The sequence below is a fragment of the Nonomuraea cavernae genome (assembly GCF_014646355.1).
Lineage (GTDB): Bacteria > Actinomycetota > Actinomycetes > Streptosporangiales > Streptosporangiaceae > Nonomuraea > Nonomuraea cavernae.
Map to the genome: position 1 here is coordinate 54073 of NZ_BMNH01000002.1, position 52943 is coordinate 107015.

Here is a 52943-nt window from a genome sequence, read left to right on the forward strand (position 1 = left end):
CTCGGAGTAGAAGATAACACGCCTGTCCTCGGTTTACGAAAAAACCGAAGCCGGGGCGCGTCGGCGCACGTCGACGGACACCCCCATCACGCCCATCCCCATGGATGAGCAGAAACTTGCACCCACCCGCGCCACGTGGCTCGACGCGGTGGACTACCTCGCCCGCGCCCACTGCAACCGGCAGCGGCACCGCAACCTCATGCGCCTTGCATGGCAGCTCACCACCCGCACCGACGCCACCATGATGACCGCGCCCAAGCGCGGCGCGACCTGGGACGTGCTCGCCGAAGAGGTCGGCGTTTCGCGCCGCACCATCGCCTACCTCCTCGCGTGGATGCGCGAGCACCAACTGCTCATCACCGTCACCACCGGATCCACCGCACGGACCCGTCCGGGCAGCCTGTGGGGCCGCATCGACGACGGCCTCGGCAACCTCGCTGCGGAGTACGCCCTCACCATCCCGGCCGAACTGCTGGCCGACGACCTCGAGGTGCCGGAACTCGAACAAGAGGAAGACGTTCCCTGGCCGGTCGAAACCATCGCTGAACGCCCCACGTTTTCCCACGTCAGCGGGCATGTGGAACAAGATTGCACCCCCGCTGTTTGGGGTTTCTCTTCTGAGAGATCTCTCCCTAACGCGGGCGCGCGAGAGAGCTCCGAGCCCACGGGCCCGTCCCCCTCGTGGCCACGCCACGCAACGCCCCGCAGCAAGAGAGACCAGATCGCGGCGTGCGAACGGCTCCGCCGTGACAACGCACTCACCCTCGGCATCCTGTCGACGAAGGACCTGCGGTCGCTGCTGCGTCTGCTCTTCGTTGCAGGGTTTACCGTCGCCGATGTGGAGCACGCGCTGAACCGGATGCCGGACGGGCAGCAGTGGGGCGACATCGACCCCGGCCGGCTGGCGGGCACGGTCGAGCGCAGGCGCGGCATGAGGGCCCGGATCCGGCACCGCGCGGGCCTGTGGGTTGATGCTGCTGGTGCGCCGCTGGCGCGATCGGCGTCACAGCAGGCCGAAGACGCCGAGATCGCGATGTGGCGGGCCCAGGAGCGTCGACTGAGCGTCATCTGGGGCACGCCCGAGCCGGTCGACCAGGCCACGCCCGTGGTCGTCGACCTGGACGAGCGGCGGACACCGCCCGCGGAGTACGTGACCGCCCGGGCGGCGCTGTGGACCCGACTGGGGGAGGGGGCGTGACGGGCAGCTCGTCGCCGAAGGTGCCGAAGCATCTGCTGGATCTCGCTGGCCGGTTCTTCGATGCTGGGTGGAGTCACGGGGATGTGCTGCACGCGCTGAACAACTCACCGGACGGCCCTCAGGCAGTGTGGGGCGACCCGATGCGGTGGGAGGTGGCCAAGGCCAGGCTGCGGCTTTGGATGGACGAGTCGATGCGGCCGATACTGTCGCGGTCGCAGCAGGTGGCCCGCGCCAACTCAGCAAGGATGCGAGCACAAGCGCTAGCGCGAGCGGAGCTGGGGGATGCGCGTCGGCGGGCGTCGCCGGATCCGGAGGCGGCAGCCGCGCGGGCGCGGGCGATTGTGGCGCGGGTGTTGCCGACTGTGGCTGAGCCGTTGGCCGGGCGGGCGCCGAAGGTGGGGTCGCGTGCGGATCGGGAGCGGTGGCGTCGGCTGGATGAGGCGGCCGCGGCCGCGGTGGAGGCGGGGGCTGTGGCGGAGGTGTGGGAGCCGGAACCTGAGCCAGTCGTGGATGCGGGGGAGGAGGCGCGGTTGCGGGCAATGCGGCGGGCGCGGTGGGAGCGGACGAACCGCAAGGGCGAACCCGGCACCGGGTGACGAGCACAGGATGAAGCCCTGGGCGTGATTCTCAGGATGGCACGGCTCGCTGCCCCCGCCAGGACGTCGCAGTGTTAAGCCGACTGGGCCTGCTCCTTGGGTGGATCGTCGAGGAAGTGGGGCGGCGGGCTTGCGTGCCTCTTCGCTTCTGCCGAGTTGTACTGCGCCCTGGTCAATTTCGCGCCAGTGAGAATCGCGTCGGTCAGGTCCGCTTTGATCAGCCTCGCACCGGTCAGGTCCGCGTCCGCCAGCATCGCGCCGGTCAAGTCCGCGCGGGTCAGGAGGGCGCCGGTCAGGTCCGCGTCCGCCAGGATCGCGTCGGTCAAGTCCGCGCGGGTCAGCATCGCGCCGATCAGGTCGGCGCTGGTTAGGTCCGCGTCGGTCAATTTCGCGCCGGTCAGGTCCGCACCGATCAGATCCGCGCCGGCCAGTTTCGCACCAGTAAGATCCGCGCCGACCAGTCTCGCAAGAGCTAGGTTCGCGCCGGTCAGGTCTGCGCCCAACATGTTCGCCCGGCTGATTACGGTGAGAGCGGCCTGAACGTCAGCGGGTACCTTGCGAAAGGGCTCAACCTGCGTCTTCCCATCCTCTGCCACCTGGGCTGCTGGCTGTGCGGGATCGGGTGCGTACTCGCGCACGAAGGCGGTAAGGACCTCTTGGACGGTGCTGTGGTCGCGTTCGGAGTCCCGGGCGATGCGCTCAAGTGCGTAGATGCCGCCGATGCGGATGTGCAGGTTGTCGGAGTCGCCGAGCTGCTGGATGGCTTTGGTGTAGCGGTCGGTCACCTGGCCTTGCTCGGTCAGCTCCAAGGTGCGGGTCGAGGTTTGCTGGGTCAGCTCGACGGCACGGCGGGCGGTTTCGGCGTTGCGGGCTGTGTAGTAGACAGCAGCCAGCGCGACTACTCCGGTGGCGATGGCGAGCGCTCTTCCGCGGACGGCGTCGGCCGCGGTCGCGAGGTCCTTCTCCGGCAGTTTGGTAACGTCCACATCGAGGTCGACGACCCATCGGGCACCGGGCCCCAGCATCCAGACGAGTCCGGCGAGGAGCAACACCGCAGCCACGAGCAGGATCGTGCGTTGGGAGGGCAGGCGTCGACGCTTGTCCGTCATGTGCCGAGCGTAGAAGGCTGGCCTTGCTGAACGGTTGCGATCGACTCGTTTCACCGTCGCCTCCCATGGCGGCTGGCGCTGTGCGTGAGAGGGCTGACGTGTGGGAGCCTGAGCCAGTAGTGGACGCGGCGGAGGAGGCATGGTCGCGGGCGGTGCGGCGGGAGCTAGCGAACCGCAGCGCGGCGCGGCAGGCCCCGCCGGACCCTCACGATCGTGGCCGGTCCTCGCATTGACGCTAGCACTCTCGTTTGCGTGCGTGAGCGCTCCTGATCGCGAGGTGCGAGTGGAAGTCATTGTCTTCGAATAGGCTGACACAGATGCCCAACGCACAATAGAATCAAGAACCTGCAATCATATATCCATACCGACCCAGTCAATATATGCACCCAATCGGGAAACAAGATACGGCATATTAGTGAGGTATTCTTTGCCTGACTACGACTTCAAGACGCTGTCACCTACGGATTTCGAGTTGCTAGTGCGGGATCTCCTGGCAGCAGAATACGGATGGAAGCTCGAAGCTTTCGGAAGCGGCCAAGATGGCGGAGTTGACTTAAGAGGATGGGTAGGCGGCAAGAAAGTCGTCGTTCAGTGCAAACACTACGCAGGATCCACATTCGCCGATTTGGGTAGATCGGCACGCGAAGAGCTGCCAAAGATGAATAAGGAGCGGCCCGACCGGTATCTCTTCGCGACGACACAAAACCTAAGCCGCACCCAGAAGGACTCCCTAGCTAAGGATCTTTCCCCATGGCTTGCCAACCCAGGCGACCTTTTGACGCAGCTTGATCTGAATGAATTGCTTAGCAGGCATCAAAGAGTTGAACGTCAACACTTTAAGCTCTGGCTCGCCTCAACTGGAATGCTTGAGCTTATTGTTCGCAGCGGTTTGTGGGCACGTAGCGAAGCACTAATGGAGGATATCCGAGATCGAGTGAAACTGTACGTGCGTAGCCCTGGTTACGACCGAGCGTCCACCCGACTCGATGACACCCATGTCGTAGTTCTAACAGGAGTGCCCGGTGTGGGCAAGAGTATGTTGGCCGAGATGCTATTGCTCGCGCATTGGCATGAAGGCTGGCAAGTCATCTTGATATCATCAAATATTGACGAAGCCTGGGATGCCTACCGCCCAGGCGAGCAACAAATCTTCTTCTACGACGACTTCCTCGGTCAGACCGATATCAGCGAGCGCGGCAACAAGAACGAAGACGCCGGTATCGTGCGTTTCATGGATCGAGTTGCAAAGGATTCGACCAAGCGAATAGTCATGACCACGAGATCGCAAATCCTGCGGCAAACAGCTCTGACCAGAGAGCCTATTGCACGGGGAAATTTCGAGCTTCGCGAGTGTGTTGTAGAGGTTGCCGACTACAGAGCGGTGGAGCGGGCACAAATACTCTACAACCACTTGTATTTTTCCAAGCTGCCGCGCCAGGTTCTGCGGGACTATGTTGCGGGTAAGCACTATTGGCAAGTAGTGGACCACCCCAACTTCTCCCCTCGCGTTATTGAGCAGGTGATCAAGCGAGGCAGCCAAAGCGCTGAGACACTGGCGAAGAGTTTGGTCAATACGCTCGCTCGCCCCATTGATCTGTGGGGCACGATGTTCGCCACAGTACTCTCCGATGCAGCTCAGCGCGTGGTCCTGACCCTTGCGACGTTCCCTGTAGAGGGCGTGGACCCTAACACTCTACGGAAAGTTGCTAGGCGCGACACTCGCCCCATAGATTTCACCAACGCTCTTCGCGCCCTGGAGGGCACATTCATTCAGATAGGCACGTCACCTCCTATTAAAGAAACTCGGGTCGCCTACGCAAACCCAAGCGTCCGCGACTTTGTCTTGGCGACTCTCGACGAAGAACCTGAATACGCCCTTTCACTTATCAACGACGCTTGCAGCCTAAATCAGATCTTGACGCTACTAAGATATGCAGCAGCTACCACTAACGGCGGGCATAGATTTCCTAATCTCGCCGCTGCGCTAATTAGTGAGCAGCATAACGTTGCAAACCGCATCGAGGAACTCATGCTGGAAGGCATCCGAACCGCTAATTCGACCAAGTATCCGCACGTGGAGATCAACAGCGTTCTGCGGCCAATTGCAGAACTCCTCACTCTAACGCGACAACTTGCACCAGAGAGATCGCCACAACTTTTGAGCCGAGCATTGAGTGTACGGAGCCAGTTTGATGCTTATGCAAATACGGACATCCTAGATAATCTAAACCATGCGTTCATCGAGCACGAGAAAGGACGACTCGATGAAGTTAAGACGCAGGCCCGCGAGTTGATCTGCGCCTGGGGCGATGCTCTATCTATAAGTGAGGAGGTTGAGAAATTCGCTTCATTCGTTCAAGCAAATAAACCCTTGCTTGCGCCGCACTTCGACCCTATCCCACTACTTAAGCAGTACGCGGAAGCAGCGTTGCGGTCCGACGTCGACAATATCTCAAGCAATAGAACAGACGAAGATAGCGACAGTCAATGGCTCGATGAAATCGAAGGTCTCGCCGAGACTATCGGCCTCGCTGACGAGTTGCGAGATGATATCGAGCGCGAACGGAGTAACACTGCACAACACTATGCCGAAGAAGAGTCACACGATTTTTCGGATAGATCGCGCTCTGGTTACTCGGCAACCTCGCGGTTGGACACTCATAAAGACCGCGCGTATATAGGCGAGATCTTTCAACAGTTGTCGTAATTGCACATCGGCCGTCCTTTCTCGCCGGTGAGGTCTTCTTGGTCGCCCGCCACTCACAGACATGGGCTGATAACCCTGGGCACACTCCAGATGGGGTGTAGGTACCCATGCTGGTGAATTACGTGACGCGCAGCGGGATGAACATCCGCGCGGAGATCAACGGACGCAACGGACAATGCGATTTCCTGCTCAGCCCCGCCTGGCCCGCGCACAGGGAGGGCTGCGATGCGGCCCGCGGAGCTGGACGTGCGGGTGGGCGTGGTGTTTACACCGGATGTCCGTCCTGGCTTGGGATCGCAAGGCTCCTCGGAGCACTCGCGTGCGCTCTAAGACGCGTGTTTCCCAACGTCGAAGGTCGTTTTGCAAACGCGACGAACTTATGCAATGATGATCTCATCAAAACACAACTTGACCTTTGGAAACGCGGTAAAACTCCGGAGACAGCAACAATCATCGCCCACCGAAGTCTCCTGCCCAAACTGTCCCGGAGCTACTAATGCAAGCAGAAAGGCAAGCATGATTATCACCGCGCCCCCGGCGGAGGCCGACCCTCCCGCCACCGCCGAGATCGCCGAGACCATGCTCAGCCTGCTGCGGCGACTGGCCAACGCCAAGGCCCGGCGCATCCTGCCCGACCAGTACGACAGCGTCACCGACCAGCTCATCGAAAGCCTCGCCGCCCTGCTGCAGGAGTTCGACTGGCCGCGCGGCATGGCGCTGGAAGCGATCAACTACGCCATGACCAACGGCACCACGATGCGCGACGCGATGTACGCCACCCAGACCGGCTGACCCGACCAGCCCTGGCCCAGCGGCACCCACCGCCAGGCCCACACAACCAACCCAACCTGGCCTTACTGCTAGCACTACAGCTAGTAGTAAGGCATCCCCCAAGGAGAACCAACATGGCACCGAAGCCCACCCTTGAGCAGGGCACGATCATCGACACCTTCGTCCCCGGCGACAAGAACCTCGTCGTCGAGGCCGGCGCAGGCTGCGGCAAGACCAGCGTGCTCAAGATGGCCGCCCGCGCAGTCCCCAAGCGCAAGGGCCTGTACATCGCCTACAACAAGGCGATCCAGGTCGAGGCGGCCAAGAGCTTCCCCGACTCCGTCACCTGCAAGACGTCGCACGGCCTGGCCTTCGGCGCGGTCGGCCGTCAGTACGCCCACAGGCTCAAGGCGCCCCGCATGAAGAGCGAAGACGTGGCGAAGCTGCTGAAGATCAATGACCCGATCTACGCGCCGAACGCGCTGATCCCTCCGGCCCACGTCGCCCGGATCGTTATGTCCACCGTCGCCACGTTCACCCGCAGCGCCCGCACCAACATCCTCCACCAGCCGGTGCCGCGCATCCCCGGCCTCGACGACCCGGACACGATGCAGACCCTGGCCGCAGAGATCCCGCTGCTCGCCGCCAAGGCATGGGAAGACATCCGCGACCCCCGCGGCCGCCTGCCCTTCAGCCACGACTGCTACCTCAAGATGTGGTGCCTGTCCGGTCCTCAGCTCACCAAGTACGACTACATCCTGTTGGACGAGGCGCAGGACTCCAACCCGCCCGTTGCGAAGATGGTCGAGGCCCAGCGGCACGCCCAGCTCGTCCTCGTCGGCGACCCCTCCCAGTCGATCTACGGGTGGCGCGGCGCTGAGGACGCCATGTCCAAGTTCAACGGCGTGCGGCTGACGCTGTCGCAGAGCTTCAGGTTCGGCGAGGTCGTCGCCGAGGAGGCGAACCTGTGGCTGGGGTACCTGAACGCGCCGCTGCGGCTACGCGGGTTCGAGCAGATCAACTCCCGCCTCGCCACCTTGACTGAGCCGGACGCGATCCTGTGCCGCACCAACGGCACGGCCATCGCCCAGGTCATGGAACAGCTGAACGCCGGCCGCCGTGTCTCCCTCGTCGGCGGCGGCGACCAGATCCGTAAGCTCGCCGAGGCGGCCATGCAGCTCAAGGACGGGCGCGGCTGCTCCCATCCGGAGCTGTTCGCGTTCAAGACGTGGGCCGAGCTGCAGGAGTACATCGAAGAGGACGAGGGCAGCGACCTGCGGCCGTTCGTCAATCTCATCGACGCCCACGGCGCGGACGTCGTGCTGAACACCGTATCCCGGCTCGTCCCCTCGGACCGCGCCGACGTGGAGATCTCCACCGCGCACAAGGCCAAGGGCCGCGAGTGGCGCCGCGTGAAGGTCGCCGACGACTTCCCCGAGCCCAAGCCCACCGACGACGACAAGCCCGGCCGGATCTCCCGCCCTGACGCGATGCTCGCCTACGTCACCGTGACCCGCGCCCAGTACGAGCTGGACAACACCGGCCTCAACTGGATCCGCCACTACCTGTAACCCGCTGCGCCTGATGCCAGCAATAGTGCTGGCATCAGGCGCTCAGACCCGGCCGCCCGGCCGAGCCTGATCCCTCCAACCCGAAAGGGAACAACATGCCCAACCCGAACCGCGGCCTCATCACGGTCATCCTCGACCGCTCCGGCAGCATGCACTCCGTCAAGGCCGACACCGAAGGGGGCCTGAAGGCATTCCTCGCCGAGCAGGCCACCAACCCGCGCGAAACCTTTGTGTCGCTCTACCAGTTCGACGACCGCTGCGAGCCGGTGTACGAGTACTGCGCCCTGGCTGACGTCCCCGACTACCGTCTCCAGCCGCGCGGCAGGACCGCGCTGCTCGACGCCATCGGCAAGACCCTCACCACCATGCGCGACCAGTTCGACGCCATGCCCGAGGGCGACGTCCCCGGCCACGTCTCCATCGTGATCCTCACCGACGGGGAGGAGAACGAGTCCAAGGAGTGGCGCTCACGCCGCCAGATCCGCCGCCTGATCGCGGACCTGCAGAAGAACGGCTGGACGTTCATCTTCCTCGGCGCGGACCAGGACGCGTTCGCCGCCGCACGCGACATCGGCATCGGCGCCGACACGACGCTGTCGTACTCCTCCCGCCGCACCACCGAGAGCATGACCCGCGCCGGGCGTCTGGTGTCGCGCGGCGGTAGCGGGTTCACCCAGGACGACCGCGACGCCACCCGCTACTGACCCCCCTGCGGCCCCGCCCACCCAGCGGGGCCGCCAATCCCAACCGGCAAGCAGAAAAGCTAGCCAGAAAGGCCACCCAACCCATGGGCAAGACCGCCACGAAAGGCCGCAAGCGGCGCACCGTCACTCCGGCAATGCAGGCCAGATCTGCGGCGAGCAAGGCCGCCGCGAACGAGCTGCTGCACAACTACGCCGTGCTGTGCCTGAACAACCCCGTCGAGTTCGAGGCGTACAGGCAGGCCGCGGCCAGCCTCGGCTGGAAGCTCGACCCCGCGAGTAGCGAGCCGGGCTACTCCCTGCTGAACATCGCCCTGCTCCTGTCGCAGAGGCGTGGCCTGACCCACTGCGCCGGCTTCCGTGACTGGCTCGCGCAGGGCCGTCAGGTCGCCGTTAGCGAGGAGGCGCTGGGGACGTTCCGCCGTATCGGCCGCAAGAAGCAGAACGAGGCCCAGGGCAAGCCGAAGCCGGAGGACGGCCAAGACGGCGAGAAGAGGAAGGAACGCAACCGCGGCTACTACGTGAAGCGCGGCACGTTCGACGTGTCCCAGACCGTCCCCAACACGCGCTGCCCGCACTGCGGCACCGAGCCGGACGGCACCGAGCGCAGCACCGCCCAGTGCCCCCCGACGTGTCCGGTGTTCCTGCCGAGGGACAGCGTGCTCCCTCCGAGGGACTACATCACGAACCTCCTGTCCGCGCAGATCAAGGACGACGACGAAGACGAGGGCGACGAGTGACCCGACCTCCGAACCCGGCCACGAAGACCGGCCGCGCCCAGATCGCCCGGCAGGCCCGCCGCCACGGCTACTTCCACAACCGGGACAACTTCACGATCGCAGTGAAGTGCCCCCTGTGCGACGAGAGGCCGAGCGGTCCCGAACCCGGCTACGGCGAGAGCGTCACCAAGGCGCTCGACGCCCTCATGGACACCCACCTCCTCTACGACTGCCCGAAGGGACCACAGCAGTGACCACCGAGATCACCCTGGCGAAGCGGTACGTTCTCGCCGGTACGCCCGGCTGGGGCGAGCACGACCACACGATCCGCTCGCAGGGCCTGGCCGTCGCCAACGCGCCCCGCCCGCTCATCGGCAACCCCACCTGGTACGGCGACTGGATGCACGGCCGCCATTACGCGGCCGGTCCGCTCGACCAGCTGGTGAAGCACTGGCATGCGGACGACGCCGTCCTGCTCGTGGAGCTCACGCCTCAGACCATCGTACGGAAGGTCGCGAGCTACATCACCAGCTGCGGCCACACGCTGGAAAAGGTCGCCGAGTCCTACGAGGACGCTGTCGGTGACCTCGCACACGAGATGGGCCTGCCATGGGATGACGCTTGGCTACAGGTGGCGTTCCTCCCCGCCCCGAAGGGGGTTGACGCGTTCACCCGCATCCCGGTGTGCGAGCACAACGTCCAGGCGCAGGCGTGGTTCCTGCAGGTCGTCCAGCCCGGCAACCCGCTGCCGGAAGACGTTGAGCTCGGCCTGATCGGCCAGGGTGCCCCGGACTCTCTGCTGACCCTGATGGCCAGGGCCGCCGCGATCGAGGGCCGGGCTGACCAGTTCCAAATCAGCTACCTGCACAAGGACCTGTGCCGCACTGCGGACGACCCTGCCGGCATCTGACCATCCCAGTTCTAGCTGCGAGGCGGCGGCCACCCACCGCCGCCCCGCCCCACCCAACCGACCCGGAAAAGAGGCAAGTTGATCACCATCAGGCACAACCACGAGGACGGCACCCTCGTGTACGGCACCCGCAAGGGCGACGGCGTGTTCGAGATCATCAAGAAGTGGGAGAATGGCGGCTTCCGGTTCTTCCCCTCCCTCCGGATGCTCGGCCTGCGCAACAGCCGCGACCAGGTCGCCGACCGATACGCGATCAACGCCGCGGCGAAGGCCCTGCGCGAGGCCGGGTACGAGGTCGAGATCGAGATTGATGACAGCTTCCGCGACCGCGCGCAGGTCCTGGAGGACAAGGCGGACCGGCTTGAAGACCGCCGCGACGCGCTGGAGAACAAGGCCGGTCGGCACGCTGGCGCGGCGTCGGCCGCGCATGACCGGGCGCACCAGATCAGTGAGCGGTTCGCCGCTGGCCAGCCCATCCTGGTCGGCCACCACTCCGAGGGGCGGGCCCGAGCTGACCGGAAGCGGATGGACCAGGCGATGCGCAAGAGCATCGCCGAGAACGACACCGCGCAGGAAGTGGCCCGCCGCGCGAACGCGGTCGGCAGCCAGATGCGGCGCTCCGCGACTCCGGCCGTGACCGCGCGCAGGATCAAGACAGCCGAGTCCGAGCTGCGCAAGATCCAAAAGTCGCTGGACGGCTACACCCGCAGGCACCTCGACCACAAGGGACAGCCGTACTACATCGAGGTCCACGAGGGCGCCACCGGCGACCACCGGGAGATGCTGCTCGCCCGCAAGGCGCAGTTGGAGAACCAGCTCGAATACGACCGGGCGCAGCTCGCCGCCGCAGTCGAGGCGGGCGAGTACGTCCAGTGGGGCAAGCACAACGTGCACGTCGGCGACGTCGTGCACTACTGGGGGATTCGGGCGCGACCCGTGGTCAAGGTCAACACGGTCACGGTCGCTGTCGAGTCCGACTACTCCTGGCCCGACAAGGTGAGGTACACCGAAATCCGCGCCGTGGAATGCCCGCACGGCCAGGACGGGCCGACCGTCACCGCGCCGAAGCGGCCCGCGAAGCAGGCCCAGGCCAAGCCGAAGGCCGAGGTCCCGACGATCGACACCGACAAGCTCAAGGCCGCCGCCCAGACCGTCAGCCACATGCACGTCGGCGCCGACCGGGAGGCGTTCGTGTCGCCCCCCGCCGTGGTGGCACGGCTGATGGAGCTGGCCGAGATCGAGCCCGGCATGACGGTGCTCGAACCCTCGGCGGGCACCGGCAACATCGCTCTGGCGGCCGTCGAACTGGGCGCGGTCGTGGACTGCGTCGAGCTCGACAACAACCTCGTGGAGGTCCTGGCGTCCCGCGTCCCCGGCACGAACCTGCTGTACCGCCACGACTTCCTGGAGACGGACGCGTCGCAGCTCGGCACCTACGACCGGATCGTGATGAACCCGCCGTTCTCCGGCGGCAAGGACATCGCGCACGTCACCCACGCGCTCGACTTCCTCAAGCCCGGCGGCCGGCTCGTCGCGGTCATGGGCGGCGGCGTGGCCTTCCACAAGGTGAAGGCTGCGGCCGAGTTCCGGCAGCTCGTCGAGGACCGGGGCGGCTCGATCACCGCGCTCCCGGCCGACGCGTTCAAGTCGGCCGGGATCACGGTCACCACGGTCATCGTCACCATCCCCTGCTGACCTTCCGGAGCTAGCAGTTGACGCGAGCACAACTGCTAGCTCCTCTTCTCAAGGAGTTGCATCGTGCCCACCGACTCGAACCGGATGCTGACTGTCGCCCTGACCAGCGACATCTGGGACCACATCATCGACAGGCTCGGCGACTACGCCGACGAGGCCGAGGAACGCCCGTGGCTGGGCGACTGCCACGACTGCGACAAGGCCGACCCCGGCAAGTGCCCCCAGCACCAGCAGGAGGCCGAGTACGGCGCGCAGGTCCGCGTCTGGCGTGACCAGATCGTGGACCAGCTCACCGTCCAGACCGCGACGACGGCCGACCTGGTCAGGCGGACCGGGATGCCGCTGGACACGTCGCTGCGCGACGTGATCCTCCGCCCGTACATCGCGGTGCGGAACCTGCTCATGCGGGACGGCATCCTCACCCTCGGCGACCTGGCCGCCGTCAACGACGAGGACCTGTGTGGGATCAGGAACTTCGGCGCGGGCAGGTACGCCGAACTGCGGGCCGTGCTGCGCAAGGTCACCGCGAGCTGATGCTGCCGCAGCCGCTCTACCTCGCACCGCCGTCGACCCCGTCCATCCGGGAGCAGGTCGCCGCCGGCCGGTTGGGCGCGATCCTCAACCCCGCCAGCGGCAACGGGCTGCCCGAGGTGGGCCTGTTCGGCGTGGACAACGCGGTGTACGGCGGCAAGTACCCCGGCAACCGGAAGTACCTGAAGTACCTGGAACGGTTCGTCCCGTACGCCGACCGGTGCCTGTTCGTGACCGCGCCCGACGAGGTAGGCGACGCGTTCGCCACCGTGGCGCGGTCACGGTGCATGCTCAAGGAGATCCGCGCCATGGGGTTCCCTGCCGCTCTGGTCGCGCAGGACTTTATGGAGTTCTGCCCGCTGTGGGACTGGGACGAGTTCGACTGCCTGTTCATCGGCGGCAGCACGGCCTGGAAGCTGTCGCCTGCTGCGGAGAACCTCGGCCGTATCGCTAACAGCATCGGCATCTGGACGCACGTCGGGCGGGTCAACTCCCTGCTGCGTTACCGGATAGTCCGCTGGGCCCTCTCCGTTGATGGCACGTACCTGCAGCGCGCGGGTCCTGACCGGGCGCTGCCGACCGTCCTCGGCTGGGTCGACGCACTGCCTAAGGACGACGACCAGCCGCCTGGCCTGTTCGACACGCCTCCTCCGGACGACCTCGACCCGTGGGACGGCGGATACGACCTGGCGTCGTGGCACAAGCCCCCACCGCTGCTGCAGGCGACGCGGCGGCCCGTGCATGAACAACTTGCCTTGCTGTGAAAGGACAACCCCCGTGGAAAACACCCTGTTCGACCCGCCGCCGGCCGCTGAGAGGGCCGGGGCCACGCGAGGCTGGACGACGGTCACCCGCAAGAAGGTGACGGTCATCGTTGAAGACGAGTTCGCCGCCGCCGAGCCCATCATCCGGCCGGGCCAGCGCGACTTCTTCCCCCGCAACGCTACCTACCAGTGGGAGTGGACACCGGAACGCGGCTGGCTGCTCGGCCGGTACGAGGTGAGCGGGCCGAACCGGAAGGTGAACGGCGAGGTCGGCCTGATGATTGTGACTGAGCGCAGGTTCGGAACTGCCCCAGAGACCTGGGCAGGCTTCCCGGACTGGCTGTACCTGGCGATGGTTACCACCTGCCCCGACTGGGAGCCGCCCGCAGCACAGCTGCAGCCGACCGATGGCGCGGTCGAAGCTGTCATGGCGGCGGCGGCAGACCGTGAGTCCGTCAGCGTGAGCGATGACGACCTGGACCGGGGGCAGGGATGGTGACCAGCGTCCCGAGAGCAGCGAAGAAGCGAGTCACGCCGAAGGAGCGGGCCTCACGGAAGGAGCAAACCGCGCAACTGCGTAACCTCGGCATCACCGACCCGGCCTTGATCGGGGACCGTCTCGGCGTTCACGCACGGACTGTTCAGCGGTACCTGCGGGAGTTGGAGGGCGACGTCGACCGGCGGGTGATCCTTTACCCGGAGATCAAGCCGCAGGTGTTGGAGCACTTGCGCAGGTACCCACATCTGCGGCTTCCCGCTTACCAGCTCGCCCGAGTGCTCCAGGTGTCGGAGCGGTCGGGCAAGACCGTGAAACGCGCGTTGAGGAGCCTGGAACGGGAGGGCCTCGTGCGGCATGAGATCGGCACTCGCAAGGAGGGCGACTACAGCAGGGCCGTGAGGGTGATCCTGTGGTCGCTCGCCGAGCAGGGGCAGCCCGATGGCCAGTGAGCCGCGCGGCGTGGACGCTCGCCAGGCCGCGATCAGACAGACTCCCATCGGTCAGGGGCGCGGCATGTGGGGCATCTACTTCGGCCACCCAGGAGCGAACGAACGTGACGGGGTCACCTCCACTGCGCCTGACCACCGGCCGACCCTGTTGTCCCGCGTGGTCGACGAACCGTCCTGGCACCAGCTGTACCGGGGCGGCTGTCTCGGCTGCGACTGGGAAGGCGAGACGCGGCCCAGGAACGGCGACGCGGTAGAGGACGCGCACGACCATGCGTGGCCCGGCTGGCGTGACCTGCCCGCCGTGCAGCAGCCGAAAGCCAACTACGAGCGGTGGCTGACCGAGGTGAAACGCGCGTACCCGCCCGGCTGGCTGGCGGCTGGCGGCCCGATCGTCACCATCCGACCCGATTCCCGGTTCTCCCGGCACCAGCCCGGAAAAGCGCCGGGCGGCGGCTACGACCTGGCCGCCACGTACTACCAAGCCAGAAGATCGCGGGACAATCACCCTCAACCGACCCTTGACCTGGAGTTCCCTTCATGACCGACCTGACGAAGTGGCCGAGGCTGCTCGTTGCCGGTGACCCGGTGACGCGCGAGCAGGCCAACGAAATCCTCATCCGCACCGACGACTGGTGCATGACCGTCAACGACCGGGCGTGGAATGCGGCGGTGACGAGCCTGGCCGCCGAGTACGGCATGCCGATCGAGCCGCCCTTCGGCGTGGACATCGAGGTGAGGAAGGCGAGTTGGCAGGCGATGAAGGCGTGGCGTAAGCGGATAGGTGTCCTGCAGCTGCACTACCTGGACAACGCGCGTATCGGGTCGCCGTGGATCGGCGGCCCGAAGGGCTGGTGCGACTGGGACGGGCGGATCGGCTGTTCCACGTACAACATCGGCAAGTGGCCGACCGTGGAGGAACTGACCGCCGATTGGGAGATCATCGCCGCGGCGTTCCCGTTCCTCAAGCTGCACGCCCAGGTCGTCACGCACGAGGGGGAGGACGAGGTGGCTGCCACGTGGGCGGTCATGGGCGGCCGTGCCGCGCTGGTCGAACCGGTCGGCAAGGTAGCCCGCATCGAGCAGTTGGAAAGCGCGGACATCATCGCTCGCCTGGGGCCTGGCGGGGAACGCGGCGTCACCCTGGAGCGGCTGCGCGAGGCCCTGGAGCAGGTTGCGAAGGCGGCACTGTGAGCGACTGGACCGACCAATTGAAAGGGTGCAAGCAAAAGGGCTAGCACCGTCTCGCGCTTGAGGCCGGAGAACACGCTGAATACGTGGGACAACGAGCTATGTAAGGCGCGCATGCTCGCCCGCGCCGCCACCATGTAGACGCCAGCAGAGACACGAGGCGAAAGGCCCGAATTCACTCACATGGGTTCGGGCTTTTCCGTACCATGACTTCAATTCCACCAAGAAACGCGCAAGGACAGGAAGGGGGCGCGCCAGAGAGAACACGTCAGCCGGGATGTTGCGACCAGGGCGAACACACTGCCTGGTCCCTGCCCTGGCCGTAATGTGTCCGCTCATAGATTGGTGGAACTGACTACATGTCATCCGAACGTGCGATCTTGATCGCTCTCGCGGCCATCGCCGCTACCGCCATCGCCGCCGCCCTCATGCTCGCGGACGGTTCGACATGGCCCGCCGCGCTCTTGACCGGCCTTGCCGCTGGCGGAGCCACGCTTTGGGGGTTGCTCGGCTGGTTCGCCCGTCACTCGCGACCCTGAGCATGGGGAAGGGCCCGAACTCCCCTCTGGGCTGCCGGGGGTTCGGGTCCTACGTGCTGTACGGGGCTACCAGCCGCCCAGGTGCCGCATGCCGCCGCCTACGGTCGCAGCCCACCCACCCGTGTCGCTCGCTGTCCAACCGCCTGTGTCGCTCCCGTGTCTGATCATGGTCGCGAGCTTGCCAGCCCGGTCCGCCGGCCACAACCCCCGCTAGTTCGGCCGCCTCGATCCGCTCGGCCTACGGCTGGTCAGGTCCCGTCCCTGGTGTGCGTGGGTAGAGCGGGATGCCTCGCTTACGCAGCCATGCCTTGAGGGCGGTTTCGAGGATGTCCACCGGGCCGGTGGCGGTGTCCAGGCAGGCGACGGTGAGCCGGTTGTCCGTCTGGCGGGTGATGCGCGGCCCGATGGCCACGTCGTCGACCTCTTCTGCTGCCCGGCGGGTGCGCTTCTTCACGCTGCGTTCCCGCTTGGGGCGGGTGCCATCCGGGCTGCGGGGCGGCTCGGCGTCGTCAGGGATGCCGAGGAACTCGAAGTAGTCGACGAGGGCGGCTTCGACGATGCCGGAGATGCCGAGGCCGGTCTTCTCGTTGGCGAAGGTGAGGCGTTCGTTGGTGTGGTAGCTGATGCGGACGGCGAGGGTGGGTTTGTCCTGGCGGGTTTTGGTGCGCGGGCGAGATGCCGCTTGCTGTTCCGCTTGCTTGACCAGTGCCTTGCGGGCGGCGGCGGTTTGGGTCGAGCGGGCCATGGGCGGCTGTGTCTCCTTGGTGGGGCGGGCGTGGTGTCGTCTCCCACCTTTCCGTGCTTCGGTTTTTTCTGCAAGTGACGTTGCTTGCGTTTCGGGTGGCTGTGGGGGCGACGGGCGTATGGGAAACGTCCTTCGACGTGACGCTGAGAGTGTGCGCGTGTGGTGCTCAGGGCCAGCGTGAGCGTTGTTGATCATGGTTCGCGGGCGAGTGATCGTCTCGTGTCTCACGTCCGCGTAGGGAGCGTTTCAGCACCCTCTAAGGGTCGTTGCGAATTCGGAACGATCGTGCAAGAATAGCCAAGATCCAAACGCAAGCGAACGTGAGCACAACCCAACTCACGCAAGCGAAACCGCTAGCACCAACCAACCCAGAAAGGCAGACACGTGACCGACGCTCCCGAGAAGACACTCGACCGGATCCGCAAATACCTCGCCGTCGCAGAACACCCCGGCACCGGCGCCGAGGAGGCCGAAACCTTCCGCGAGCGCGCCTACAAACTCATGGCCACGTACGGCATCGAACGAGCGCACCTCGCCGCCGCCGGACAAATCACCGACGAACTCGCCAGCTTCCCCCTTGTCGTCGACAAGACCCACCAGGCCGAGCGGATCCTCCTCCTCACCGCCATCACCAGCGCCAAGCAGTGCCGCGTCCTGCAGTGGAAGCTCAACGGCAAGACGTACCTGATGGTCTCCGGCTACCAGAGCGACCTCGAAGCCGTTCAGATGCTCTACGCCTCCCTGTCGCTGCAGATGATCAAGGAAGTCGCCCACGTCACCCCTGCCGGACGCAAGAGCCTCGTCACCGCCCGCAAGTCCTTCATGGCCGGGTTCGCCAGCCGCGTCGGCGAGAAGCTTCGCGCGGCCAACAAGGCCGCCACCGTTGAGGCCGCGCACGTCGAAGGCCGCTCCACCGACGTCGTCCTGCGTGACCGGCAGGCCGCCGTCAACGACTACTTCAACCGCATGACCCCCAACACCGGCACCATCAAGGCGCGGAAGGTCGGAGACACGGACGCCTACTACGCCGGCCGCGAGGCAGGCGACCGCGCCGACCTCGGCGGCGGCGCCCGCCTCGGCTCCAGCGGCCAGCGCGCCCTCAACGCTTAACCCCCCGGCGGCGGGTGCCACCCAGCGCCCGCCCCCGCTCCAACCAACCAACCAACCCCGAAGGAGAACCGTGAAGAACACGGAATCGACCTGCACCAGCTGCGGCGACCCCATCCGTAACCTGGCTGCGGAAGGCCGCCCCGACCTGTGGGACCACATCACCACCACCAGGCGCTGCATCGACGCGACACCGCCTCATGAGGTCGCAAAGACCCTGCCCCGCGAGACCCGCAGGATCCGGATCCGGGTCGAGGAGATGGTCAGCTACGAGGTGGAGAAGGAGTTCGAGGTCCACGTCGGCGTGGCCCCGCAGGAGCTGGCCGCCTACCTCGCATCCAACGACGAGCAGTGGTCCGACGATATCGAGAACCACTTCTTCGACGCCTGCGAGCGGGAAGTCCACGACGACCACACGTTCTTCGCCGATGACGCCGGGTACCTCGCCAAGCTCGCCATCCAGATTGATGAGTGGCCCACGCACATCGTGAGGTGGCTGACCCTGGCCTGCCCGGTGTGCGGCGTCCAGCCCGCCAAGGACGACACCGCGCACCAGAACGTCGGTTACTTCGTCGCCATCGCCTGCAACGGCACCCGCCTGGTCGACCCCGGCTGGATCGGCATGGACGGCACCGGCTGGGAGGACTGGACCAAGCCGCAGGCTGTTGACGCAAGCGGAAAGGCTGGCAGCTGATGGCCCGGATCGTCGTGAAGATTGAGCCGGTCGAGGTCGAGGGCAACCCCCGTCACCAGGCCGTCTGCGACACCCCCGGCTGCGCGCTCGGGGTCGACGGCGGATCGTGGGCCGGTCACCCGGGCGTGGTCAAGGCCGCGTCGGAGGAGCTGGCCAAGCTTCACCGGAGTGACCATCGCAACCCCGACCGGCGGCCGGTCTCCACCGCTTCGGCGGCGCTGCTCATCCGAGACGCAGAGCTGCCCGACTGACACTCCAGGGTGGCCCGGCCGCGCGCCGGGCCACCCGCCCTTCACCCCAGGAGAACCTCCTTGCCCGGTCCCAGACAACCGCCATGGACCCCGCCGCACCGTACGGTGCCCCTCGACTACCTCGACGGCGACACCAGCGATGTCCTGCGCGGCTACCGGTACGAACTGCTCGTCGAGTGCCGCGAGCGCTACATCCACCGCAAGTCCGTCACTCCGTTCACCGGCCGTCTCGGCGGCTACGGCTTCGTCATCCAGGGCGGCGACTTCTACGACAAGAACACCGTCACCCTCTGGACCACCCGACGCACCTGGCAGACGTTCCGCCTCAAGGCCGGCAGCGTCCGGTACCGCACCCTGATGGACCTACCGGCGTACGGCGAGCTGCTGCAGGCGGTCGAGGCGGACTACCCGCCGGGCAGCCTGACCTACGAACTGACGGCCGCCCTGGCGCAGATCCTCCAGCTGTGGGCCGGCGCCAAGGACGACGGCCTGAACCACCTGGACCTGCGGCCGGTCGACGAGGTTGTGGCCGCCCGGCTCAACCACTTCGTCAAGGCGTGGCTCGACAAGGAGTCGGACCAGGAGAACACCTGATGCGGTGCGTCGAGTGCCGCCAGAAGAACTTTCCCTGGACCAGGCAGCACGTCTACGAACACAGCCTCTGCCAGCACCCGATCTGCGTGTACTCCCAGGAATGCCACGACATCCATATGCGGACCTGCGTGAGCTACTGCCGCGATGTCGGCCGGACACCTGAACCCCACCCGCGCGACCTCGCCCGCCAGGCCGAGGAAGCCGCCAACCCCCGACAGCTCGACCTGTTCGCCGAGCTGTAACCCGCAGAAAGGACACCTGTGAAATACGCGATTCTCGACACGGAGTCGACCCACCTCGACACCGAGTTCGGCCACCTCTGGGAGGCCGCCCTGATCATCCGCGACACCGACTTCCCTGACGGTGGCGACCTGGAGTTCTGGTGGCAGGTGAGGCCCGACCTCACCACCGCCGACCCTAGGGCGCTGCAGATCAACAAGTACTACGACCGGGCCCACGTCGCTCACCTGCCTATCGGCCACGGCGTGCAGCTGACGTGTGGCGCGGAGTGGGAAGCCACCGCTGACGGCGAGGTCATCAAGAACGTGACGGTGGAGCAGATCGCGCTCCAGCTCGCCCGGCTCCTCGACGGCGCGACGATCGTGGCGAATAACCCCCGCCACGACAGGGACTTTCTGCGCGCGTTCATGCGCGCCAACGGGCAGGCGTTCACGGCGTCGCACCGGATGGACGACATCCGGGCCCTGCTGAAGGGCTACGTCTACGGCCGCCTGGCCGCGCACGGCGGCAAGGTGGACAAGGCGTTCGGGCTTGAGCCCGCACGGTACGTGCGTGACTGGCTCGAAGGTGCCACGAACACGCTGGCCTGGGAGATCGTCGGCGTCACGCAGGACTCGGCGACCAAGCACACCGCCCTCGGCGACGCCCGCTGCGTGCGGGACGTGCTCGACGGCATCACGCACGGCATCCTCCAGTGAGCGACGAACGCCGTACGGATGTGCCGCTGGAACGGCCGACAGACCCGTACGTGGCTGCGGGCGAGGTCCTGCGCGCCTACCAGCAGGAGTCCGGCGTGCTCCCGACATGGCGGCACCTGGTCGGCCTCGCCGGGCGCCCGGCCGCGTTGGCGACGCTGCTGCTGCGCTGCGACAACGAGTCCGCTGCCGCCGGGGACAAGCTGGCCAGCAAAATCCTGCGGGCCGTCAACGACGCGCGACACCAGGAGGAGACCACGGACATGCCTCCCTACTGGGGGCCCGGCGGCTACCTGGAGAGCGCCGTCGACCCGGCCGCGAGAGTCGTGGTCAACGGCGAGCACTACGCAATCGGCGGCGACACCGGCGGCTTCCGCGGATTCGGCGGACGCCGCTTCGACATCGAGTGGTTCGACGGCCGGACAGCCACCACCCGGAACCTGTGGCACCAGGGCGAGATCCCGCCCGAATGGCGGCACCGGTACCCGGACAACGCCCGATTCGTACAACCCCAGGAAGGAACCCAGGCATGAGCTACGGAGACGACTGCTCGGCCGCCCGCGACGCGCAACGAGCCGCCGACGACGCCCGGCACGAGGTGGACATGCTGTCTCGCACCGTCGACTCGAACCAGTGGGCGGCGGAGAACCGCGACGAGGCTCTGGAGAGGCGTATCCGCGACCTGGAGCAGCGCATCAAGGAGCTTGAGAGCCAATGAGCGCGTGGGGCTACATCACCCGCGACGAGATCGCCGAGGTGGCCGGCCTGCTGTGTGCCCGGCCCGGCCAGCCGTCCGAGACTGTCGCCGTGCAGGCCACCACGATCAACGGCACATACGAGAACGCGCTCTGTCTGGAGCGGGCATGGGTTGAGATCCGGACCGTCTTGGACGGCGCGCGGCGGGACGCCGAGCACTACGAGGACGACTGGCGCGACCACATGCCCGACCGGCCTGAGCTGTTCGAGGTCGAGTACCACAACTACGACCTCGACACCGAAACGGGCCAGAAAACCTACAGCCACGTCGAGGACTACAACGAAGCCGAGGACCGGCGCGTCGCCCTCGACATCATCCGGGCACTCGCCGCCCGGTATCCCCTCACCACCGAAGAAAGGAACTCCCTGTGAGCGTCGACCTGACCCATCTGGGTCTCACCGACGACCAGGTGCGCGAGCTGGTCAAGCTCGCCGCCGGAGCCTGCGCGAGCACGGCCTGGGAGGAGCCGAACCCGCTGCACTGGGCGCTCGATTTCTTCGACGATCCCGAGGCCCTGGTCGAACTCGGCACCGCCGTGTGGGACCAGATCGACAACAAGTACGGAGCAGTGTGATGCACATCCGGTACGCGACCCCCCTCACCGGCCTGCACGTGTCGATCGTGCCCCGTGACGACGACCTGGTGAAGGACCTCGCCCCCGGCAAGGATGGCAGCCACGCGCTCGTCATCACCGACGACAACACCGAAGTGTTCGCCGTCGTAGGCAACACCCTGGACCTGGACTGGTTCGTCCGCCGCATCAACCGCCAGGCCGTCACGTCTCTGCGTGAGGCCAGCCGGCCCGAGGCGGGGTACATCCTGGCGGCAGAGCTGGACCGCGACGAGGCGATTGGCCCGTTCGCCACCGAAGAGGACCGGCTGGCAGTCGCCGACCGGCTGCTCATGGCGCTGGACATCAGGCAGTACGACGTCGTGAAGCGGGCCAGGAAGGTCGAGGCGCCGCTGCCCATGGTCTTCTCGGCGAGCAGGCACGTGACGGTCGGCGAGCTCTGCTCCGAACCCGGGATGATCGTGCAGCGGCACACCAGGCAGGAGGAAGGCTCCGACCATGTGGAGACCGACCTGCCGTGCTGCGCGCGATCCGTGACCGTCGCCGCGGACCCCGACCTCGAGGTGGAGCTGGTGTGTCCGTTCGATCGTGTCCGCTACACGCTTCGGCTCGCGGAGGAGTGGGACGGCGGACTGCTGGCGTGCTGGGAGATGGGCAGTGAGGTGCTGCTCGTCAAGCGGCGCTCGGCGAAGAGGAGGGCGCGGTGATCGGGCCGTGGGACGTCATCGTGCTGGTGTACGTGCTGGGCGTCGCTTACCAGGCGCCGCGCGTCCTGAAGCGGTGGGCGCTGATCACGAGTTGCGAACCGATTCAGCTGTGCGACGCCTGCCGGGATGAGCGCAGGCAGGTCATGCACGACGCTGACCAATGGGAGGTCTTGGGGGTGTTCGGCTCGGCGCTGATGGTGATGCTGGAGGCGGCGGCCTGGTACCTGAAGCCGCTCGTTCCTGCCAGCAGAAAGGCTCTCGGGAAGGAGCTGCTGCCCCGCTGCTCGAAGGGGACGTGCCTGGCACACACGGGGAAGGCGGCAGCATGAACACCAACGAGGACAGGAAGTACGGCACGCCGTACGTGGAGACGGAGATCGTGGCGGCCATGACCGTCCAGGACGTCGATCACGTCCGCGCGCTCCTGGCCCAGATGCTGCCGGGGGAGCGGCGTGCGCTGGAGCACCGCTGCATGGAGATCGCCGGAATGATCCAGGTGATGCGAGAGGAGGAGGAGTGAACGACAACGGCATGCCGCACCGCAGGTACCCGTGCAGTGAATGCCCGTGGCAGGTCAAGGCCGAGCTCGGGAAGTTCCCCCCGGAGCGGTACGAGCGGCTGCGTTCCACATGCCGGCCGGACGCGGCCGGGATCCCGCCGCTGCCTGGTTCGCCGATGTTCGGCTGTCACGTCGGTGACCCGGGCACGGGCGAGGACCTGGCGTGCGCGGGCTGGCTCGCCGTCGAGGGTCACAACCACATGGGTGTTCGGATGGCGGTGATCGACGGCAGGTTGCCCATGGAGGCGCTAGACCGGGGAGACAACTCGCCGGAGCTGTACGAGTCGTACGAGGCGATGGCCGAGGCGAACGGCACCTCTACCAGGGAGGACGTACCGTAGTCCGTTAACGCTGGCTGTATTGCTGGCGACAGTGATACAGCTCGCTACCCCTCGGACTTGGAAGGACAGCGTTGACCGACACGAACCCACTGTGCATCGGCCCTCGCTGCGGACGGGGCGACCCCCGCCAGGCAGCCAACGGGAGTCTCATCTGCGCGACCTGCGCGACCAGGCTGCGGCGCGACCTGGAGATCGCGCCGCAGCTCATGCGGTGGTTGGAGCAGCACAAAACGCCAGGCCAGGGCGGCGGGGACCGGGTGTCCGGGTCGCAGGAGGCCAGCACGCCGACGCGGCTCGATGTGCTGTCGATGTTGCACGAGGGGGCGACGCCGATCCACGGTGACGATGACGACCAGATCGGGCCGCCGTCGATCCCGTCGACGTTGAAGAACTGGGCGTGGCTGATCGCCGAGCACCGCGGCCTGGTCTATCCGCAGCGGGCCGACGTCGGCGAGCTGTCGGCGTGGCTGCTGCGGCATCTCGACTGGGCGACTGGCCAGCCCTGGATTGACGACATGATCGGCGAGGTCGGGGCGTTGCGCCGGTGGGCGCTTGGGCTCGCGCCGTGGGCTGTTCACGTGCAGGAACTCGTGGGGCCGTGCCGGTCGTGCGGCAAGCGGGCGCTGGTCCGGGCGGCGGGGGAGCGGTACATCGAGTGCGACGCCCGTGAGGAGGTCGGGGGGTGCGGCAGCTTGTGGACCGAGGAGGAGTACGAAGAGCACGTGGCCGAGTTGGTCGGCAGGCGCCGCCAATCTCGCAAGGTTAGCGCGAAAACGAAACGAGGCGTGGCAGAATAGTGTTCATGAAGAACCCCGGGAGGCTCCCCCCGAAGGAGCAGAGGATCGCGGCGGAGAATGCACTCCTGGAGGCGGCCCGCGCCTACTACGAGGCGATTGCGGAGCCGACCAGAAAGTTCAACGAAGCCCTCGCCGCCGCGGCGGGCCCACCCGAAGGGGTGCCCGCCAGCGACAAGAAATCCCTGGTGACCCGCCGCCGCATGGTGGAGATCACCAAGGAGGCCGACCCGGCGGGGGAGGGCCTCTCTCTCTACACCCTGTTGAAAGTCGTGTCGGACCTCACGCAGGAAGAGTAGATCTCCCAGTCGAACGGGCAGCGGAAAGCTCCGGCGGCGGCCGGAGCTTTCTGCGTTTCGGAGCTCCACGGCGCGAAATCGCCGAGGGATTCGCGGCCGGGGGCCGCGATCGAATCCCGGATGTCGATGCCATGCTCCAACCCGAGCGCGTACACCTGCTGTGTGTCGCCGATCATGCGCTGGAAGGCGCGCAGCGCGACCAGCACCACGGTGTTGATGGTCGCAGCGATCGCGAAGCTGTGCAGCCACAGCAGGTAGACGGGGGCATAGTGCAGGTGCGGGGCGAGGACGACCCAGCTGGTGGCGACCCCCGCCGCGAGCCAGCTAAGCACGGTGACGGTCACGGACATTACCAAGGCGCGATCGGTGCGCAGCATCAGAAAATCCCCCAGTAGTGACATTGGGTTACAGCCAGTTCTTCGTTGCGTAGTGAATGAGCTGCCCTCGGGTGGACACACCTGCCAGTTGGCGCATCCGCGCGATGCGGCGGCCCACGGTCCGTGTGGAGGCATCGCACACGCGGGCGATCAACTTGTCGGTTTCGCCGGCGACAACCTGCTGCAGGATCCTGCGATCCTGCGCGTCCAGGTCTGAGGGTGCGTGGGAGATGTCGGCGTTGTACGGCATCGCCTTCGCCCACTCCTCCTCGAAGCGGGCGATCTGCCCGGCGATAAGCGGGGCCGACTTGATCATCAGCATGGGCAGACTGCCCCGCTCCTCGGCTGGCGTCAGCACCACGGCACTGTCCACAATGAGTAGCTTCGTCGGCAGCCGGTCGGTGAACCGGATTTGTGCCCCTCCCCAACGCAGGGTGTTGCGTAGGCCATCCATGACGGCCGGGTTGTCCATGACCTCTTTCTCGTACACCACTCGCCTGCGGCAGGTGAGGCCGCTGGCGGAGGTAGCGCTCCGCTCAGGCGGGAGAGGCCCGGCGAGGGGGAGGAAAGGCCCCGTGATGAGTTGCATCCAGTCCTGCCTGACGGTGTTCTGCAGCAGGTCGAAGACGCTGGTGACCTCTTCTCTGCTGGTCAGTTTGAATACGGGCTCGCCCACGCTGTAGTGGCCGCTGGCCTCGTAGCGCCGCTCCAGGTCCTCCATGAGTTGCCTCAGCCGGTCCAGGGTGTGGGCCGCTTTGGAGACGGCCGGGCTGAGCGCGTGACGTGGGCGGCGGGCGCGGGGCGGGTCGCCGATCACGAACCCTCGAACGCGTAGCCAGTCCAGGCTGCGGTCTAGGTCTTTCACGACGTCGAGCAGGTTCTCCGCTCGGGTGGGCCCGTAGTCGATCAGGTACTTGTATAGGCGCAGCTCATCGCTGTCCCGATGGAATGGCACGAAAGGTGTCCTCGGGGGGCGGGTTGAGGAGATCCGCTAGAACCGCCTCGGTCGGGTTGGTTGGGTGCCGGTCTGTTACATGCCGCCTGTGGTGTTGGTCGAGTCCATCGGCAGGGTGGCTTCGGGGGAGGGCGTGGAATCCGGCGCCGGGATGGTGGTGACGGTGACGCTGGTGGTGATGTCGGTCTTAGTGATCACTTTGCTGCCGTCAGGATTGGAGACCGTCTGGGTGGACGTGGTCACGGTCTTTGTCACGCCGGGGGTGGTGGTTGGGCTGGCTGGGGTCCGGGTCTGCACGGTGTTCGGGGTGTCGGCGTAGGCGGCCGTGGCTCCGGACAGGAGTAGCACGAGGGCGAGGGCGGCGGCGGGGAGACGCAGACGGTTGAACGAAGACATGATGGTGCTCCAGACGGTTTGGCTTAGCTGAATCGTTCCAACTGCGGCGGGCTGTCTGCGTCCGCTGACGGCTATGGAACGGCGACAACTAGTAGTAAAGCTTCCGAATGGTATCCGTCTAGGGAAATATATGACCGAAACGTGTCATGTCTAATGTTGGCCATGCAGACACGCGCCGTCCGTGAAGGTGCACAAAGTGCCTGCTTGGCGGCTACGACGCGTGCCTCACGGGTTTGGTTGTCATGCGAATCATTCGAATTCAATGAGTTTTCGGAGTCCGTAATATAACGAAGCCGTTTTCCGTAATGTCACTGCGCTTCGTTTCGCATGATCTCCACCTGTCGCCCGTGGAGGTCAATCATGGCGTCTACCTGCTGTTGGAGTACCTCGACCATCTGGTCCCGTACCTTCTGATCGAAGGGGAGCGCTTGGATCTGCGCGATGGCGGCGTCCATCCGCTCGGCCGTTCTCTTAGATACGCCACTTGCGGTGGGTGCGCGGCGCCGGTCGATCTCCTGGCGGAGGAGTTCGCTGGCCCTGTCGCGGCCGGCGGCCTTCACGTCTTCCGGGGTTGCGCCGACGACGAGGGCCATGAGGACATACTCCCTGTCGGGGATGTCTCTCTTGCCCTGCTCGTAGGCGGACCAGGAGCGGTCGCTAAACGGCTTGGTGGTGTAGGTGCCCAGCATCTCGGCGCACCGGGCGACGCTCAGAGGGCCTTCGAGCCCTCGGTCAGTGCGTAGTCGCTGGATGAGGGCGGCGTCGGGTGGGAGGAGGGGGGTTTCGCCTTGAGGTGACGACGGCATGGTGGCGCGCCTCCTTCGGTTCTTGCGGCTACCTTCTGTTTTTGCCGAACGGCGCCACCGTAGCAGTTACTGCGCGAACATGCGGCTATTTCGCGAAAGGTCAGTCACGCTAAGTAGTTTCGCGTCGCTTCGCGAAATTTCGCGAAAGCGCTTGCTTTTCGCGAACAACCGAGTAATGTCCCTCCTGGCGCTCGTTGATCTTCAAAACGGAGATCAGCAAAAGCACTCGGGAGGTGCCAATGACCAGCACAAACACGGCAATGACGCCGGAGCGAATCGTCGGCGACCTCATTGACGCCGCAGCACCGGACGGCGAACAGATGCTCCAAGTCGGGCAGGTCGCAAAGGTCCTCGGAGTGACCGACCGCGCCGTCCTCTACCTCCTTCAGGACAACCGGCTCGGATACATCCGCACCGGAAAGCGCGGGTATCGCATCCCCCGCCCACTGCTGGCCGAGTACCTGCTGCAGGGCTTCATCCCCCGGCAGCTCACAGCCGCGGAGCAGCTGCTCGCTGAAACACGGCAGGCCGTCAAGGAAGCGACGGACAAGCTGGCGGCCCTCGCCGCACGCATCGCGGCGGCGGAAGCCACGCTTGCCCTGGTCGACGGAACCGACGCGATCCCTCACCGTGGACGGTCCACCCAAACCGTCCCGTAGCCAACCCACCAGCATCACAAATAGGAGACCCGACGATCATGAGTGTTGATGCAAGCACTCTCGCTAGCAGCAATGCAGGCCCGCCACTGAAAGGCCCGGACCTGCCGTTCGACCGGAAGTACGCCCTCGTCGCCATGCACGCCGCGCGGCACCTGACCTGCCCCGCTTTCGAGCCGCTGCGCAAGCTCCTCGCCAGTCTGCTCCTCGAAGACGGCTACTCGCCCACCTACGCAGGACTGCACACCGACGACCTGATCAGCGTCGCGTGCGGCGTGATCGCCAGCGTCGAAGCGGACGAGCCCCGGAAGATCCCATGGCCCGGCGGCCAGCAAAGGCACCCGTACGCGCAGGCCATGTACGAAATGGAGACCAGCAAGTGACCCGACTCGCGGCCTCCGCCGCGGAGATGATCAACGGCCTGGCCGAGGAGGGCGGCGACGGCTGGGCCGAGGCCGAGAAGGCGGTGTTCCCCGACCTTTACCTCTGCCCTGGGGAGTGCCAGCGGCCCCAGAAGGTCAACAAGGGCGGCACGATCCGCAAGCACAAGGCGAACAAGGGCGACGTGCTGCCGTGCACCGGCTCCGGAGCTCCGATCCTGACCGCCCGCATCCCGCGCCGCAGCAAGTCCGGGTTCTACAAGGACCCCGTGACCGAGGTGCTGCTGCGGTCGGTGACGACGATCCTCAACCAGGGGTCCGCGCACGAGGCGCTGGTCTACTGGGCCGCGAAAGTCACCGCCGAGACGGCGATGGACAACGTGTTCGCGATGCTCGAAGCCGCCCGCACCGAGGAGGGCCGGGCCGAGTTCATCAAGTGGCTCAAGCAGGAGCCCAACCGGCGCAAGGACGAGCGGGCCGACGTCGGGAGCGCGGTCCACAAGCTGGTCGAGTGCAAGATCCTCGGCGAGCCCGCCCCGGTGGGGCTGCTGGCCAACCCGGACCTGCGCCCGTACATCGACCACTTCAACCGGTGGGTCGACGAGTGGGAGATCGACTTCGAGGCGTCGGAGATGGTCGTCGCCAACTACGAGGAGCCGTACGCCGGGACGCTCGACTACCTGTTCCGCTCCCGGCCGCTCGCGCGGAAGCTCGGCGTGCCCTCCGACACCCTCTTCCCTGGCGACACCAAGACGGGCGGCACGCTCAACGGCCAGACATACGACGGCAACGTGCACGGCGTCTACCCGGAGGCCGGCCTGCAGATGAGCGCGTACCGCGCCGCCCCATGGGGGTGGCTGCGCGACGGCACGCGCATCAAGTTGCCGCCCCGGCACGACGTGGGCGTGATCCTGCACCTGCGCCCGGAGGGCTACAACCTCTACCCGGCTCGGTGCGGCGACGACATGTACGAGGTGTTCCAGACGATCCGCCGTGTCGCGGAGTTCAACACCGGTCTCGCCAAGAACGTGATCGGCGAGCCGCTGACCCTCGACGACGACGAGACCAAGGAGGAGGCAGCCTGATGGGCGGTCGCATCAAGGACCTGCAGCACCGCATGCGGACAATTGGCCGGATCCGTCTCGGCACGTACGAGGGCAGGCCGAAAGCGTCGGAGTTCTTCATCCCGACCTCGGAGTTCGAGCACTTCATCCGGCAGCTCGCCGACATCTACGGCGGCGACGTCGAGCAGTGGAAGCCGCAGGGCGACGGCGGCATGCAGTGGCGGCTGATGAACCCCGACCTGAAGTCCCTCGACGCGATCATCCCGCCCCTCCGCGACCCCCTTGACCAGGCGTACGAGAAGTGGTCGCGGGGCGGCAAGCAGGCCCGCTGCGACGGCGAGACCGTCGCGAACCTGGGCCGACCCTGCGTCTGCAAGGCCCAGTGGGGGCCCCGCTTCTGGGAGAACGCGCCGCCACAGCAGGCGTGCAAGCTGCACACCCGCCTGAACATCTGGATCCCCGAGATTCAGGACATCGGAACGTGGCTGCTGGAGACCAAGGGCGCGAACGCAGGGAAGGAACTGCCCGGCTTCGTCGACATGATTCAGGCGATGTTCGGCACCAAGGTGGCGGTCCCGATCAGCCTGTGGCTGGTCCCCGGTACAGCCCGAGAGAAGGGCAAGCTCAAGCTCTACACCAAGGTCGAGGCTGCGATCCGCGGCATGACCTCCATGCAGGCCGCTGCGCGCATCATGGCCGCCGCGCCCGAGCACGCCGAGCTCGGCGCCGGAGCGTCAGAGGACCGGCTGGCGATCGAGTCGGGCAAGCCCGAACAGACCGACTACATCGGGGCCATCCGCGTCGCGCAGACCCGCGAGACCGTGACCCACCTGTGGCGGCAGGCCAAGGCCGACCGCGACACGTGGATGACCAGCGGCGCGAAGATCGAGGCGGAAGCGGCCAAGCGAGCCAAGGAAATCGACCGGCTGGCCGAGGCGTGGAAGGACGTCGTCACCGCCTGGGAGGGCGGCAACATGGACGCGCTGCACGCCGAGTTCGCGGACTTCTCCCGAGGCCGCCGCATCGAGGAGGCCACGGCCGACGAGCTGGTGGCGTTCCTCAAGCGCATCCAGCCCGCCGAGCCGGATGAGGCCCAGGCCGACAAGCAGGCCCCGCCCGTACAGGCCCCCGCCGGCCGCAGCACGGAGGACATCGTGGTGCCGCCGGACGACGACGTTGTGGACGCCGACGTCGTCGACGACCCTCAGGTGGCGAAGGAACGCCTGCCCCGTCTCAACATCATGATCGGTGAACGCGGCATCGCCTCGCACACCGGCAAGGGCAGCACCGCGGCGAACAAGGCGGCCAAGGCCGAATGGCTGACCGAGACCGTCAAGCGGCCCGTCGAGTCCACCGCAGACCTCACCGAGAGCGAAGCCGACACGGTGATGGCGCGCCTCAAGAGCATGCCGATCACCAACCCCGGCAAGCCCAAGCAGGCAACCGCCGAGCAGCCCCAGCAGCAGGACCCGGCCGAACGCCGCACCCACATGCTGCACCTGTTCGGCCAGCTCGGCATCACCGGCGACGACATGCTGCGCGACATCAGCATCATCGCCGGGACCACCGTGACCATGGCCGCCCCGCCGACCCCGGAGCAGATCAACGACGCGATCGACGTCCTGGAGTCCGCCACGGGCGACCCCGACGCCTACGACACGATCATCGGCCAGATCCAGGAAGCCCGCGCCCAGCAAGCCACGAACTGACCTTCTTCGGCCCCGGCCCGCACCCACGGCCGGTGCCCCCAACCCGCAAGGAGAACCGACGTGCGACCCCTCTATGTGCAGACCGACGACCTCGCCACCGACCGCATCACCTACGTCCGCTACGAGACTGAGGCAGCGCTGGCGATCGGCGACTACCGGCTCCCGACGTCCACCACCGACGTGAGCAAGCTGCGGGAGGCCGCCGCCATCTACCAGAAGCTCGCGACTACGGCCGATGGCGCCCACCGCGACGTGATGGCCCGCATCGCGTTCCTGGACAACCAGGAGGAGCAGCGGAGATTGGCCTCTGCCGCTCAGAACCCGCACGCCGGACCCGCGCAGTGCATGTGCGGCAACCCGGCCGCGCCGGGCATCGTGCACCGCCAGGACGGGCCCTGTTACCGGGTCGACAACCCGCCCTGCCAGACCTGCAAGGGGAACGGCTGCCCGCACTGCGCGGGCCACGGCCTCGCCGTCGTCAACCCTCCGCAGGAGGCCACGCAGACCCGCGACCTGAAGCTCGTCCACGACGGACGCGCGCCCATGCCGAGCGCGGCCAGCTTCACGCCGCCCACCCGAACCCCGGCGCCCACGCCGGGCAACTGACCCAGCACCACCACGAAAGAAGGACACATGAGCGACAACACCCGCAACCTCAGCGACATCGCCGCGGTCGTCGCGGACGCGACCGGCCTCAGCGCGAAGGACGCGAAGAAGGCCGTCCAGGCGACGGTGTACGCGATCCAGCAGGAGGTGGCCCAGGGCAACAAGGTGAAGTTCATCAACTTCGCCGTCTTCGAGCTGGCCCACAGCAAGGCCCGCAAGGCGCGGAACCCCAGCACCGGCGAGGAGGTCGACGTGCCGGAGACGTGGAAGCCGAAGGCCACCTTCGGCCGGGGCTTCCTCGGCCTGGTCCAGCAGACGCAGAGGCCGACGAACTGATGCCCGCCCACATGTTCCGAGGGTGGGGCAGGCTGCGGGTCTACGCGGTCTGGGACGCCCAGCGGCACACGTTCACCGCGTACGCCAAGGACGTCAACGACACGATCGTGTGGCAGGTCGGCCAGGACGACGTCGAGCTGCCGACGATCACCGCCCTCAACAAGGCGCTTGAGTCGCGCCGGGCGTACCTCACCGTCGAGGTGGTGGCTGCTCTCCTGGGAGACCAGGAGGGCGGCCCTGCCGCTCTCGCCGACAGCTGCAGGGTGGGAGGTGCGCAGTGACCGGAGCACCCGACACGGCCGTCATCGTCGGCGTTGTGATCGCTGTTCTCGGTGGTGTTCTCGTCTTCTGCTACCTGGCGTCCGGCTCGCGTCAGCGCCATCAGTGCCGGTGGTCGCCGGTGGGCGTGTCGAGCGTGAAAACGATGCCGTTCGGGCCGGTCCAGACCGCCGTGCTCCAGCGGTGCAACGGCTGCGGAGAGCACCAGTCGACGACGCTGGTCGGCGAGTGGACGCTGGCCCAGCTGCTCGGAGTCGAGGCCGAGGCCGGCACCGCCGCCGAGGGCATCGCCCGATGAGGCCGCTGATCTACGTTCTCGTCGGCGTGCTGCTCGGCCTCACGGCACTCGCCATCCTCTTCTGGGTTCTGGCCAGCGCCCAAGACGATCACATCGTCGAGCACGACACCCCCGGCCCGGACAGGTATCTGCCGGTCGGCGTCCGGGTCGACGTCAACGCTGCCCGGAAACCGTAAGACAACCGGTGAGAAGGTGCGCTGATCACGGCGGGGGCCTGATCATCGCACCCTCTCACCACGTGAGTTGAGATTGGAGGAGTTGTGAGACCGCTTTTGGTGCTGGCCGCGTGGGTCGCCATCACGGTCCTGGTGTGGATCATGGCGTACGTGTGGCCGCTGCTCGGCCACCTACTGGTCCCCCTCGGCGCGACCAGCATGGCGTTCGCCGTGCTGGTCGTCGGCGAGGGCGTCGCCCAGGAGGTGCGCCTCACCATCCGGATGCGCCGGTACGAGCGGCAGCGGGAGGCGTTCCTCGCCCACCGCAAGCGCTTCGAGCGCAAGGACGGCGAGTGACGCTCCTCGTCGCCATCGGGACCGTGCCAGCGTGGCACCGGGACGCCGCGTGCGGCGACCTCGGGAAGCTGTTCGCACGCAAGGCCCCCAACGACGTCGAGGCGCAGCGGAAGGTGTGCGCGGCCTGCCCTGTGCGGGGCAGGTGCCGCGCGGACGCTGCGACGAAGCGGAAAGACCAGCTGCCGGACCTGGTCGTGGCCGGGCTGACGCGGGCTGAACACCTGGGCGGCGGCCTGGTCGACGCGCCCCGCGAATGCACGAAGTGCGGCAAGAAGAAGCCGCTGACCGAGTTCGTCAGCAAGAAGCGCGGCAAGACCGGCCGGTCGTCGATGTGCAAGACGTGCACGAACGCGCGCCAGCGGGCCGCCTACCAGGCCCGGAAAACGAAATCCACTACGAAAGGAACAACCGCATGAGCGGCTCCATGGAGGACGAGCAGCCCACCGAGTACCGCAACCGCAAGAAGAAGAAACCCCGCAGGATCGACGGCAAGCGGGTCGTCAAGCGCAAGGGGAAGGAGCAGCAGATGCCGAGGCGTCAGGTCGTGTGCAGCGACAACGTCGTGGCGGTTGTGGAGGGGTACGGCGTCACGGAGGCGGACCTGGCCAGTGTCCGCGCGATGGTGCTCGGCATCCCTCTGGCGTCCATGGGAGGCATGTGATGCCGGGCGTCGACTTTCTGGCCAACGCCAGGGTGCGAGCCTTCATCACTCGCGAGGTGCTGGCGGAGCGGATGCGTCAGCACGACAAGCTCGGCCAGCAGCGGTTCCGCGACCACGGCACCTACGACAGGGCCGAGTTCGAGTTCTTGGCGATGCTCGCCCACGCCGAGCGGCAGATCAGCGCCGACCCGGAGACGAAGACGTGGCAATCGCTCCTGCTGGAGCAGGTGTACGGGGCGATGGCCGCCGACGAGCTGCCCGCGATGCGTCAGGGCCTCGTCCAGGCCGCCGCAGTTCTCATGGCGTGGATCGAGGACATCGACACCAGGCCAGCCCCGGGGGGCGGTGTCGATGGCAGTTGAGCAGGCCCGCCGCGTGACCGCGGCGACCAGGCAGCGTAAGGCGTACCAGCTCGGCATCAAGAGGCGCGTGGACGCCACCCGCGTCCGCCAGCACCTGCAGCTCCTGCGCCGCACCATGAGCGTCACCGATATCGCGGAGGCGTCCACCATCACCAAAACGTCCATCTGGAACATCCTGCTCCACGGCCAGAAGACCGTCTTCCCGGAAACCGAAGCGAAGATCCTGGCGGTGGCTCCCATCAACGGGTGGGTCTTGGTGGACTCGACCGGGACGCAGCGCCGCATACAGGCGCTCGCCACGATGGGCTGGACAGGCGAGGAGATCGGCCGCCGCGTCGCCAGGCGGCGAGGAGACAGCTGGGCGAACATCAGCCGCATCATGCAGGGGACGCGCCTCACGGCCAGTCTCGCGGCTGAGGTCAACGTCGTCTACGGAGAGTTGTGCCAGCAGGTCCCGCCCACCGACCTGGCCGCCAAGCGGGCCAGGTCGCGCGCCCAGCGCCGCCGGTGGGCGCCGCCGGCCGCGTGGGAGGCTGTCGACATCGACGACCCGGACGCCCTGCCGGACTGGGCGGCGGTCCGGTGCGAGTTCGTTGAGTGTGCCCGCCCTGTGAAGCCGGGCCATTGCCACTGCGAGGCGTGCCTGAAGCGGCTGCAGAAGCACGGCACGCTGGACGGCTACAGCCCGTTGAAGACCGGGCAGTCGCTCATCGAAGACGCGCTATGGATCTCCGAGCATGAGGGGCTGTCGCTCCGCGACGAGGACGAGGCGAAGCTGATCGCGGAACGTCTCGGCGTGACCCGCGCGGCGCTGCGGCAGGGACTCAAACGGCACAGCGCAGCAGACATGCAAGCAAAAGAGCTAGCAGAAGGAGGGGTGCAGTGAAGGGGAAGTCGCAGGCGTTCAGGCCGATCGACGCCGACCGCCACTTCGGCTGCTGTACGAAGTGCGGCAGGGTCCGGTACGGCACGAAGCGGACGGCGAAGGTTGCGGCCCGGCAGGTCCACCCGGGCCAGAACCTGCGGGCGTTCAAGTGCGGCGACTACTGGCACTACGGCCCGCACACGGTGGCGAAGAGGAACCGCCGGGAGTTCCGGGGCGCCCGGCCGACCCTCCTGATCGTCGACGAGGCCACGCGCCTGCCGTGGGAGGCGTCATGATCAAGACGCTTGGCGTCGACTTCGACGGCGTGATCCACCGCTACAGCAAGGGGTGGTTCGACGGCACCATCTACGACGAGCCGATGCCTGGCGCGTTCAACGGGCTGCGCCTCCTGATGCAGCGCTACGCGATGTTCATCCACACCGCCCGCAGTGCCCGCCAGGTGGCCGAGTGGCTGGCCAAGCACGGATTCGAGACGTGCGTCGAGGACGAGATTCACGCGCCGATGAAGTTCTGGACCGACCGCGACCGCCTGCTCGTCACGAACAGGAAGCTCCCGGCGACGGCGTACCTCGACGACCGCGCCGTCAAGTTCACCTCGTGGGAGCTCGCGCTCGCCGAGCTACTGCCGAAGGCCGCCAAGGAAGCATCCAGCGTGGGTGACGACCAGGTGTTGGTGCCGGTCGAGGACCTGCGCCGGGCCGTGCAGCTCGCGCGCTGCCACGCCGAGAGCTTCTCCTGCACCACCACCACCACTGAGGACCTGGCGGCCGTCCAGCGGCTGCTCGGCCAGGTCGGGAGCGAGAAGCGATGAAGAGATCACGCGTGATCGAGCTCGGCGCGGTCGCCGCCATCTCCGCGCTCGTCGCCGCCGGCTGCGCTGATGAGGTGACCGCGGACTGCGTGCTCGTGAAGCCGCAGCCGGACGGCAGCTACGTCGTGGTCGACGAGCGGCTGTGCAACAGCAGCAGCGGCTCGCACAGCGCGTACGTGCTGCGATACGGCGGCCACCGCGCTGGCACCGTCCTGCGGGGCGGCACGACGGTGCGGCCGAAGAACAGCCGGATCGTCACCAGGCAGGGGACGATCATCCAGCGAGGCGGGTTCGGCAAGAGCGCCACCACCGGCAAAGGCGGTGGCGGATGAGGTTCCCCAAGCGGCCGAGGGTCAGCGTCGACCAGCGGCAGGACATGGCCCGCAAGCTCCACCTCACCCTGCGCGAGAACGGGGTGCCGCCCGAGCAGACCAGGCGCATCGTGTACAGCTTCTTCTTCACGGACGTGTCGTCCTGGTGCGAGCCGGACTGGTTCACCCTGGGCTACACGGGGTGGCGGCACGCGTCCCGGGCGAAGGTGTGGACCGACCTGACGCGGATCCGCGAGCAGGTCGGCCCGATGCGGCTGATCGTCGGGTTCGACCCGACGCGGCGCACCCCGAAGGGCGGCGACATGCACGCCTACGACTGGGGTGTACAGGCGCCGGGCGTGACCGTGGAGTGCCTGCCCGCGCCGTGGCACCTGCCCGAGCTCGACAAGTCCGCAGGGCCGTACCGGAACGGCGCGATCGTGGAACGCACCCTGGCAGCGGTTGGCGACAGAGCGATGCTGGCACACCTGCACCCGAAGTCGCGCGGCGCGGCCGGCACCGCCGCGTACGCGAAGTGGCGGGGCCTGAGAGTGATCGAGGAGACGGCGATATGAGCGCCAACCCGGTGGATGACCAGATCTCGGCGGCGGCAGAACACACGGAACGCATCGTGTCTGCCATCTTCGCTTCTGCTGCTGCTCCGGTGATTGACCCGGTTGGGTGGGTGAGTAGCGTGACGAAGGACTTCCTGGCCGCCTACCTGCGGTGCCGTCGAAGGTGTGGACACCTGCAGAGCCCTCAGCCGGTGTTCGGCACGCCACAGCAGATGGGTGTCATGCGGTGCAGGGCGTGCTTCCTCTCGTACTTCGGCGAAGCTGAGGCGTTCTCGACGTGTGACCGGTGCGCCGCAACCGGCGACGGCCTGGGCGGTACCGCCGTGACGGCGGGCCCGATCCTCCTCGTGCTGATGCTGTGCGAGGCGTGCCGGACGGCGACGTTGGCCGAGCAGGAGTAACGCGGTGCTCCCCGACCAGACGTGCGTCATCGTCGACATGCCGCAGGACGAGTGCTGCACCCGGCAGACGGTGATGGTGCTGCTCATGGCGTGCGTCCACGAGCACATGGGCAACACCCCCGTGTGCCAGTTCCACGTCCAGTGCGCGGCGGACGGCGAGCTGCTGTGCCCGAAGTGCTACTCGGCGGCCGAGCATCACGAATGCCGCCTTGAGGCCTTGGCTGAGGTGATGGAGTCGGGGGAGCGCCGTGTTCTCCAAGGCTGATCTGAAGCCCTGCGGCGGGGGCCGCGGCGGTCGTGCCGGGTGCGGCAAGCCGGTTCGGTGGACGAAGACGGAAGCGGGCAGCCTGCTCGGCGTCAACCCCGCCCCGGACCCGAACGGCAACACGGCGGTGTGGCGTGACGTGACCGGGGTTCTCCGGTCACGTCGCGTCACCCCCGAGCATCCGCTTGCGCCGTGGGAGCGGCTGATGATGCCGCACGTCGCGACGTGCAAACCAGCAGCGCGGAAACCGCCACCGCCGCCACCACCGCAGCCGCCGAGGGCCCGGCCGGCGGCGGGCGCCACGTTCTACGCGGTGCTCGGCGTCGACCGGGACGTCGACCAGGCCGGGTTGAAGACGGCCTACCGGCGGCTGGCCCGGCAGCTGCACCCGGACGTCAACCCCGGTGACGAGGCGGCGGCCGAACGGTTCAAAGCGGTGACGGAGGCGTACGCGATCCTGTCGGACCCCGCCAAGCGCCGCATCTACAACTTGACCGGCCGGGCTCCGCGCCCAGGCCGGTGACTCATTTTGGAGGAAACCACATGGCAGATGACGAGAGCCGCCGCCGTCGCGGCCGGTACTACGGTGTTGAGGCCGAGGACGACCGGAGTGACCTGATATGACCGCCCTTCCCTCAAGGACGATGATGCGCGACAGGGGGAGTGGTGGCCGAAAGCCTGGTCGGGGAGGTGTGTGCCTGGTTCGAGACGCCCGCAGCGCAGGGGATGACGCAAGCGGAGCGGCTGGTGCTGGTTGTGGTCGCGGAGCGGAGCAACAAGAAGACCCGCCAGATGTGGGCGTATAAGGGTGACGGCAAGACGTTGACGGAAGTCATCGCGGCCCGGGTTGGGGTCGAGGTCGACAGCCTGACGAAGGTGTTCCGTCGTCTCGCGGCACGGGGCCTGGAGGTGCGGGTGCCGATCGCGACCAACAGCCGGGGCGAGCCGGTGTTCGCCGTCCGGGGGCGCGCCAGCGACTACGTGCTGCCGGAGCTGCCGGCGTCGGTGGAACTGCCGCCCCCACGGGCGAAGCCCGGACCACCGTCCGGGCAATGAGGAGGCGGGGGGCCTGTGGATAACTCGTCTACGGACCCCCCAAAACCGCGAGAAAGCCCGGACGAGAATCCGGGCAATCGCGGACGAGCGTCCGGGCAATCGACCGGAATGCCCGGACGAGCGTCCGGGCCCATCCCTATAGAAGCTCCCTATCTCTCCCTATAGCGACACATCCCGCCGTACGTGGCTAAGGAGGAAGGGGAAGATCACGCGACTCAGAAGACGATCAGCTCACGCAAGCACTCACGCAAGCAGGAAGGACCCCATGACCGACCAGCCCACCCTCCGAACCGCCTACGGCCCCCTCGCCGCACTCCTCGTCGAAATGCGCGCCGACTGGAACCTCGACCAGGTCATCCGCGAACTCGTCGGCTGCCCCTGGAGCCCCCGCCTCGTCCACGAGGCATTCATCGCCGCCAGAGACGACCCCAGCCAGCAGCTCCGCGTCCGAGACGCCGTCATCAAAGTCCGATCCCAGCAACAGCAGCTCACCCCCGAGCAAGTCGCCGCCTACCGCGCCCACGCCCAACGCATCATCAGCCGGCGCCCCGGAGGCGACGCATGATCCGCGCGCTGGACCCACGCTGGAGGACGGACGACTGCGCGACCCGCAGCTCCGCAGCCGGCCCCCGGCTCCCCTCCTCGTCGCTGATGGTTTTCGACCACGACGCAACCAGCACGCGAGAACACGACCAGGACCCCCCTAGAACGCACTCAGACGCAAGCTGAAGCGCTAGCACGTGAGATTCGTCCAGAGACACGTGGAGCGTGATCAACGACGCTCAACGGGCCACGTAGCGCCACGCAAGGGAAAAGACGCCACAAGGGCAGCAGCAGGCATAACACAAAAGGACGTTTGGCCAGGCCACAACGTCGGGCGCCCGGAAAATTCCTGAAATTCGGCACCGGAAAATGGTTGTCACGAAAACAGGATGACCCTAGGATAGAGACATGAAGTTAACGAGAGCGCACAGGGGAGCGGTGGCTGTTGGCGGTGCCATGCTCATGTGCGCGGCATTCGCCCCGTCCCTGGCCTGGGGGTACACCCTCGCGCCGGACCCACCGCCCACCGTGACGGCGGAACCGACCGAAACCGTGACCGCGACCGCCACCGTGACCGTTACGGTGACGGCTCCGGCCACCACCGTCACCGCCACCCCGGCGGCGTCGGTCCGGACCGTCACGCCCGAGCCGTCAGTGTCGGTCCGGACAGTGACGCCCGAACCGTCCACCTCGGTCCGGACCGTCACGCCCGCACCGGTCGTGACCACGGTCACGCCCTCGCCGTCAACGGTGTTCGTCACGACGGCACCGCTGCCCACGCTGCAAGGTCCCACGCAGCCGGGTGGCCTGCCCGCCGTGTCCGACCCGTCCGACCCGGACGTCAAGATGCCGGTAGCCATATGCGCAACCCCGCCGATCCCCGGCTTCGCATGCGTCCCGGCAACCCCCATGCCCACCGTCACCCTGACCGCTGCCCCGGCGGCCATAGACGCCCCCATGGGCATCACCGTCGGCGTCCTCGGCGTGATCGCCGTGGGCGCGGCGGGCACGGCAGTATGGCTCGTCAGGCGAAACGCACGCCACAGCCGTTCACGCAAGCAAAATCGCTTGCCTGACACCCTCCCAACCAACCCGGAGAACTGATCATGACTGAGAACACGACCGCCCCCGCCACTCCTGAGATCAAGCTCACCACCGAGCAGGCCACCCTGCTGCTGCCCGTGTTCGCGTGGCTGACTCGCGCCGAGACCCCCAAGGGCGGCTCCGCCCGTGGCACCGCTAGCTTCTGGTCGTTCGTCGGCGGGATGCGCCCCAGCATCGCCGCCCTGGTCGCCCTCCACCAGATGGAGGAGTTGGCCGGTGACGTGGTCATCACCGAGGAACTGATCGAGGTTCCCGAGATCGCCGACTACCCCGCCACGTACGTGTACGCCCAGGGCACCGGCAAGCAGGCCAAGCGTTACACCACGCTCCGCCAGTACGGGATGTACCTCCTCGCGGTGGACGCCGAGCACCCGCTGGCCAAGACCGCTGGCGCAAGCGTCCCGGACCTCACGAAGTGGATCAAGGATGTGATCCCCGACGCCATGGACCGGATCAAGGCCCAGCGTGAAGCCGCCCGCAAGGCCGCCGAGCGCAAGGCCGCCGGGGAGCTGCTGGAGAACACCATCAAGGACCTCAAGGCGGCAATCGAGGTGGCCCGTACGCACGGGCTGGACGTGACCGCCCAGGAAGCCATGCTCGCGACCTTCGAGGCCCAGCAGCAGGCCACCACCAGCAAGTAAGCACCACGCCGGGCCGCGTACCCGCGCGGCCCGGCTTCCCTCCCAACCAACCCAGAGCCGGAAGGCGCATCATGTACCGCACCACGACCCCCACCAACGAACTCATCACCGAGGCTGCCGAGGTGTACGTCCTGCTGTTGACGAACCTGTTCATCCCGGTTGGCTGCCTGGTCGCTGCGACCCAGAACCCCAAGCGTGTCGCCGTGACCTTCGACTTGGGGCACCGCTTCGCGGTGCAAGACGCGCTCGTCTTCTGGCATGAGGCCATCGCCGCACCTCTCGCCGAAGCGCACAGCGCCGCCCTGGCGCTGGAAGATGTCAGCAAGGCGCGCATGCGCAGCAAGGCGGGACCCAACTCTCTGGACGCCATGGTCGCGCGTCGCGACGTCAAGCGGCTGCGCGTCATCATCGCCGAGAGCGACGCCACGATCCGTCGTGAGCTGGTCAAGCTGCAGGAACAGCTGACCCGCAACCTGTAGCGCTCCGCGTCTCCGAACCCCGTACGCAGCCAGCGTGCGGGGTTCTTCCGTTCCCGAGTCATCGCGCGACCCCCCACCCCCCGGGGCCCCCGGGAGGGGCGGGCGCGGTGGACGTCGGGTTGCCGCGCTGGCTTTTGGTCTTTGCGTCTCTGGTCCTGGTGTCTGCCTGTCTGGTGTGTGGTGCATGGTTGGTGGTGTGTGGGTGGATCTTGGGGTGGCTGCGCGTAGGGCTGGTGTGGATCGGTCGACGGTGGGCCGGTGGGTGTCGTCGGGCCGCTTGCGGTGTCTGGTGGTTGACGAGGTGTCGGGGTTGCCGAGGGCTCGTCGGCCAGGGGAGGCGGGGGGCCTGGTGAATGTGCGGGAGTTGTTGGAGGTGGAGTTGGAGCGCCGCCGTTCGCGGGGCCGGCCTGGGCCACGGTTGCCGTCACATTCGTAGGAGCGGGGGCGTACGTTGGAGCTGTGGCGGAACGGGCACTCCAACGACGTCGGACGCGCGCCTTGTTGGTAACTCTGTCGTGTCTGTGCATTTTGGCCGGGGTGGCAGCGAACTTCGACGGAGCACCGACGCTGTCGCAGGTCCTATTCGGCCTGCTCGCGGTGATCTGTGCGGGCTTTCTTGCGGCGGTGACGCCTCCTACGGAGTTGGGTTCACCGCCGGCCTTGTCGTTGCCCGTAAAAAAAATGCCCCGGCAATGACTCTCCGTGTGTTCGCGAGAACCTAATTCGTCCTTGACGTCCTCGGCGGGCGTATCTTAAAGTGTCTGCCCCCGTGAGCGGGTTACCCGTACGCGCCCGGTAACGATCTGTTGCTGACCTGCGATTCTCTGTCATGTCGGGTTTCCAGCTGGTGGCGTCTCTCGTGGGTTCTCTCGCCTGGCCTGTGGCTGTGGTGGTGGCGGTGTGGGTGTTGCGCCGTTCGTTGGCTGCCGCGTTGGGGCGGGCAAAGCGTGTGGAGGCTGCGGGGGTGGCAGTGGAGTTGGCGGAGGTGGAGCAGGCTCGGGAGAGCGTGGAGGAGGAGTTGGCGCAGGCCGACGCGGAGGGCGCATCTCTTGAGGCCCCCGAGGTGGATGAGTTGGTGCAGAAGGCTGCCCAGTTGGGCTGGCACTTGGCGAAGTTGGGGCCGGGCACCACCCCGGATGTCGTGGTGGATCGGTCGGGGGGGAAACCGGTGGTGCGGTTGCGGGCGGAGGAGAGGTTCCGGAGGTGGCTCGCCTTCAACGCGGTGGCGCAGCGGCAGCGCCCACCCTTGTGGGTGGCAATGCACAATCAGCGCCGCCCGAGTGAGTGACGCGTGTGGGCGCGCCGGTGGGTCGGAAATACCTCTTCGCGAGTTCGTGATCAAGCCCTCCAACTCACGATAATGTCCCTTATCGTGAGTTAGAATGATCTTTGAGAGCACTTGATCACGAGCTGGCCAGAACGCTCTGAAGGCCCGCCCGGCGCCACCCAACGCCAGGGGAACGATCAACCAACACGCAAGCAGAACGGCTTACAAGATGACTGTGACCCCCGATCGCCCCGGAGGCCGAGAGGCGATCGGCGAGCTGGAACTCCACGGCGGCGGCGAGCTGGTGCCCGCCGACGACGCCGCGCTATGGGCCCGGCTCGCCGAACTCGACGCGGCGGCCGAGGCGTTCGAGCCCCGCTCGGAGAACACGCTGCGTTCGTACGCAAGCGACTGGCGGGTGTGGGAGCGGTACGTCGCCGAGGTGAGCATCCCACTGGAGGCCGGCACGCCGGGCGCGTTCCTTGGGTTCGTGATCTGGCTCGGCAAGCAGGGCAAGGCACCATCGACGATCGAGCGGAACCTGTACGGCGCGGCGGTGTCCCTGCGGGAACGCGGCGTCGCGGTGCACCCGAACGGGCCGAAAAAGGCGAAGAAGGCGGTCGACGCGCTCGCCCGCATGCTGGCCGAGGAGGGCGAGCAGCGCGGCCGTGGCCAAGCCCCGCCGCTGACGGTGATGCAGCTCCGCGCGATGTCGGAGGCGCTGCCGGACACCCTGAAGGGGAGGAGGGACCGGGCGATCCTCACGGTCGGGTTCGGCATGGCGGCGCGCAGGAGCGAGTTGGCGAACCTGCTCGCCCGCGACGTGGTGGTGACGGAGGAGGGGCTGAAGGTGTTCGCCCGGTATGGGAAGACCGGTGCCCGCTCGCCCGCGATCAGGAAAGGTGAGAACGAGTGGACGTGCCCCCGGCGTGCCTGGCTGGCGTGGGCGGCGGCTGCGGACCTCGATCCGGACGGTCCCGCGTTCCTGCGTTTCAACCGGCACAAGATGCTGGGCCCGATCAGCGCGCAGGGTATTGGGATCGCCGTCGCGGACGCGGCCGAGGCGGTGGGCCTGGAGGGCATCACCGGGCACAGCATGCGTGCCGGCCTCGCCACGGCGGCGCGGAAGGCCGGGCACGACTACAAGACGATCGCTGAGCAGGGCGGATGGTCACCGAACGGCACCGCGTTGCACGAGTACCTGCGGATCGTCGATCAGTGGGCAGACAACGCCACGGCGGGCATCGGCATGTGAGCCGTCTGGCGCACAGACGTGACCAAAGATTGCCGCTTGGGCATATTGACTACTTTACGACTATTCTACCTTTTCGTGCGCCGACGCGCGGTTTGCGTGCTGGGACTGGCAACTGCGGCAGATAGAACAGGCGTATCGCCGATGGGCTGAAGGGGATCAGGACCCTTTCCCAGCACGAGACGCCACACACTGAGAACTAGACCGAGGGTATCGACGAGTAGCGCAGCGGTGACAGCAGCAACCGTCGTCGAGCTGAAGTTCTGGTGATTAAAGATCACCCAGCCGCTAGTGAACGCGATGCCCGGCAGAAGCACCACGGATGTCCAACCCATCACAAGCTTCAAAAGAAACCAACGGCCATCTTGCCGCTTACGTTGGTCAAACGTCTCCTGCATCTGGCGAAGTTGTTCTTGTGCTCGCAACAGCTCGATCTCTTCGCCGACGACTCCACCCGACGATTCAGGAGTCATTTCGCGACCTCGCGGAGTAGATGGTCAGCCCTGTAGCGGTTAATGTGGAAGCGACTGAGATTACCAATGCTATGGCGGTCTGCGCCTCCGAACCGGCAGTGATCGACACTGCAGCTAGTATCGTGGCCACGACGCCAGCTACGAGACCGACGATGCTGGTCACCCGGGACAGTGCCCTCCAGGACTTGGCTGATGCTGCAGCTTGCTGGGCAGCCAACAAGTGCAGCTTTGCCAGCTCAACTTCAACAGTCACGCGCTCCAGGTTGACATTCGGATGCGAGACGACTCTGGTGAGGCTTTCCTGAATAAGATCCGCGACCCGATCCGGATCTCTCGCAATTTGAGCGCCGATATATTGAAACCTAGATACAAGCGGCGACAGTTCCGCGCCTCTATCCAGCATCACCGGTATTAGCCGGATATTCGGATCATTAAGTGTCCGAGCTGTTGCAGCGGCTACTTCACGATCGATCCAGGCGCTCCCCGCAGAAGACTTGGATGCGAGCAAGACGAAGGCATCAGCCTCGTCCATCATTCTTCGAAGCTCAGTGGCCCAACTCGCCCCAGCAGTGATCGCCATATCGCTTGACGTGTCGATGCCGCGCCGCCGAAGGGCCTCAGACAGCTTACGGGCATAAGGCTCATCTTCCCGTGCATAGCTGACGAAGACCTTCATTTGACCCTTCCCGCTCATATGCTGCCCGAGCACAGCCAGTCATAGGATATTCTCTCTCAACCTGCCGCGTTATGGGCTTCAACCAGAAGCGGTACGCGCGATCACCGTATCTAGACGACATAACGCCGTTTGTCATGGCAGCTAGCGCCACAACGGGCGGCCCAACGGGCCGTATCAGCGACACGCCTTGTCGGGCGCCTGCTTGCGGTACTTGACAACAGTGCATATGCTGCGCGTCAGAGTGGAACACGCATGCCAAAGTGCTTGCATGTTTGCACGCTCGCGTCTCTGAATCCGCGCGTGTTGGACGTTCACGACTGCCCGCATGCTCTGCGATCCCCCGGAGAGCTGATCTTGTCTCAGACGCTCTGAGACGCGCATAGCTGGAAGGCCCCGATCCCCGAGATGGGACGGGGCCTTCCCCATGACCACCCGACCCCGGCGCGGCCCTGCGTCCGCACGGGGGAGGCGCGGAAAACGTGCCGGGGTCGGGTTCCCCTCCACCCTCGCCTCCTGGAGGTTCCCTCATGTACTGGCACACCTCCGACAACGCAGAGCAGGAAGGCCGCCAACCTGGCCGCCTGGCCGACCGCAGCTTCTGGCTCAACGACGCGCCCCGGCTCATGCTGTGGTGTCGCCTCTTAGGCCACAAGCCGGTCGTCGACGGGTACGGCCCGGCCGGGGCCACCCTGCGCGCGGCACGCTGGGTGACGTGCGACCGGTGCGGAGTCCGTCCCGACCCGCAGGGCAACCTCGACCCGGACGAGTGGCCTGTCGGTGTGCCGTACGACGGCCCGTGGATCCCGCTGACCAGGGTCCTAGCGATGTCGGGAGCCATGTCCCTGCTGGACCTGAAAAGGCCCCCGATACACGCCAGCGACCTGGGCAAGCCCGGCCCGTTCCCGGACAAGCCGACCGGCACGATCGGCGGTCAGCTGCTGCTCGGCCGGACGTTCGGCGGGTTCTCCGCCGAGGTGAAGGTGGGCAACGCTGGCAGCGAGCACACCCTGGCCGCGCACCTGCGGATCCACCCGCTGGGCGCCCTCTACCTGCACACTGAACGGTTCGGCACCTGGCTGCAGCGTCGTCTGAACCCGACCGGCTACGACTCGCGGGTGATCAGCCTGTCGTTCGACGACTGGGCGATCCGTACGCAGCTGTGGGCGCGCCGCGGCTGCTGGTCACGCGACGACCCGTGGTGGATGCACGGCCGTGTCAGCCTCGACCTGGTGGAGAAGGTGCTTGGCCACAAGCGGTTCAGCTACCGGACCGTCGACGGGCCCGTCATGGGCTGGATCAAGATGCCCGAAGGCGACAGCCACCAGGTGCAGCTCACGCTCAAGCGGGTACGGCTCGGCCGGTCGCGCGCCGAGTGGGCCGCGAAGTACCACTGGTCGGTCGAGTGGGAGTCCGCCACGCCGATCGTCACCCGCCCAGGTAAGGGCGGCACGGTGTCGGCGTCCGTGCAGGTGCCCGACCAGGCCGTGGAGGCACGCTGCTGGGACGTCCTGGCCTGCGCGGTGGCCGCCAAGCAGCTGAGCGAACGACGCGCCGAGTACGGCTACCAGCCGGAGGCCGCGGAGTGATGGCAGCCCTCACGATCCCCGCCGCTCTGACCGTGCGCGTCGGCCCCCATGAGACAACCCTCGCCACGTTCGACCTGCCGCTCAGGGCCGAAGCCACCGACGACCCCGGCGTGACGAACCTGATCCTGGATGTCCCCGAGTTCCGCAGCCTCCTCGCCGCTTCGCTCCGCGAGGCCGCGACCGAGGTGGAGAAGATCCCCGACGACACCCCCGCGCCCCCAAAGGACCCCAGCATGAAGGTGTACGTGACCACGATCGCCCGCGTGTGCCACGAGGCGAACCGCGTCCTGCAGATCGCGCAGGGCGATCCGGCGCCGTCACCGCACTGGGCGGACGCGCCCGACTGGCAGCGGGAGTCCGCGATTAAGGGCGTCGAGGCTGCCCTGTCCGGTGCGACGCCGCAGGAGCTCCACGAGTCGTGGTGCGAGGTGAAGCGCGCGGACGGCTGGATGTACGGCCCGGTCAAGGACGAAGCCGCGAAGACACACCCGTGCCTGGTGCCGTACAGCAACCTCCCGGAAGCCGAGCGGGTCAAGGACCACCTGTTCTATGCGATCGTCTGCGCCTTTCCTGCGGCCAGGACGGAAGCGTGATGCAGCGCTACATCGAGTACATGCGGCTCCCGGACATCCCGTCCGCGATCAGGAACGCCAAGGACCACGACCTGGTCGGGATCCGCGCCTCGATCGAGACGTTCGGCTGCGTCGTCGCTGGGGAGATCGACGAACGCACCGGCCGGCTCGTCGTCGGCCACGGCCGCAAAGAGGTCCTGGCCATGATGGCCGCCGAGGGCGCCAGCCCTCCGGAGGGTGTGCAGCTGGACGACGACGGCACGTGGCTCGCGCCGATCGTCCGCGGCTGGTCGTCGAGGTCCGACACGGACGCTGAGGCGTACCTGATCGCTCACAACCGGACCGGCGAGAAAGGCGGCTGGTACGAAGACGTGTTGGCCCAGTCGCTGCTGGACATCCAGCAGGCAGACACGGCCCTGCTCGCGGCCACGGGCTACTCCTCCGACGAGCTGGCCAACCTCAAGGAAGTGCTCGCGGTGGACGCGCACGTCACGGTCGGGGTGCACGACGACGAGTACGGCGACGACGGCGGGGCCGATGACGCTGCGGACGGCCCGTCGCCGGAGGCGTTCCAGTCGTTCGACGACGACATCAGCACCGACTACCAGTGCCCACGCTGCGCGTACGAATGGAGCGGCAAGCCCCGATGACCAAGCCGCCATACCGAGTGCCGTCAATGGCCGAGGTTCGGGCGGTGCCGTGGAACGGCTTCAACGCCATCAGCACCTTCTCCGGTTGCGGGGGTTCGTCGCTCGGCTACCGCATGGCCGGCCTCCGTATGCTGTGGGCGTCGGAGTTCATCCCCGCGGCCGCCGACACCTACCGGGCCAACGCCAGCGAGCACACCGTGCTCGACACCCGCGACATCCGCCAGGTCACTGCCAAGGACATCCTCGACACGGTCAACCTCAAGGCCGGGGAGATCGACCTAATGGACGGCTCCCCACCGTGCGCCGCGTTCTCCACCTCCGGCAAGCGAGAAGCCGGGTGGGGCGTCGTCAAGACGTACAGCGACACCCGCCAGCGCGTCGACGACCTGTTCTTCGAGTTCACCCGACTCCTGGGCGACCTGCAGCCGCGCACGTTCGTCGCGGAGAACGTCGCGGGCCTGGTGCAGGGCACCGCGAAGGGCTACTTCAAGGAGATCCTGGCCGCGCTGCGGCGGCCCGGCTACCGCGTCAGCGCGAAGCTACTCGACGCGCAATGGCTCGGCGTCCCGCAGCGCCGTCACCGGCTCATCTTCGTCGGCGTCCGCGAAGACCTCGCCATGGTGCCCGCCCACCCGAAGCCGCTGACATACCGCTACACGGTGCGCGACGCGGTTGGTGATCTGCCCGGCGCGTTCGACGACCTGCAGAACGACCCGGAGACTGGGCAGCCGCTCACCCTGCGGGGCTACTCCGTAGAGAAGCTTTGGCACGAGCTCCGCCCCGGCGAGGGGCACAAGCTGCGGACGAGCCTCAAGCGGCTGAGCTGGGACCAGCCGTGCGCGACCATCGTGGCCAGGGCGGGCACGGCGGGTACCGCGGCCATTACCCACCCCGACCACCCGCGATACCCGACTCTCGCGGAGCTACGCCGCCTGGGCGGCTTCCCGGACGACTTCGTGCTCACCGGCAACTACTACCGGCGGTGGGAGCGCATCGGACGTGCGGTGCCGCCCGTGATGATGGCGCGGATCGCCGAGACCGTCCGTGATGAGCTGCTCGTCCCTCTGCGTGATGCGGGGAGGATCTGATGTGCGGTGTTGTCGCCGGTCTCGGCAAGCTGGACATCGCCCCGGCCGTGGCCGCGCTCACGCATCGCGGTCCGGACGCGGCCAGGACGGCGACGGTGGCCGGCGTGCACCTCGGGCACACCCGGCTCGCGGTCCAGGACCTCGACGCCCGATCTGACCAGCCGTACAAGGACGGGCCGGTCACGATCGCGTACAACGGCGAGATCTACAACGCCGCTGAGCTGCGCAAGGTCGTGGAGGAGCGCGACCCGGGCCGGGCCTGGTCGACGACCGGTGACACGGAGGTCCTGGCCGCCGCGCTCGCCGTACTCGGTCCTGACCGGGCGCTGCCGCTGGTGAACGGCATGTTCGCCGTGGCGTGGGCAGATGAGCGTCGCCCCGGCGTGCTCCACGTCGCCCGCGATCGGCACGGCGAGATCCCGCTACACCTGCACCTGGCGCAGCCGGTCATGGCCGCGTCGGAGCTGAAGGCGTTCGCCGCGGTGGGCCGCCCCATGGCGTCGCACCTGATCGCTGACGTCCCCTCTGGCCAGTGGGGGACGATCCATGGTGGCCGCGCCTCCTGGTCGCGGTTCCACACCCAGCGGTGCACGCCGGCGGGCTACACCTTGGCGCAGGCGTCGACCCGGTTGAAGGGCGCGCTGGCGCAGGCCGTGCAACGGCGGCTCATCGCTGACGTGCCGGTGTGCGCGCTGCTGTCCGGCGGGATCGACTCGGCCGCCATCACGTACGAGCTGGCGCAGCACGTGCCGGGCCTGGTCGCCTACACCGCCCGCATGGACCCCAGGTCGCGGGACCTGCGGTGCGCGCGCGAGACCGCCCAGCACCTCGGGATCGAGCTGCTCGAGGTCGACATCCCGGCGCCGACCGCCGACGACCTGGCCCGCGTTGTCCAGGTCATCGAGATGCCGCACAAAGCGCAAGTCGAGATCGGTTGGGCATGCTTGCTGCTCGCCGAGCGGATCCGCTCGGACGGCTTCAAGGTCACCTACTCCGGCGAGGGGTCCGACGAGCTGTGGGCCAGCTACGGCTTCGCCTACCACGCGCTGAAGACCACTGACTGGCACATCTACCGGCGCGACCTGATGGCCACCCAGAGCAGGAAGAACTTCCCCCGCGTCAACAAGACGTTCATGGCGCACTCGGTGGAGGGCCGCCTGCCGTTCTGCGACCCGGACGTGGTCGACCTGGCGCTGTCTCTGCAGCAGCACGCCGTCGCGGACGGCAAGGCCCACCCCAAGGCCGTGCTCCAGCGGGCATACGCCGGACTGCTGCCCGAGTCCGTGGTGCGTCGGCCGAAGGTCGCGTTCCAGGACGGCCTCGGGTTGAAGACGGCGATCACGAGCGTGCTGCCGAACCCGGCCCGCTTCTACCGGGCCGAGTACCAGCGCCTCGTCAGGAGCACAGCATGAGCAACGACACCGACATCGCTGAGCAGTTCGGCGCGGGCGGGTGGGCGTTCACCAGCAACGTCGCCGAGGTGTTCGACGACCACGTACGCGCCAGCGTGCCGCACTACGACGTGATCCAGGACCTCGTGGCCGAGACGACCGACTGGCTGGTCCCGGCCGGCGGCCTGGTCGCGGACCTCGGCGCGTCAACCGGCGCGTCAGCGCGGCGCATCCTGCAACGGCACCCGAACCGGGGCATCCGGTTTGCGCTGTACGACGAGCAGCCCGCGATGCTCGACCAGGCCGCGATCGAGCTGAAGGAGATCGGCGGCGAGCACGACGTCATTCTGAGCGCGACCCGCATCCAGCAGGGGCCGCTGGTGCACGAGGACGCGGACCTGACGTTGTGCCTGTTCACGTTGCAGTTCCTGCCGCAGCAGGAACGCGTGGACGCGCTGCGGCTCGCGCGGGCGTGCTCGGCTGAGACCGGCGCGCTGATCGTCGCGGAGAAGATCCGCGCGGTCGATTCGCGGTGGGCGGAGATCGGCACCGACGTGGCGCACGACTACAAGGCGGCGCACGGCATCACGGACGCGTCGATCCGAGCAAAGTCCCGCGCGCTGCGCGGGGTGCTGAGGCCGTACCCGCAGCAGACGACCATGCAGGCCATGGCCGATGCCGGATGGCACGCGCCGGAGGTCCTGTTCCGGTGGCATTCGTGGGCGGTGATCGGGGCGTTCGCCTCGGCACAGTAGCGAGTCGGGGGTGACGCGATGTGGTTCGACGAGCGCCCGCCCCCGGACTGGACCATCGAGCTGCCGCCCGGCATGGAACTGCTGAACAGCAACCAGCGCCTGCATCCGATGGCCAAGGGCCGACTCACGAAGCTGCTACGCCGCGCTGGCCAGAGAGCATCCCTGGCGGTCGGCCTGCCCCGGCTTGATCGGGTGTACGTCGTCGGCGAGCTCCGGCCAACCGACCGCCGCCGGCGCGACCCCGGCAACTGGTACCCCAGCGCGAAGGCCGCGGTCGACGGCGCGATGACCGACGCCGGCGTGCTGATCGACGACGACGCCGAACACCTGGTCGGCCCGGACATGCGGCTCGGGCCCGTGGTGAAGGGCGGCCAACTCGTCCTCCACGTCTGGCGCGGCACCCACACCTGACCCGCGCTAACTGATCGTTCCTCCCACACCTCGGACGGGGGTCCCCTCATGGTTTCCAGCAAGAAGCGCGCATCGGCCACCGTCGTTGCCGAGCGTAGGGCCAAGGCCGTACAGATGCGGATCGCGGGCATCAGCCCCACGATCATCGCCGAGAACCTCGGCTACTCCGGTTCCGCGGCCGTCATCAAGGACATCACCCGCTCGATGCAGAAGGCCGCCAAGGCTGAGCATCTCGCGTCGGAGCACCTGCTGCAGATTGAGATCGACCGGCTGGACCGGCTCATGGCGTCCGTCTGGGCCAAGGCCCTGTCTGGCGATGTGAAGGCCGTCGACCAGGCCGAGAAGCTGATCGCCCGCCGGTGCTCGTTGCTGGGGCTGGACCTGATTAACCGTAACGGGTCGGAGAACAGCGACGTCGTCAGCCTCCTGGGCAACCTGTTCGCGTCGCTGCAGGCCCGGAACGCCCCGGACGACGTGGCGGTCGAGGTCGTCGACGCCATCGAGACCGGCGAGGACAGCCAGTGAGTCTGGCGGTTGTCACGCTGTCGCCTGCGCAGGAGCGCAGCATCGCGGAGTCCACGGCGCGGATCAACTGCTGGACGGGCAGCGTGAGAAGTGGGAAGACGATCGCCTCGTTGCTCCGCTTCTTGATTTTCGTGGCGCAGGCGCCGCGTGGTGGCCACCTGGTGGTCGTCGGCAAAACGAGCGACACGATCGCGCGAAATGTGTTCGAGCCGCTGATGGACCCGTCGCTGACGGGGCCAGTAGCGCGGCGCATCTTTTACACGCGCGGCGCGGTCACCGCGAACATTCTGGGCCGCCGTGTCGAGATCATCTCCGCGAACGACGTCCGGTCGGAGTCGCGACTGCGAGGCTTGACCTGCGCAGGCGCTTACGTCGACGAGGCGACCCTGATTCCTGAGGCGTTCTGGGACCAGCTGCTCGCCCGCTGCTCCGTCCCTGGTAGCAAGATCTTTTGCACGACGAATCCCGATGCGCCAAACCACTGGCTGAGGAAGAGATTCCTGCTCAGGGCCCATGAGCTGGACCTGAAGTGGTGGCACTTCACGCTGGACGACAACCCGAGCTTGGACCCGATCTACGTGGCCAATCTCAAGGACGAGTACACCGGCCTGTGGTACCGCCGGTACGTGCTCGGCGAATGGTGCATGGCCGAAGGCGCCATCTTCGACATGTGGGACCCTGACCGGCACATCGTGGACGAGCTGCCGCTCATGGAACGGTGGCTCGGTGTGGGCATCGACTATGGCACGGTCAACCCGTTCTCGGCCCTGCTCGCCGGGGTGTCCACCCCGGACGTGGACGGGCAGCGGCGCATCTACCTGGCCAGCGAGTGGCGATGGGACTCCCGCCTTGAACGGCGGCAGCTGACCGACGCGGAATACTCGGCGAAGATCACCGAATGGCTGGACAACGTGCCGGACACCTACGGGCCCGGCACGCGGGGTCTCAGGCCTGACTGGATCATCGTCGACCCCAGCGCGGCGAGCTTCGTTACCCAGCTCCACCACGACGGGCTGTTGCCACAGCTCGGCGACAACGCCGTACTCGACGGCATCCGCACCGTCAGCAACCTGATCGCTGGGGACCTGCTGCGGGTGCATCGCTCCTGCCACGGCTGGCTCGGCGAGGTCGGCTCCTACTCCTGGGACGACCGGAAAGCCGAGCGAGGTGACGACGCCCCGGTGAAGGTCGATGACCACAGCGTTGACGCTGGCCGGTACATCCTGCACACCACGCAGGCGGCCTGGATGCCGCTGATGGAGCGCATGTCCGACTACTGGCGCAAGCCATAAGGCTGGCGCTACTGACGCCCACCGCCTCTCAGGCGTGGGCCGCTCGACGGCCCCCGAGGGGCGCGTCGAGCCCCGGCGTGGCCCCGGCCGCCGCTGTTGAGGGGCAGCCGGCGGCCGGGGCCACACCTCAAGCCATCCCGCGTCAACCACCCGCCCAAGGAGGGCAGCAGCATGGCCGACTTCACCTTCAACGTCGCGAAGGGCCGCGTCGTCGAGTTCTACCGGCAGGTCAAGG

At 67.0% G+C, this 52943-nt stretch carries 78 protein-coding genes (1 of these 78 running past the window's edge); 70 read left to right on the forward strand and 8 right to left on the reverse strand.

Annotation, left to right across the window (positions count from 1 at the left end):
- Positions 1-148 precede the first annotated feature (148 nt).
- Complete coding sequence (locus IEY82_RS04295) at positions 149-1198, forward strand: hypothetical protein (RefSeq protein ID WP_189122651.1); 1050 nt, start codon at positions 149-151, stop codon at positions 1196-1198.
- Positions 1195-1794, forward strand: a complete 600-nt coding sequence (locus IEY82_RS04300; RefSeq protein WP_189122652.1) for a hypothetical protein — start codon at positions 1195-1197, stop codon at positions 1792-1794. Before IEY82_RS04295 ends, IEY82_RS04300 begins: the two co-directional genes overlap by 4 nt.
- 74 nt (positions 1795-1868) lie before the next feature.
- On the opposite strand, the gene IEY82_RS04305 is transcribed toward IEY82_RS04300, so the two are convergent.
- A complete protein-coding gene (locus IEY82_RS04305) occupies positions 1869-2903 on the reverse strand; it encodes a pentapeptide repeat-containing protein (RefSeq protein WP_189122653.1) in 1035 nt (344 codons plus the stop codon).
- 427 nt (positions 2904-3330) lie between these two features.
- Here IEY82_RS04305 and IEY82_RS04310 point away from each other — a divergent pair, with 427 nt between their 5' ends.
- The 14 genes from IEY82_RS04310 (at position 3331) to IEY82_RS04375 (ending at position 15411) form a co-directional block, all read left to right on the forward strand.
- Positions 3331-5610: an nSTAND3 domain-containing NTPase gene (locus IEY82_RS04310; protein WP_189122654.1), complete on the forward strand. Its 2280-nt coding sequence runs from the start codon at positions 3331-3333 to the stop codon at positions 5608-5610.
- Between the two features lie 516 nt (positions 5611-6126).
- Complete coding sequence (locus IEY82_RS04315; protein WP_189122655.1) at positions 6127-6402, forward strand: hypothetical protein; 276 nt, start codon at positions 6127-6129, stop codon at positions 6400-6402.
- 113 nt (positions 6403-6515) lie between these two features.
- Entirely contained in the window at positions 6516-7952 is a 1437-nt protein-coding gene (locus IEY82_RS04320; RefSeq protein ID WP_189122656.1) for a UvrD-helicase domain-containing protein, read from the forward strand.
- 95 nt (positions 7953-8047) lie between these two features.
- Positions 8048-8656, forward strand: coding sequence for a vWA domain-containing protein (locus tag IEY82_RS04325; protein ID WP_189122657.1), 609 nt, complete (start codon positions 8048-8050; stop codon positions 8654-8656).
- Positions 8657-8790: 134 nt separating this feature from the next.
- Positions 8791-9393: a hypothetical protein gene (locus IEY82_RS04330; protein WP_189122658.1), complete on the forward strand. Its 603-nt coding sequence runs from the start codon at positions 8791-8793 to the stop codon at positions 9391-9393.
- Positions 9390-9626, forward strand: a complete 237-nt coding sequence (locus IEY82_RS04335) for a hypothetical protein (RefSeq protein WP_189122659.1) — start codon at positions 9390-9392, stop codon at positions 9624-9626. The genes IEY82_RS04330 and IEY82_RS04335 overlap by 4 nt, the downstream gene beginning before the upstream one ends.
- Positions 9623-10282, forward strand: a complete 660-nt coding sequence (locus tag IEY82_RS04340; protein ID WP_189122660.1) for a hypothetical protein — start codon at positions 9623-9625, stop codon at positions 10280-10282. The genes IEY82_RS04335 and IEY82_RS04340 overlap by 4 nt, the downstream gene beginning before the upstream one ends.
- A 78-nt stretch (positions 10283-10360) precedes the next feature.
- Positions 10361-11977, forward strand: a complete 1617-nt coding sequence (locus IEY82_RS04345; protein ID WP_189122661.1) for a DUF3560 domain-containing protein — start codon at positions 10361-10363, stop codon at positions 11975-11977.
- A gap of 63 nt (positions 11978-12040) precedes the next feature.
- Positions 12041-12511: a DNA-directed RNA polymerase subunit alpha C-terminal domain-containing protein gene (locus IEY82_RS04350; protein ID WP_189122662.1), complete on the forward strand. Its 471-nt coding sequence runs from the start codon at positions 12041-12043 to the stop codon at positions 12509-12511.
- Entirely contained in the window at positions 12511-13272 is a 762-nt protein-coding gene (locus tag IEY82_RS04355) for a hypothetical protein (protein ID WP_189122663.1), read from the forward strand. The genes IEY82_RS04350 and IEY82_RS04355 overlap by 1 nt, the downstream gene beginning before the upstream one ends.
- A gap of 13 nt (positions 13273-13285) precedes the next feature.
- Positions 13286-13771 carry a hypothetical protein gene (locus tag IEY82_RS04360; protein ID WP_189122664.1) on the forward strand — a complete coding sequence of 162 codons (486 nt, stop codon included), beginning with the start codon at positions 13286-13288 and terminating at the stop codon, positions 13769-13771.
- A complete protein-coding gene (locus IEY82_RS04365) occupies positions 13765-14220 on the forward strand; it encodes a hypothetical protein (protein ID WP_189122665.1) in 456 nt (151 codons plus the stop codon). Before IEY82_RS04360 ends, IEY82_RS04365 begins: the two co-directional genes overlap by 7 nt.
- A complete protein-coding gene (locus IEY82_RS04370; protein WP_189122666.1) occupies positions 14210-14761 on the forward strand; it encodes a DUF6349 family protein in 552 nt (183 codons plus the stop codon). Before IEY82_RS04365 ends, IEY82_RS04370 begins: the two co-directional genes overlap by 11 nt.
- A complete protein-coding gene (locus IEY82_RS04375) occupies positions 14758-15411 on the forward strand; it encodes a hypothetical protein (RefSeq protein ID WP_189122667.1) in 654 nt (217 codons plus the stop codon). Before IEY82_RS04370 ends, IEY82_RS04375 begins: the two co-directional genes overlap by 4 nt.
- 774 nt (positions 15412-16185) lie before the next feature.
- Here IEY82_RS04375 and IEY82_RS04380 read toward each other — a convergent pair.
- Positions 16186-16692: a hypothetical protein gene (locus tag IEY82_RS04380; RefSeq protein WP_189122668.1), complete on the reverse strand. Its 507-nt coding sequence runs from the start codon at positions 16690-16692 to the stop codon at positions 16186-16188.
- A gap of 384 nt (positions 16693-17076) precedes the next feature.
- Between IEY82_RS04380 and IEY82_RS04385 the strand changes: the two genes are divergently transcribed.
- From IEY82_RS04385 to IEY82_RS04460, 16 genes are all read left to right on the forward strand, one after another.
- On the forward strand, positions 17077-17802 hold the full coding sequence (locus IEY82_RS04385) for a DUF2786 domain-containing protein (protein ID WP_189122669.1): 726 nt from the start codon (positions 17077-17079) through the stop codon (positions 17800-17802).
- Positions 17803-17872: 70 nt separating this feature from the next.
- The gene (locus IEY82_RS04390; protein ID WP_189122670.1) at positions 17873-18493 is read left to right on the forward strand and encodes a hypothetical protein; all 621 of its coding nucleotides are present in this window, start codon (positions 17873-17875) and stop codon (positions 18491-18493) included.
- Between the two features lie 14 nt (positions 18494-18507).
- On the forward strand, positions 18508-18744 hold the full coding sequence (locus IEY82_RS04395) for a hypothetical protein (protein WP_189122671.1): 237 nt from the start codon (positions 18508-18510) through the stop codon (positions 18742-18744).
- A 60-nt stretch (positions 18745-18804) separates the two neighbouring features.
- On the forward strand, positions 18805-19338 hold the full coding sequence (locus IEY82_RS04400) for a hypothetical protein (RefSeq protein WP_189122672.1): 534 nt from the start codon (positions 18805-18807) through the stop codon (positions 19336-19338).
- Complete coding sequence (locus IEY82_RS04405; protein WP_189122673.1) at positions 19338-19580, forward strand: hypothetical protein; 243 nt, start codon at positions 19338-19340, stop codon at positions 19578-19580. Before IEY82_RS04400 ends, IEY82_RS04405 begins: the two co-directional genes overlap by 1 nt.
- An 18-nt stretch (positions 19581-19598) precedes the next feature.
- Positions 19599-20276 (forward strand): 3'-5' exonuclease family protein, encoded by a 678-nt coding sequence (locus IEY82_RS04410; RefSeq protein WP_189122674.1) that lies wholly within the window; start codon positions 19599-19601, stop codon positions 20274-20276.
- Complete coding sequence (locus IEY82_RS04415; RefSeq protein WP_189122675.1) at positions 20273-20806, forward strand: hypothetical protein; 534 nt, start codon at positions 20273-20275, stop codon at positions 20804-20806. The genes IEY82_RS04410 and IEY82_RS04415 overlap by 4 nt, the downstream gene beginning before the upstream one ends.
- Positions 20803-20991: a hypothetical protein gene (locus tag IEY82_RS04420; RefSeq protein ID WP_189122676.1), complete on the forward strand. Its 189-nt coding sequence runs from the start codon at positions 20803-20805 to the stop codon at positions 20989-20991. Before IEY82_RS04415 ends, IEY82_RS04420 begins: the two co-directional genes overlap by 4 nt.
- The gene (locus tag IEY82_RS04425) at positions 20988-21401 is read left to right on the forward strand and encodes a hypothetical protein (RefSeq protein ID WP_189122677.1); all 414 of its coding nucleotides are present in this window, start codon (positions 20988-20990) and stop codon (positions 21399-21401) included. The genes IEY82_RS04420 and IEY82_RS04425 overlap by 4 nt, the downstream gene beginning before the upstream one ends.
- Positions 21398-21604: a hypothetical protein gene (locus IEY82_RS04430; protein WP_189122678.1), complete on the forward strand. Its 207-nt coding sequence runs from the start codon at positions 21398-21400 to the stop codon at positions 21602-21604. Before IEY82_RS04425 ends, IEY82_RS04430 begins: the two co-directional genes overlap by 4 nt.
- Entirely contained in the window at positions 21604-22308 is a 705-nt protein-coding gene (locus IEY82_RS04435) for a hypothetical protein (protein ID WP_189122679.1), read from the forward strand. The genes IEY82_RS04430 and IEY82_RS04435 overlap by 1 nt, the downstream gene beginning before the upstream one ends.
- On the forward strand, positions 22305-22637 hold the full coding sequence (locus tag IEY82_RS04440; RefSeq protein WP_189122680.1) for a hypothetical protein: 333 nt from the start codon (positions 22305-22307) through the stop codon (positions 22635-22637). Before IEY82_RS04435 ends, IEY82_RS04440 begins: the two co-directional genes overlap by 4 nt.
- Positions 22634-22828, forward strand: a complete 195-nt coding sequence (locus tag IEY82_RS04445; RefSeq protein WP_189122681.1) for a hypothetical protein — start codon at positions 22634-22636, stop codon at positions 22826-22828. The genes IEY82_RS04440 and IEY82_RS04445 overlap by 4 nt, the downstream gene beginning before the upstream one ends.
- Complete coding sequence (locus IEY82_RS38870) at positions 22825-23208, forward strand: DUF6283 family protein (protein ID WP_225262301.1); 384 nt, start codon at positions 22825-22827, stop codon at positions 23206-23208. The genes IEY82_RS04445 and IEY82_RS38870 overlap by 4 nt, the downstream gene beginning before the upstream one ends.
- A 71-nt stretch (positions 23209-23279) precedes the next feature.
- Complete coding sequence (locus IEY82_RS04455; protein WP_189122682.1) at positions 23280-24005, forward strand: hypothetical protein; 726 nt, start codon at positions 23280-23282, stop codon at positions 24003-24005.
- 5 nt (positions 24006-24010) lie between these two features.
- On the forward strand, positions 24011-24301 hold the full coding sequence (locus IEY82_RS04460) for a hypothetical protein (RefSeq protein WP_189122683.1): 291 nt from the start codon (positions 24011-24013) through the stop codon (positions 24299-24301).
- Here IEY82_RS04460 and IEY82_RS04465 read toward each other — a convergent pair.
- The 4 genes from IEY82_RS04465 to IEY82_RS04480 form a co-directional block, all read right to left on the reverse strand.
- Positions 24256-24678: a hypothetical protein gene (locus IEY82_RS04465; protein ID WP_189122684.1), complete on the reverse strand. Its 423-nt coding sequence runs from the start codon at positions 24676-24678 to the stop codon at positions 24256-24258. The genes IEY82_RS04460 and IEY82_RS04465 overlap by 46 nt on opposite strands.
- Before the next feature lie 28 nt (positions 24679-24706).
- Positions 24707-25633, reverse strand: coding sequence for a helix-turn-helix transcriptional regulator (locus tag IEY82_RS04470; RefSeq protein ID WP_189122685.1), 927 nt, complete (start codon positions 25631-25633; stop codon positions 24707-24709).
- A 75-nt stretch (positions 25634-25708) separates the two neighbouring features.
- The gene (locus IEY82_RS04475) at positions 25709-26029 is read right to left on the reverse strand and encodes a hypothetical protein (RefSeq protein WP_189122686.1); all 321 of its coding nucleotides are present in this window, start codon (positions 26027-26029) and stop codon (positions 25709-25711) included.
- 308 nt (positions 26030-26337) lie between these two features.
- Positions 26338-26718, reverse strand: coding sequence for a hypothetical protein (locus IEY82_RS04480; protein WP_189122687.1), 381 nt, complete (start codon positions 26716-26718; stop codon positions 26338-26340).
- A gap of 356 nt (positions 26719-27074) precedes the next feature.
- Between IEY82_RS04480 and IEY82_RS04485 the strand changes: the two genes are divergently transcribed.
- The 28 genes from IEY82_RS04485 to IEY82_RS04620 all read left to right on the forward strand — a co-directional run bounded on the left by IEY82_RS04485 (position 27075) and on the right by IEY82_RS04620 (position 43292).
- A complete protein-coding gene (locus IEY82_RS04485; RefSeq protein WP_189122688.1) occupies positions 27075-27494 on the forward strand; it encodes an excisionase family DNA-binding protein in 420 nt (139 codons plus the stop codon).
- Between the two features lie 38 nt (positions 27495-27532).
- On the forward strand, positions 27533-27874 hold the full coding sequence (locus IEY82_RS04490) for a hypothetical protein (RefSeq protein ID WP_189122689.1): 342 nt from the start codon (positions 27533-27535) through the stop codon (positions 27872-27874).
- Complete coding sequence (locus tag IEY82_RS04495) at positions 27871-28956, forward strand: hypothetical protein (protein ID WP_225262299.1); 1086 nt, start codon at positions 27871-27873, stop codon at positions 28954-28956. The genes IEY82_RS04490 and IEY82_RS04495 overlap by 4 nt, the downstream gene beginning before the upstream one ends.
- On the forward strand, positions 28956-30644 hold the full coding sequence (locus tag IEY82_RS04500; RefSeq protein ID WP_189122690.1) for a recombination directionality factor: 1689 nt from the start codon (positions 28956-28958) through the stop codon (positions 30642-30644). The genes IEY82_RS04495 and IEY82_RS04500 overlap by 1 nt, the downstream gene beginning before the upstream one ends.
- 60 nt (positions 30645-30704) lie before the next feature.
- A complete protein-coding gene (locus IEY82_RS04505; protein WP_189122691.1) occupies positions 30705-31250 on the forward strand; it encodes a hypothetical protein in 546 nt (181 codons plus the stop codon).
- 27 nt (positions 31251-31277) lie between these two features.
- The gene (locus tag IEY82_RS04510; protein WP_189122692.1) at positions 31278-31586 is read left to right on the forward strand and encodes an HU family DNA-binding protein; all 309 of its coding nucleotides are present in this window, start codon (positions 31278-31280) and stop codon (positions 31584-31586) included.
- An 11-nt stretch (positions 31587-31597) separates the two neighbouring features.
- Positions 31598-31867, forward strand: coding sequence for a hypothetical protein (locus IEY82_RS04515; protein ID WP_189122693.1), 270 nt, complete (start codon positions 31598-31600; stop codon positions 31865-31867).
- On the forward strand, positions 31864-32163 hold the full coding sequence (locus IEY82_RS04520; RefSeq protein ID WP_189122694.1) for a hypothetical protein: 300 nt from the start codon (positions 31864-31866) through the stop codon (positions 32161-32163). The genes IEY82_RS04515 and IEY82_RS04520 overlap by 4 nt, the downstream gene beginning before the upstream one ends.
- Positions 32160-32339, forward strand: coding sequence for a hypothetical protein (locus IEY82_RS04525; protein WP_189122695.1), 180 nt, complete (start codon positions 32160-32162; stop codon positions 32337-32339). Before IEY82_RS04520 ends, IEY82_RS04525 begins: the two co-directional genes overlap by 4 nt.
- 84 nt (positions 32340-32423) lie before the next feature.
- On the forward strand, positions 32424-32675 hold the full coding sequence (locus tag IEY82_RS04530; RefSeq protein ID WP_189122696.1) for a hypothetical protein: 252 nt from the start codon (positions 32424-32426) through the stop codon (positions 32673-32675).
- Positions 32672-33091, forward strand: coding sequence for a WhiB family transcriptional regulator (locus IEY82_RS04535; protein WP_189122697.1), 420 nt, complete (start codon positions 32672-32674; stop codon positions 33089-33091). The genes IEY82_RS04530 and IEY82_RS04535 overlap by 4 nt, the downstream gene beginning before the upstream one ends.
- Positions 33088-33336, forward strand: a complete 249-nt coding sequence (locus tag IEY82_RS04540; protein ID WP_189122698.1) for a hypothetical protein — start codon at positions 33088-33090, stop codon at positions 33334-33336. The genes IEY82_RS04535 and IEY82_RS04540 overlap by 4 nt, the downstream gene beginning before the upstream one ends.
- Positions 33336-33698: a hypothetical protein gene (locus IEY82_RS04545; protein ID WP_189122699.1), complete on the forward strand. Its 363-nt coding sequence runs from the start codon at positions 33336-33338 to the stop codon at positions 33696-33698. The genes IEY82_RS04540 and IEY82_RS04545 overlap by 1 nt, the downstream gene beginning before the upstream one ends.
- Positions 33688-34584 carry a hypothetical protein gene (locus IEY82_RS04550; RefSeq protein ID WP_189122700.1) on the forward strand — a complete coding sequence of 299 codons (897 nt, stop codon included), beginning with the start codon at positions 33688-33690 and terminating at the stop codon, positions 34582-34584. Before IEY82_RS04545 ends, IEY82_RS04550 begins: the two co-directional genes overlap by 11 nt.
- Entirely contained in the window at positions 34581-34859 is a 279-nt protein-coding gene (locus IEY82_RS04555) for a hypothetical protein (RefSeq protein ID WP_189122701.1), read from the forward strand. Before IEY82_RS04550 ends, IEY82_RS04555 begins: the two co-directional genes overlap by 4 nt.
- Positions 34856-35395: a hypothetical protein gene (locus IEY82_RS04560; protein ID WP_189122702.1), complete on the forward strand. Its 540-nt coding sequence runs from the start codon at positions 34856-34858 to the stop codon at positions 35393-35395. Before IEY82_RS04555 ends, IEY82_RS04560 begins: the two co-directional genes overlap by 4 nt.
- Positions 35392-35727 (forward strand): hypothetical protein, encoded by a 336-nt coding sequence (locus tag IEY82_RS04565; RefSeq protein ID WP_189122703.1) that lies wholly within the window; start codon positions 35392-35394, stop codon positions 35725-35727. The genes IEY82_RS04560 and IEY82_RS04565 overlap by 4 nt, the downstream gene beginning before the upstream one ends.
- Positions 35724-36281 (forward strand): hypothetical protein, encoded by a 558-nt coding sequence (locus tag IEY82_RS04570; protein ID WP_189122704.1) that lies wholly within the window; start codon positions 35724-35726, stop codon positions 36279-36281. Before IEY82_RS04565 ends, IEY82_RS04570 begins: the two co-directional genes overlap by 4 nt.
- Entirely contained in the window at positions 36278-36682 is a 405-nt protein-coding gene (locus tag IEY82_RS04575) for a hypothetical protein (protein ID WP_189122705.1), read from the forward strand. The genes IEY82_RS04570 and IEY82_RS04575 overlap by 4 nt, the downstream gene beginning before the upstream one ends.
- A gap of 4 nt (positions 36683-36686) precedes the next feature.
- Positions 36687-36947: a hypothetical protein gene (locus tag IEY82_RS04580; RefSeq protein ID WP_189122706.1), complete on the forward strand. Its 261-nt coding sequence runs from the start codon at positions 36687-36689 to the stop codon at positions 36945-36947.
- Positions 36931-37470, forward strand: coding sequence for a J domain-containing protein (locus tag IEY82_RS40245; RefSeq protein ID WP_372459686.1), 540 nt, complete (start codon positions 36931-36933; stop codon positions 37468-37470). The genes IEY82_RS04580 and IEY82_RS40245 overlap by 17 nt, the downstream gene beginning before the upstream one ends.
- 143 nt (positions 37471-37613) lie before the next feature.
- A complete protein-coding gene (locus IEY82_RS04590; RefSeq protein WP_189122707.1) occupies positions 37614-38003 on the forward strand; it encodes a hypothetical protein in 390 nt (129 codons plus the stop codon).
- A 265-nt stretch (positions 38004-38268) separates the two neighbouring features.
- Positions 38269-38568 carry a hypothetical protein gene (locus IEY82_RS04595; protein ID WP_189122708.1) on the forward strand — a complete coding sequence of 100 codons (300 nt, stop codon included), beginning with the start codon at positions 38269-38271 and terminating at the stop codon, positions 38566-38568.
- A 416-nt stretch (positions 38569-38984) separates the two neighbouring features.
- Positions 38985-39650, forward strand: coding sequence for a hypothetical protein (locus IEY82_RS04600; protein ID WP_189122709.1), 666 nt, complete (start codon positions 38985-38987; stop codon positions 39648-39650).
- Positions 39651-39652: 2 nt separating this feature from the next.
- Positions 39653-40291 (forward strand): hypothetical protein, encoded by a 639-nt coding sequence (locus IEY82_RS04605; protein ID WP_189122710.1) that lies wholly within the window; start codon positions 39653-39655, stop codon positions 40289-40291.
- Between the two features lie 71 nt (positions 40292-40362).
- The gene (locus IEY82_RS04610; RefSeq protein ID WP_189122711.1) at positions 40363-40770 is read left to right on the forward strand and encodes a hypothetical protein; all 408 of its coding nucleotides are present in this window, start codon (positions 40363-40365) and stop codon (positions 40768-40770) included.
- A gap of 829 nt (positions 40771-41599) precedes the next feature.
- On the forward strand, positions 41600-42058 hold the full coding sequence (locus tag IEY82_RS04615) for a hypothetical protein (protein ID WP_189122712.1): 459 nt from the start codon (positions 41600-41602) through the stop codon (positions 42056-42058).
- A 214-nt stretch (positions 42059-42272) separates the two neighbouring features.
- On the forward strand, positions 42273-43292 hold the full coding sequence (locus IEY82_RS04620; RefSeq protein WP_189122713.1) for a tyrosine-type recombinase/integrase: 1020 nt from the start codon (positions 42273-42275) through the stop codon (positions 43290-43292).
- Between the two features lie 65 nt (positions 43293-43357).
- On the opposite strand, the gene IEY82_RS04625 is transcribed toward IEY82_RS04620, so the two are convergent.
- Together IEY82_RS04625 and IEY82_RS04630 are read right to left on the reverse strand one after the other, a co-directional pair.
- Positions 43358-43762, reverse strand: coding sequence for a hypothetical protein (locus IEY82_RS04625; RefSeq protein WP_189122714.1), 405 nt, complete (start codon positions 43760-43762; stop codon positions 43358-43360).
- On the reverse strand, positions 43752-44438 hold the full coding sequence (locus tag IEY82_RS04630) for a toll/interleukin-1 receptor domain-containing protein (RefSeq protein ID WP_189122715.1): 687 nt from the start codon (positions 44436-44438) through the stop codon (positions 43752-43754). The genes IEY82_RS04625 and IEY82_RS04630 overlap by 11 nt, the downstream gene beginning before the upstream one ends.
- A 527-nt stretch (positions 44439-44965) precedes the next feature.
- Here IEY82_RS04630 and IEY82_RS04635 point away from each other — a divergent pair.
- From IEY82_RS04635 to IEY82_RS04680, 10 genes are all read left to right on the forward strand, one after another.
- The gene (locus IEY82_RS04635; protein ID WP_189122716.1) at positions 44966-46024 is read left to right on the forward strand and encodes a hypothetical protein; all 1059 of its coding nucleotides are present in this window, start codon (positions 44966-44968) and stop codon (positions 46022-46024) included.
- Positions 46024-46617, forward strand: coding sequence for a RyR domain-containing protein (locus tag IEY82_RS38880; protein ID WP_225262294.1), 594 nt, complete (start codon positions 46024-46026; stop codon positions 46615-46617). The genes IEY82_RS04635 and IEY82_RS38880 overlap by 1 nt, the downstream gene beginning before the upstream one ends.
- Positions 46614-47246 carry a ParB N-terminal domain-containing protein gene (locus IEY82_RS04645; protein ID WP_189122717.1) on the forward strand — a complete coding sequence of 211 codons (633 nt, stop codon included), beginning with the start codon at positions 46614-46616 and terminating at the stop codon, positions 47244-47246. The genes IEY82_RS38880 and IEY82_RS04645 overlap by 4 nt, the downstream gene beginning before the upstream one ends.
- 26 nt (positions 47247-47272) lie before the next feature.
- Positions 47273-48334 (forward strand): DNA cytosine methyltransferase, encoded by a 1062-nt coding sequence (locus IEY82_RS04650; protein ID WP_225262292.1) that lies wholly within the window; start codon positions 47273-47275, stop codon positions 48332-48334.
- The gene (locus tag IEY82_RS04655; protein ID WP_189122719.1) at positions 48334-49746 is read left to right on the forward strand and encodes an asparagine synthetase B family protein; all 1413 of its coding nucleotides are present in this window, start codon (positions 48334-48336) and stop codon (positions 49744-49746) included. Before IEY82_RS04650 ends, IEY82_RS04655 begins: the two co-directional genes overlap by 1 nt.
- Complete coding sequence (locus IEY82_RS04660; protein ID WP_189122720.1) at positions 49743-50480, forward strand: methyltransferase domain-containing protein; 738 nt, start codon at positions 49743-49745, stop codon at positions 50478-50480. Before IEY82_RS04655 ends, IEY82_RS04660 begins: the two co-directional genes overlap by 4 nt.
- A gap of 18 nt (positions 50481-50498) precedes the next feature.
- Positions 50499-50891: a hypothetical protein gene (locus IEY82_RS04665; protein ID WP_189122721.1), complete on the forward strand. Its 393-nt coding sequence runs from the start codon at positions 50499-50501 to the stop codon at positions 50889-50891.
- A 48-nt stretch (positions 50892-50939) separates the two neighbouring features.
- Entirely contained in the window at positions 50940-51416 is a 477-nt protein-coding gene (locus IEY82_RS04670; protein ID WP_189122722.1) for a hypothetical protein, read from the forward strand.
- Positions 51413-52708: a PBSX family phage terminase large subunit gene (locus IEY82_RS04675; RefSeq protein WP_189122723.1), complete on the forward strand. Its 1296-nt coding sequence runs from the start codon at positions 51413-51415 to the stop codon at positions 52706-52708. The genes IEY82_RS04670 and IEY82_RS04675 overlap by 4 nt, the downstream gene beginning before the upstream one ends.
- A gap of 171 nt (positions 52709-52879) precedes the next feature.
- On the forward strand, positions 52880-52943 hold the start of the coding sequence (locus tag IEY82_RS04680; protein WP_189122724.1) for a hypothetical protein. The gene runs 407 nt beyond the window's last position; only the first 64 of its 471 coding nucleotides appear in the window; the start codon lies at positions 52880-52882; the stop codon falls past the right edge of the window.

What these genes read in the sequence shown, in the direction of transcription:
- IEY82_RS04305 (WP_189122653.1), bottom strand. Translation starts at nt 2,903, where the DNA reads ATGACGGACAAGCGTCGACGCCTGCCCTCCCAACGCACGATCCTGCTC.
- IEY82_RS04315 (WP_189122655.1), top strand. Translation starts at nt 6,127, where the DNA reads ATGATTATCACCGCGCCCCCGGCGGAGGCCGACCCTCCCGCCACCGCC.
- IEY82_RS04320 (WP_189122656.1), top strand. Translation starts at nt 6,516, where the DNA reads ATGGCACCGAAGCCCACCCTTGAGCAGGGCACGATCATCGACACCTTC.
- IEY82_RS04325 (WP_189122657.1), top strand. Translation starts at nt 8,048, where the DNA reads ATGCCCAACCCGAACCGCGGCCTCATCACGGTCATCCTCGACCGCTCC.
- IEY82_RS04330 (WP_189122658.1), top strand. Translation starts at nt 8,791, where the DNA reads ATGCAGGCCAGATCTGCGGCGAGCAAGGCCGCCGCGAACGAGCTGCTG.
- IEY82_RS04355 (WP_189122663.1), top strand. Translation starts at nt 12,511, where the DNA reads ATGCTGCCGCAGCCGCTCTACCTCGCACCGCCGTCGACCCCGTCCATC.
- IEY82_RS04365 (WP_189122665.1), top strand. Translation starts at nt 13,765, where the DNA reads ATGGTGACCAGCGTCCCGAGAGCAGCGAAGAAGCGAGTCACGCCGAAG.
- IEY82_RS04370 (WP_189122666.1), top strand. Translation starts at nt 14,210, where the DNA reads ATGGCCAGTGAGCCGCGCGGCGTGGACGCTCGCCAGGCCGCGATCAGA.
- IEY82_RS04375 (WP_189122667.1), top strand. Translation starts at nt 14,758, where the DNA reads ATGACCGACCTGACGAAGTGGCCGAGGCTGCTCGTTGCCGGTGACCCG.
- IEY82_RS04380 (WP_189122668.1), bottom strand. Translation starts at nt 16,692, where the DNA reads ATGGCCCGCTCGACCCAAACCGCCGCCGCCCGCAAGGCACTGGTCAAG.
- IEY82_RS04405 (WP_189122673.1), top strand. Translation starts at nt 19,338, where the DNA reads ATGCGGTGCGTCGAGTGCCGCCAGAAGAACTTTCCCTGGACCAGGCAG.
- IEY82_RS04420 (WP_189122676.1), top strand. Translation starts at nt 20,803, where the DNA reads ATGAGCTACGGAGACGACTGCTCGGCCGCCCGCGACGCGCAACGAGCC.
- IEY82_RS04425 (WP_189122677.1), top strand. Translation starts at nt 20,988, where the DNA reads ATGAGCGCGTGGGGCTACATCACCCGCGACGAGATCGCCGAGGTGGCC.
- IEY82_RS04435 (WP_189122679.1), top strand. Translation starts at nt 21,604, where the DNA reads ATGCACATCCGGTACGCGACCCCCCTCACCGGCCTGCACGTGTCGATC.
- IEY82_RS04445 (WP_189122681.1), top strand. Translation starts at nt 22,634, where the DNA reads ATGAACACCAACGAGGACAGGAAGTACGGCACGCCGTACGTGGAGACG.
- IEY82_RS04460 (WP_189122683.1), top strand. Translation starts at nt 24,011, where the DNA reads ATGAAGAACCCCGGGAGGCTCCCCCCGAAGGAGCAGAGGATCGCGGCG.
- IEY82_RS04465 (WP_189122684.1), bottom strand. Translation starts at nt 24,678, where the DNA reads ATGCTGCGCACCGATCGCGCCTTGGTAATGTCCGTGACCGTCACCGTG.
- IEY82_RS04475 (WP_189122686.1), bottom strand. Translation starts at nt 26,029, where the DNA reads ATGTCTTCGTTCAACCGTCTGCGTCTCCCCGCCGCCGCCCTCGCCCTC.
- IEY82_RS04480 (WP_189122687.1), bottom strand. Translation starts at nt 26,718, where the DNA reads ATGCTGGGCACCTACACCACCAAGCCGTTTAGCGACCGCTCCTGGTCC.
- IEY82_RS04485 (WP_189122688.1), top strand. Translation starts at nt 27,075, where the DNA reads ATGACCAGCACAAACACGGCAATGACGCCGGAGCGAATCGTCGGCGAC.
- IEY82_RS04490 (WP_189122689.1), top strand. Translation starts at nt 27,533, where the DNA reads ATGAGTGTTGATGCAAGCACTCTCGCTAGCAGCAATGCAGGCCCGCCA.
- IEY82_RS04500 (WP_189122690.1), top strand. Translation starts at nt 28,956, where the DNA reads ATGGGCGGTCGCATCAAGGACCTGCAGCACCGCATGCGGACAATTGGC.
- IEY82_RS04510 (WP_189122692.1), top strand. Translation starts at nt 31,278, where the DNA reads ATGAGCGACAACACCCGCAACCTCAGCGACATCGCCGCGGTCGTCGCG.
- IEY82_RS04515 (WP_189122693.1), top strand. Translation starts at nt 31,598, where the DNA reads ATGTTCCGAGGGTGGGGCAGGCTGCGGGTCTACGCGGTCTGGGACGCC.
- IEY82_RS04525 (WP_189122695.1), top strand. Translation starts at nt 32,160, where the DNA reads ATGAGGCCGCTGATCTACGTTCTCGTCGGCGTGCTGCTCGGCCTCACG.
- IEY82_RS04540 (WP_189122698.1), top strand. Translation starts at nt 33,088, where the DNA reads ATGAGCGGCTCCATGGAGGACGAGCAGCCCACCGAGTACCGCAACCGC.
- IEY82_RS04545 (WP_189122699.1), top strand. Translation starts at nt 33,336, where the DNA reads ATGCCGGGCGTCGACTTTCTGGCCAACGCCAGGGTGCGAGCCTTCATC.
- IEY82_RS04550 (WP_189122700.1), top strand. Translation starts at nt 33,688, where the DNA reads ATGGCAGTTGAGCAGGCCCGCCGCGTGACCGCGGCGACCAGGCAGCGT.
- IEY82_RS04560 (WP_189122702.1), top strand. Translation starts at nt 34,856, where the DNA reads ATGATCAAGACGCTTGGCGTCGACTTCGACGGCGTGATCCACCGCTAC.
- IEY82_RS04565 (WP_189122703.1), top strand. Translation starts at nt 35,392, where the DNA reads ATGAAGAGATCACGCGTGATCGAGCTCGGCGCGGTCGCCGCCATCTCC.
- IEY82_RS04570 (WP_189122704.1), top strand. Translation starts at nt 35,724, where the DNA reads ATGAGGTTCCCCAAGCGGCCGAGGGTCAGCGTCGACCAGCGGCAGGAC.
- IEY82_RS04575 (WP_189122705.1), top strand. Translation starts at nt 36,278, where the DNA reads ATGAGCGCCAACCCGGTGGATGACCAGATCTCGGCGGCGGCAGAACAC.
- IEY82_RS04595 (WP_189122708.1), top strand. Translation starts at nt 38,269, where the DNA reads ATGACCGACCAGCCCACCCTCCGAACCGCCTACGGCCCCCTCGCCGCA.
- IEY82_RS04605 (WP_189122710.1), top strand. Translation starts at nt 39,653, where the DNA reads ATGACTGAGAACACGACCGCCCCCGCCACTCCTGAGATCAAGCTCACC.
- IEY82_RS04610 (WP_189122711.1), top strand. Translation starts at nt 40,363, where the DNA reads ATGTACCGCACCACGACCCCCACCAACGAACTCATCACCGAGGCTGCC.
- IEY82_RS04615 (WP_189122712.1), top strand. Translation starts at nt 41,600, where the DNA reads ATGTCGGGTTTCCAGCTGGTGGCGTCTCTCGTGGGTTCTCTCGCCTGG.
- IEY82_RS04625 (WP_189122714.1), bottom strand. Translation starts at nt 43,762, where the DNA reads ATGACTCCTGAATCGTCGGGTGGAGTCGTCGGCGAAGAGATCGAGCTG.
- IEY82_RS04630 (WP_189122715.1), bottom strand. Translation starts at nt 44,438, where the DNA reads ATGAAGGTCTTCGTCAGCTATGCACGGGAAGATGAGCCTTATGCCCGT.
- IEY82_RS04635 (WP_189122716.1), top strand. Translation starts at nt 44,966, where the DNA reads ATGTACTGGCACACCTCCGACAACGCAGAGCAGGAAGGCCGCCAACCT.
- IEY82_RS38880 (WP_225262294.1), top strand. Translation starts at nt 46,024, where the DNA reads ATGGCAGCCCTCACGATCCCCGCCGCTCTGACCGTGCGCGTCGGCCCC.
- IEY82_RS04650 (WP_225262292.1), top strand. Translation starts at nt 47,273, where the DNA reads ATGGCCGAGGTTCGGGCGGTGCCGTGGAACGGCTTCAACGCCATCAGC.
- IEY82_RS04655 (WP_189122719.1), top strand. Translation starts at nt 48,334, where the DNA reads ATGTGCGGTGTTGTCGCCGGTCTCGGCAAGCTGGACATCGCCCCGGCC.
- IEY82_RS04660 (WP_189122720.1), top strand. Translation starts at nt 49,743, where the DNA reads ATGAGCAACGACACCGACATCGCTGAGCAGTTCGGCGCGGGCGGGTGG.
- IEY82_RS04665 (WP_189122721.1), top strand. Translation starts at nt 50,499, where the DNA reads ATGTGGTTCGACGAGCGCCCGCCCCCGGACTGGACCATCGAGCTGCCG.
- IEY82_RS04670 (WP_189122722.1), top strand. Translation starts at nt 50,940, where the DNA reads ATGGTTTCCAGCAAGAAGCGCGCATCGGCCACCGTCGTTGCCGAGCGT.